Genomic DNA, 55,620 nt, shown 5'->3' with positions numbered 1-55,620 from the left:
GCACGCCGGCGCAACACATCGATGGCCTTGAAGCGCCCGGTGGAGACCAGCCAGGTGCGCGGGTTGTCCGGCACACCGTCACGCTGCCAGCGCTCGACCGCGACGAAGAACGCCTCGTGCAAGGCCTCTTCGGCGAGGTCGAAATCGCCGAGCAAACGTATCAGGGTCGCGAGGATTCGCCGCGAGTCTTCGCGGTAAACCTGCTCGACCCGCGCCTTGACCGACTCGGCGGACATCAGTCCGGCATGCCTTCGGTCACCAGTGTCACCAAGCGGTCGAGGCTCTGTCCCCAACCGTCATGGAAGCCCATGGCCTCGTGAGCCTGGCGATCCTCTTCGCTCCAGTGCATGGCGCGGGCGGTGTAGAGGGTTTTGCCGTCCCGGTCTTCGAGGGTCACTTCGGCGCTCATGAACGGTTTGCCCGACGGAATCCAGCCGGGAATAAACGCGTCGGTGAACACCAGCCGCTCCGGCGCGACGATCTCCAGGAACACGCCCATGGTCGGGTATTCGCTGCCGTCGGGCGCGCGCATCAGGGTGCGAAACTGGCCGCCGACCCACAGGTCCATTTCGCACTCTGGCGTGGTCATGCCGTGGGGTCCCCACCACTGCACCAGCAAGGCCGGCTCGGTCCAGGCGCGGAAAATCTTGCGGCGTGGCGCGTCGATCAAACGGCTGATGGACAGTTCGAATTCGGCAGGCTGTTTTTTAAAGGGTTGCGGGCTCATGCAGATCTCCTGTTTGTTTTGATTGTTCAGGGATTCAACTGGCGAACGGGACGCACCTCGACACAGCCAACCCGGGCCGCCGGAATATCACCGGCGACCTGGATGGCTTCGTTGAGGTCCTTGGCATCGATCAGGTAGAAGCCGGCCAACTGCTCCTTGGTTTCGGCGAACGGGCCGTCGGTGATCGACAATTTGCCGTTGCGCATGCGCACGGTGGTGGCGGTCTGCACCGACTCCAGCGCTTCGGCGGCGATCATCCGGCCACTGCCCTGGATCGACTCGGCATAGGCCATGCACTCGGCGTCTTCGGGGCTGTCGGGCAGCGAATGCAACGCCTGTTCGTTGCTGTAAACCAGGCATAGGTATTTCATGGGGCGCTCCGTGATCGGCTGATCAACTATGGCTGCTGTTGGGCGGGTTGGCCGGTTTTCCGACGAACAAGCCCGACGCTCAGGGTTCGAGGCCGAACAGGGCCGCGCCGCTGGCCATGTCGAACGGTGCCGACCAATGTTCATGGACGATCTGCCACAACCCCGCTTCTTGCCGGTAGCACTGGGTCACGCGCATCCAGCAGGCCTGGGTTTCGCCCTTGTCATTGGTGCCGCCGCAATGGGCCAGCCAGTGGGCGAAGGCGATGTCCTGCGAAGACACAATGTCGATCTGCGGGAATTCAAAAATGTGCGGGCCGGGGCACATTTCCATGCATTCCTGCCAATGCGCGCGGTAGGCCGCCTTGCCTTTGAATTGCAGGGCCTTGACCGCGTCGAAGGAGACGATGTCGTCGGCATACAGGGCCATGACTTTTTCCACGTCCTTGGCAATGACGGCCTGGCGGTAGCTTTCGATCAGGTTATGGATTTGGGTGTGCGCGTTCATGGTGGTTCTCCGTGGTTTGTGTTGTGAAGACACCTTTAGTCGTTCGGCGTAACGTTGAATCGACACCTGAAATAAAAATAATCCAGCCACGCAAACTCGCTAGAATCCGAAGCCCGTTTGCAGTGGAAAAAGGACACTCCAGTGACAGCCCTACTCGTGCCTTACGAAAGCCTGAACGCGCTCCAGCGCCAGCAGGTCGAGGCCATCGAAGTTCACAAAGAACAAATCAAGTTCTCCGGCGACATCCACGGTGCGTTGCACGCCTTAGTGTCCAAACCCGGTCCCGGCGTCAAAGGTTTTGCCTTGCTGGTCGAGGACATTCCCGTCGCCTTCCTGCTGCTCAAGCGCCCACCGGCATTACCGGCCTGGGCGAATGAACACAGCGCCACGTTGCACGCCTTGCAAGTCGATCAACGCGCCCAGGGCAAAGGGTATGGCAAGGCCTGCCTGCAAGCGTTGCCCGAAGCCGCGCGTCAGGCATTTCCGGAAATTAAGGGGCTGGAGTTGTCGGTCGATGCCGACAATGAATCAGCCATCGCGCTGTACACAAAATACGGCTTCGTCGACAGCGGCGAGGCGTATAAGGGCCGCATCGGTTACGAGCGGCGGATGGGTCTGGTTTTCTGAATCGTTGAGGGAATAACGATGGTCAATTCAATCGAAGCACTGGAAGCAATTTACGGCCGACCCCACGACCGTGCCGTGCGCAAGCAGATTCCGTTTCTGAACGAGGACTATCAGGCGATGGTTCGCGCCTCGCCGCTGATCATCATCAGCTCGGTCGGCCCGGACGGCATGGATGGCTCACCCCGGGGCGATGCGCCGGGGTTTGTGCGGATCATCGATGAACGCACCCTGGCGATCCCGGATCGTCCGGGCAACAACCGCATCGACACCCTGCGCAACCTGGTGCTCGATTCGCGGGTGTCGCTGCTGTTCATCATCCCGGGGATCGGCGAGACCTTGCGCGTCAACGGCACCGCGCAGATCAGCGCCGAACCTGCGCTGCTGGAGAGTTTCGCCGTCAACGGCAAACCGGCGCGCACGGTGCTGCTGGTGACGGTGGAGGCGGCGTATTTCCACTGTTCCAAAGCGATTGTGCGTTCGCAGCTGTGGAACCCGGAACGCTATCTGGACCGCTCTGCCCTGCCGACGGCGGGGGCGTTTCACAAGCGGCTGAACGATGGGCAATTTGATGCCGAGACATATGACCGGGAAGCGCCGGCGCGGGTGCGCGATAGTCTCTATTAGAGATTGAGATCTTCCGATCGCCTTCGCGGGCAAGCCTCGCTCCTACAAGTCCTGCGCGAATCCTGTAGGAGCGAGGCTTGCCGCGAAGGCAATTTCAGCCGCACCGAATCAATCAGAGCTCAAGCACCATCTCATGCCACGCCATCCCGCCATGGTCCGACGCCGATGGCTTGATGTAGGCAAACCCGAACCCGGCATACAGCGGAATATGCCGCTCCTTGCACATCAAATGGATGCTGGCCTTGCCCATCCCGCGCATGCGCTCGATGAATTCGCCCATCAGGCGTTTCGCCAGACCCTGCCCCTGATAATCCGGGTGCACCACCACGGACATGATCACCACGTGCGGGCCCTTCGGGTCGTGGCCGATCAGTTCCTTGAACGCTTCGTCCGACATTTCCACTTCAAACGCCGCACCGGAATTGATGAAACCGGCTACAACGCCGTCGACGTCGGCCACGATGAACCCTTCGGGCCAGGTGGCGATGCGGGTGGCGATCTTTTCCCGGGTGGCGGCTTCGTCGCCTTCGTAGGCAACGGTTTCGATGGCGTAGCAGCGGTCCAGATCAGCAGGCGTGACGTGGCGGATGACGGTGTTCATGGCAGCTCGGATTCAGCGTTGGAAAGGTGGCCGATGATAGAGGAATAAGGTGTTCATATCGATCACCACTGGCGCCGTAAAGCCTGCGTATAGACGCTGTCATTGCTCGTCCAAGCGGATTATTGATAGGCCCTGTCTCTGATCATCCATAGGGGAACACACCATGAGCAGCGTTCAGATCGGCCTTCTTATGCTGTCGGGCATCGTCGCGTTTGGCTTTATCACCTTGTCCATCGACCTGTTGCGGGCGCGACGGATGAAGCAGGGTAAATGACGAGTCGAGAGGCGGACCCGCGGTCCGCCTCTCGTTGCGATCATTCGGGTTTGAGTGGCAACCAGATTTCCAGCACACCGGTGTTGAGCTTCGGGTTGAAGTCCTCGCTGTAGCGTTCGAACTCCGGGGCGTCTGCCGCGGCGCGACCGGACTGTGGCAGCCAGGTTTTCCAGATGTATTGAAAGGTCTGGGGCAAGGTGTCCAGCGAGCCCTGGTGTTCGAACACCGCGTAATGCTGGGGTTGGACCTCGACCCAGCGGTACTTGTCGGGCAGATCGTCGAGCTTGCTGATTTCCACGCCGGCGATGTATTCGAACCCGCCCATGCCGTCGGGGTTGCAGCAGATGCCGTAGGTCACTTCGCTTTTCTGCCCGGGAATCTTGCCGATCTCGGGAATGAATTTATCCCAGAGGTCGGGGATCTGTTTCGACGTTTCCTGGGTAAATCGCCCGCCAAGCCCGGCAATGAGCAGGAAATGCCCGCTCTCAAAACGTGGCTCGGCCGGTTTGACGCCTGATTGCTCATCCATGACTCAACTCCTGGTACAAAAAAGTGGGTTCGGCTGGGAGTATAGAGGCCCTGCCCGATTCTCCCAGTCACAGGCCCGGAACCTGCCCGACGGCAGCCGCGCCGATAAACTCGTTGTAGCCCGATAGGATCACGTAAACCGCGAAATAGCAGAAGATCGCCGCCGATGCCATGTAGGAGTAGCGCAACAGCTTGTCGCCCAGCAACTTGCCGCCATGGCTCGCGGCGAAGCACAACGCGACGCACCAGAGCACTCCGGCGCAGAGAAAACCGCCCAGGAACAACGCCGAACTGAGGGCGCCACCGCCACCGGAACGCGCGATCAGGGTACCGCCGACGGCAGCGAACCAGAGAATCGCGCTGGGCGAGGACATGGCGAGGAAGATCCCGCGAAAAAACTCACGCCGATGGGAGTTGTTTCCCACCTCCGCGCCTTGGGCCAGCACCGCTTCGTGGTGGATCGCCGAGTAAATCATCTTCGCCGCGAAGTACAGCAGCAACGCCGAACCGCCGATCCACAGCACCCAGCGCACGGTTTCGTATTGCAGCAAAACCGTCATCCCGGCCAAGGCCAGCACGGCGTAGATCAGGTCGCCGACGCAGGTGCCCAAACCCAGGGCAAAGCCTTGGAAATAGCCGCGTTGCATGGCCAAAGTGATCATCGCGATATTGGCCACGCCAATGTCCAGGCACAGCGAAAGGCTCAGCAAGAAGCCACTGCTAAATTCCATCAACCCGTTTCCTTCGGAAAAATTTGTTTACAGAGTGGCTGGACAGTTTGCCACAACAGCCCTTACATTCCGCCACAGGCCACCGCAGTGGCCAGCGTCGCTCGGACGGTTCCGGGCGCTCACGTTATCCGAGGCACCAATGGCTAACCCAGGTTCGCCGCGCCGCTTTGCGCGCATAGATCGACTCCCCCCTTACGTTTTCAACATCACTGCCGAGCTGAAGATGGCCGCCCGTCGTCGTGGCGAAGACATCATCGACTTCAGCATGGGCAACCCTGATGGCCCGACCCCGCCGCACATCGTCGAAAAACTGGTGACCGTCGCCCAGCGCGAAGACACCCACGGTTATTCGACGTCCAAGGGCATTCCGCGCCTGCGCCGGGCGATTTCCAACTGGTACAAGGATCGCTACGCGGTCGACATCGACCCGGAAACCGAAGCCATTGTGACCATCGGTTCCAAGGAAGGCCTGGCGCATTTGATGCTGGCCACCCTCGACCAGGGCGACACCGTTTTGGTGCCGAATCCGAGCTACCCGATTCACATCTACGGTGCCGTGATTGCCGGCGCTCAGGTGCGTTCGGTGCCGCTGATTCCGGGCGTGGACTTCTTCGCCGAACTGGAAAGCGCGATTCGCGGCTCGATCCCGAAACCGAAGATGATGATCCTCGGCTTCCCGTCGAACCCGACCGCGCAATGCGTGGAGCTGGATTTCTTCGAGCGCGTGATCGCCCTCGCCAAGCAGTACGACGTTTTGGTGGTGCACGACCTGGCCTACGCCGACATCGTCTACGACGGCTGGAAAGCCCCGTCGATCATGCAAGTGCCCGGCGCCAAGGACATTGCGGTGGAGTTTTTCACCCTGTCCAAGAGCTACAACATGGCCGGCTGGCGCATCGGTTTCATGGTCGGCAACGCCGAACTGGTCAACGCCCTGGCGCGGATCAAGAGTTACCACGACTACGGCACCTTCACCCCGTTGCAGGTCGCAGCGATTGCGGCGCTGGAAGGCGATCAGCAGTGTGTGAAAGACATCGCCGAGCAGTATCGCCAGCGGCGCAACGTGCTGGTCAAAGGCCTGCATGAACTGGGCTGGATGGTCGAGAATCCGAAGGCGGCGATGTACGTCTGGGCGAAGATTCCCGAGGCGTATGCGCACCTGGGCTCGCTGGAGTTCGCCAAGAAAATGCTCGCAGAGGCGAAGGTTTGCGTCTCGCCGGGCGTAGGATTCGGGGAATACGGGGATGATCATGTGCGCTTCGCGCTGATCGAAAACCAGGACCGGATTCGTCAGGCCGTGCGCGGAATTCGCGGGATGTTCAGGGCGGATGGATTGGTCACCAAAACCAACGCCTGATACATCAAACACCCACAAAAAAACCGCATCGCTGCGGTTTTTTTGTGCCTGCTCGTTACCTGATCGTTCCCACGCTCCGCGCGGGAACGATCAGGTAGGTTGGTGTAATCCCTGTAGGAGCGAGGCTTGCCCGCGAAGCTTTTAGACAACCAGCGACAACAGCAGGATAAAGCCCAGCGCGACCACAGACAGGATGGTTTCCATCGCCGTCCAGGTTTTGAACGTCTCGACCACGGTCATGTTGAAGTACTGCTTCACCAGCCAGAAACCCGCGTCATTGACGTGGGACAGCACCAGCGAACCGGCACCGGTGGCCAGCACCAGCAGCTCACGGTTCACGCCCGGAATCATCCCGACGACCGGCACCACGATGCCCGCGCCGGTAATGGTCGCCACGGTGGCCGAGCCGGTCGCCACGCGAATCACTGCCGCCACCAGCCAGGCCAGCAGGATCGGCGAGATCTGGGCGTTCACCGCCATGTGGCCGATCACGTCACCCACACCGCTGGTCACCAGCATCTGCTTGAAGCCACCACCGGCACCGATGATCAGGATGATCGCAGCGGTCGGCGCCAGGCTCGAGTCCAGCAGTTTCAGGATTTGCTTGGAGCCGATGCCCTGACGATGGCCAAAGGTGTACAGCGACAACAGCAACGCCAGCAGCAGCGCCGAAATCGGGTGACCGATCAGGTCCATCCAGCTGCGGAAGAAGTGCCCGTCCGGCAGTGCGACGTCGGCAAAGGTTTTGAGCAACATCAGGAACACCGGCAGCAGCACGGTAACCAGCGTAATGGTGAAGCTCGGCAGGGTCGTGGCTTCTGGCTCACGGGCCAGTTGATCCACCAGTTCCTGATTGGCATGGCCGGGAATGTACTTGGCGATGAACGTACCGAAGATCGGACCGGCAATGATGGCGGTCGGCAGCGCAACGATCAGGCCGTACAGAATGGTTTTACCAATGTCGGCACCGAACACGCCGATCGCCAGCAACGGACCCGGGTGCGGTGGCACCAGGCCGTGTACCGCCGACAGACCGGCCAGCAACGGGATACCGATCTTGATGATCGACACGCCGGTACGCCGGGCGACGATGAACACCAGCGGGATCAACAGCACGAAGCCGATTTCGAAGAACAGCGGAATGCCGACCAGGAACGCCGCGAACATCATCGCCCACTGCACGCGCTCTTTGCCGAACGCGCGAATCAGGGTCTGGGCAATCTGATCCGCCCCGCCCGACTCGGCCATCATTTTGCCGAGCATGGTGCCCAGCGCGAGGATGATCCCGACAAAGCCGAGCACCCCGCCAAAGCCGTCCTGGAACGCTTTGAGAATGGTGCCCACCGGCATGCCGGAGGTCAGGCCGAGGAAGCCGGCGGCGATGATCAGGGCAATGAATGGATGCAGCTTGAACTTGGTGATCAGGACAATAAGTCCGATCACGGTAACCACCGCGTCTAGCAGCAGGAACGACTCGTGGGACATGCCAAACATTAGGGGTGTCTCCTGATTGTTGTTGTTATTAAAGCGGGTAATTCGCAAGGCATAAGGACAGCGCTATCTCTTGGAGGAAGACTCATACCGCGAGCTTCAAGCCGTGTTCAAGCCACCAGACATGTGCCTGTTTGGCCAATTGCTCGACGCTGTGGTTCGAAGCGTCCAGAGCCAGGGTAAGCGGCTCGCCAACGGGGGATTCAAGGGTCGCGAACTGGCTGTCGATCAAGGTCGACGGCATGAAGTGGCCCGGGCGGTGGGACACACGCTCGGCAGCGACTTCAGGGGTCAGTTCAAGGAACACGAAGCCCAGGCCCGGCAAGGCACTGCGCAATACTTCGCGGTAACTGTGTTTGAGGGCCGAGCAAGTCAACACCGGGCGCTCGCCCTTGGCGTCAACGCGGCGCAATTCATCGCACAGGCTGTCGAGCCAGCCGGCACGGTCTTCGTCGTTCAGGGGGATTCCCGCGCTCATCTTTTCGATATTGGCGGCAGGGTGGAAAGTGTCGCCTTCAATGGCAGTCGCGCCGCTGAGCTGGCACAAGGCTTCGCTGACGCAAGTCTTGCCACAACCGGCAACGCCCATGATAACCAGGGCGGTGATGGGATGATTCATGAAACACCTCAGCGCGCAGACAGCGCTACCTTTGCTACGTGAAACTCTAGTGCAAAAGTAGAAGTTGCCGACGCCTTCTTGTCATTTTTGTGGGTTGCAGCATGTTCGCTCACGAGGCCAAAAAGCGAGGTTCAGGCAAAACTCGCTTACGCATTTGCAGCTGCTTCGGGACAGCGCTACCTTAGTGCCTTGAATTTTGTTTGGCAAGCCGCCCCGATGACCACCCCTAAAAACGATAAAAATCCACGCACCACTGGCCGCCCTACCCTCAACGAAGTCGCACGCCTGGCCGGCGTCAGCCCGATCACCGCTTCCCGGGCCTTGCGCGGGGTCAGCACCGTGGCCACCGAACTGGTGGAAAAAGTCCAGAAAGCCGCGGCTGAACTGAATTACGTGGTCAACCCCGCCGCTCGCGCCCTGGCCTCGGCCCAGAGCCATTCGGTGGTGGTGCTGGTGCCGTCGCTGTCCAACCTGCTGTTCATCGACACCCTGGAAGCCATTCATCAGGTTCTTCGCCCCAAGGGCTTTGAAGTGCTGATCGGCAACTTCCATTACTCGCGTGATGAAGAAGAAAACCTGCTGCGCAACTACATGGCCTATCAGCCGCGGGGCTTGTTGCTGACCGGCTTCGACCGCACCGAAAGTTCGCGGCGGATGATCGAGGCGAGCAACATCCCCTGCGTGTACATGATGGAACTGGACAGCGCCGCGGGCCTTAATTGCGTGGGGTTTTCGCAACTGGCCGCCGGTGAAACCGCCGCCGAGCATTTGCTGTCCCGTGGACGTAAACGCCTGGCGTACATCGGCGCGCAACTGGATCAACGCACGTTGCTGCGTGGCGAAGGCTTTCGCAAAGCCCTGCAAAAGGCCGGTTTGTACGACCCGGATCTGGAAGTGCTGACGCCCCGTGCGTCCTCCGTCGGTTTGGGCGGTGAGTTGTTTCTGCAACTGCTGGCCACTCACCCCGAGGTCGATGCGATCTTCTTCGGCAACGACGACCTGGCCCAAGGCGCATTGCTGGAAGCCATGCGTTGCGGGATCAAGATCCCCGAGCAAGTGGCGATCCTCGGCTTCAACGACCTGCCGGCCTCGGCGCACATGGTCCCGCGCCTGAGCAGCATCAGCACCCCGCGCGAAGCCATTGGCCGGCGTGCGGCGGAGCAGATGTTGACGTTGATGGCGGGAAATGCGGTGGCCAAACCGGTGCAGGACATGGGGTTTGAGTTGAAGGTGCGGGAAAGCACCTGAGCAAAACCGCAGCCATTGTGGCGAGGGAGCTTGCTCCCGCTGGGCGGCGAAGCGGCCCCAATTCTGACGCTGCGGTTATCAGAAAAAACCAGTCGTCTGATATAGGGCTGCTACGCAGCCCAACGCGAGCAAGCTCGCTCGCCACAGGTCAGTGGTCAGTCTTGTGGGTCGAGGTTATCCAGCGCTCGATTCACCGCCATTTCCGCCGACAGGATGATCTGTGCAATACCCAGCGCGGTGTTGCGATGAGGGTTGTCCAGTAAGGTCGCGAAGTCATTGATCATGACATTGGCCGAAGCCAGGGATTCGCAGGCGTGGGCCAGCAGGGTTTCGTTGTTGAGGTCAGTCGAGATGCTGAACATGGGACTGATTTTGCGCGGCGGGTTGGGAGTCGGTTTGAACATGGTGATGTTCCTAGAGTGATGGAGCTGCCACGATTCGCTGCTAGACGAATAAGGTGACAGCCGTGCGCGGGCTAGCAGACCAGGACTCTAGAACCCGGTAGATCCGAAGATCTTCCCACGCAAAGCCGCCATAACGTGAACGGGCCACGAACGGTGAACGCATGCGTCTAAAGTACCCGGGCTGCTAGACCCGATCGCTGAATTGGCAGCGACACGGGAACAATAAATTCCGGGCACCAGACGCACAAGCCGGCGGATTCTGGCGTAGTTGTAGGCAATGGAGCAAGAAGCTGTAGCCTTTTGAAACCTGCCGAAACCGCTTTCCTACAGACCTTTCCTACACATCAAATCGACCACTATCACTGTGGCGAGGGAGCTTGCTCCCGCTGGGCTGCGAAGCGGCCCCAAAAAAGCAGAGGACTGCTGCGCAGTCCAGCGCGAGCAAGCTCGCTCGCCACAGGTTATGCGTCGGACATAAGGCCAACGAACGCCAACGCACCTTTCTGCAACGGCTGGCTCTTGAGCCACACCGCGTGCACCGGCAGGACCAATCCGTTTTCGATGTTGCGAAAACGCAGACGCTTGAGCCGTCCAGCATCGAGCAACGGCTGCACCACCGATAACGGAAAATTCCCCCAGCCCAACCCCGCCTCGACCATTTCCAGCGCCGCCGCCAATGTATCCGTACGCCAGTAGGATTCGGCCACCAGCGGCCGGGTTTCGCTGATCGGCAAATCGCGGCTGGCAACGACGATCTGCCGCACATGCACCAGGTCTTCCAGAAACAGATCCTGCCCCTGAACCAGCGGATTGTCCGCCGCCAGCGTGGCGATCATCCGTTCCGTGCCGACGAACTGGAAACGCTCCAGCACGTTCATGCTCAACCCGGCGAACGCGAGGCACACGCTGACGCGGCCGCTGTGCAGCAGCGCCAGCACATCATCCTGCGGCGCGCTGAGCACTTCGATTTCCAGGAGCGGATGGCGCTCGGCAATGACTTTGATCGCCGTCATTAAACGGGACTTGTCGATGTCCGCGACAACGCCGATCGACAGCTTGCTCTCCAGCCCCAACGACAACTCGACCGCATGCACCTGCAACTGCTTGAGCTGTTCAAAAATCAGCCGGGCATGGGGCACCAGCGCGCTGGCCATCGCCGTCGGCACCGGTTCGCGATGGCTGCGGTCGAACAGCGGATAACCCAGCTCGGCCTCAAGGTTGCCGATGCCCATGCTCACCGCCGACGGCACTTTGCCCAGCGCCCGGGCAGCGGCGGAAAACGAGCCGCGCTCGATCACCGCGAGAAACAATTCGATGCTGTCGCTGTTGAAATTCATCCGCCGTCCTATCAATAAAACTGAAAGCTGCTGACTTTTTCTGTCAGCCCTATTGAAGCTATCTTTCGCCGCCTTCGCCAGTGCTGCTGGCTCAAGTCCGCAAGAAAGAGGCAAACCCCATGCAAGGCGTTAAACGCAAACTGGTCTACGTGTCGCTGTATGAAGTGATCGGCATGACCTTCTCGGCCCTGGGCCTGGCGCTGTTGTCCGGTACGTCGCCAGGCAGTACCGGGCCGTTGGCGGTGATCATCACCACCCTTGCCGTGACCTGGAATTTCATCTACACCTCGCTGTTCGAACGCTGGGAAAGCCGCCAGCCTTCGCGCACCCGCACCGTCAGACGGCGCATCGCCCATGCCGTGGGTTTTCAACTAACCTTGATTGTGTTCCTCATTCCGTTGATCGCCTGGTGGATGAACATCAGCCTGGTGCAGGCATTTTTGCTCGACCTGGCGCTGATCATTTTCATCCCGTGCTACACCTTCGCCTTCAACTGGTTGTTTGATCGCACGTTTGGTTTGCCAGCGTCGGCGCTGCCGGATCCCGCTTAGTGGTAGATTCCCGAGGCGTCGATTCGCTAAAGGAGTAGCTCCATGGAACATGCACTGAAGATTCTCGGTAAGGCGTCGTCCATCAACGTCAGAAAAGTCCTGTGGACGTGTGAGGAACTGGGTGTTGCCTACGAGCGTGAGGATTGGGGCAGCGGTTTTGCCTCGACCCACAGCCCCGAGTTCACCCGCCTCAACCCCAACGCCCAGGTGCCGGTGATCATCGATGACGCCGGGGTGTTGTGGGAATCCAACACCATATGCCGCTACCTGGCCGGCAAGCATCACCACCACGAATTGCTGCCCACCGAACCGGCCGGACGGGCACGGGTAGAGCAATGGATGGATTGGCAGGCCACCGAGCTCAATCGGTCCTGGAGTTATGCGTTCACCGCGCTGGTGCGCAAGGATCCGGAGTTCCAGGACCCGCATCAGATTGCCGTCGGCGTGAACGACTGGAACCACAAGATGAGCATCCTTGAGCATCAGCTCGCGGCTACCAAGGCCTATGTCGCCGGGCCACGGTTCACCCTGGCCGATATCGTTATCGGTCTGTCGGTCAATCGCTGGCTGATGACGCCGATGGAGCGGCCGGACTTTCCTGGCGTCGATGAGTATTTTCAGCGGTTGGCACAGCGTCCGGGGTTTCTGAAACATGGGTGCAATGGGTTGCCATAGAATTAAAGAGATGAAACTGGCAATGAGTAACTGTGGCGAGGGAGCTTGCTCCCGCTGGGCTGCGAAGCGGCCCCAAAAAGAATGGGACTGCTGCGCAGTCCAGCGGGAGCAAGCTCCCTCGCCACAAGCAAGCTCCCTCGCCACAGGTTCAGTGTCGGGCCTGATTAAGCGGATCCCCCCTTCCCAAAAAAGAGAGATGCATGAACGGACTCAACGTACTGCTGACCGGTGCCTGCGGCAGAATCGGCAAAACCTTTTTCGAAGCGTCGAAGGATCGTTACACCTTCGTGCTGACTGATCGTATCAAGCCCGACTTCCCGGTCGAGGCGCCTCACCGCTTTGCAAGGGTAGACCTGACCGATCCCACCGCCATAAATCAAGCGCTAAAGGGCATCGACGTCATCATCCACCTCGCCGGCATCCCCCACGCCACGGCGACCTTCGATGAATTGCTGCCCAACAACATCCTGGCCACCACATACCTGTTCGAAGCGGCAGTCGCGGCCGGTTGCAAACGACTGGTGTTTGCCAGCAGCGCGCAGACCATCGAAGGCTATCCGGTGGACCGGCAGATCACCCCGGGCATGCAGGTGATGCCGGCCAATCTGTACGGCGTCAGCAAATGTTATGGCGAAGCGTTGTGCGGCTTCTACGCCGCCAAGCGCGGGCTCTCGACCATCGCCATCCGCATCGGCGCCTTCGAATTCCCGGACCGCCACGAACTGACCAACGCCCGGGACTTGAGCGCCTGGCTGAGCCCTCGGGATGCAGTGCAACTGCTGCAACGCGCGGTGGAAGTCGAAGGCGTGCAACACCTGATCGCCCACGGCATTTCCAACAATCGCTTCAAGCGCCTGGACCTCAGCGAAACCACGCGGGTGCTGGGTTACGAACCGCTGGATGATGCGTTTCGCGAGTTTGATATCCCGATTGCGCCATAAACCCTTAAAAGCAAAAGCGTTTTGGCAATAATTCAGCGAATCTCATCACAACAACGCAAAGATTAACAATCATTGATTTCCGATAGCAGGCTAAGCTTTCCCTTCAACAAGAATCGGATCAGCCCATGCCTGCTCACTCCCTCACCGCCGTTCAAGCAGACGGCATCGACCCCGTCCGCGCCGCTCAGATATCCGCCCGCATCGACCGTCTCCCAGCCGTTTCCACGATCTGGAAACTGGTGGCGTTGCTGTCGATTGGCGGTTTCTTCGAACTCTACGATTTGTTCCAGACCGCCTACATCAGCCCCGGCCTGATCCGCGACGGCATCTTCGCCACGGGCAGCCAAGGGGTGTTCGGCTTCTCCGATCAAGCGGCGTTTGCCTCGGCAACCTTTCTCGGATTGTTCCTCGGCGCGAGCCTGCTCAGTCCTTTGGCTGACCGCTTCGGTCGGCGGGCGATCTTCACCTTTGCGCTGATCTGGTACACCGTCGCCACCGTGGCCATGGGCGTACAGAGTTCGGCGCTGGGCATTATCTGCATGCGCTTTCTGGTCGGCATCGGCCTGGGTATCGAGCTGGTGACCATCGACGCCTACCTTTCGGAACTGGTGCCTAAACGCATGCGCAGTTCGGCGTTTGCTTTCGCGTTTTTCGTGCAGTTCCTGTCGGTGCCGGCGGTGGCGTTGATGTCCTGGTGGCTGGTGCCACAGGATCCGTTCGGGGTGTCGGGCTGGCGCTGGGTGGTGCTGGCGAGCGCGGTGTTTGCGCTGTTTATCTGGTGGCTGCGCTCACGCTTGCCGGAGTCGCCGCGCTGGTTGGCGCAACATGGCCGTTTCGATGAGGCGAGCCGGATTCTCGACAGCATCGAAGCCCGTTGCGTGAAGGATCAAGGCAAGGCGCTGGACGAACCGGAACTGGCAGCGGTGGACATTCAGGGCACGGGCCGCTTCGCCGATATCTGGCAACCGCCCTATCGGCGCCGGGCGTTGATGCTGATCGTGTTCCATGTGTTCCAGGCCATTGGCTTCTTCGGTTTTGGCAACTGGTTGCCGGCGTTATTGTCCGGTCAGGGCGTGAGCGTGACCCACAGTTTGATGTACGCCTTCATCATCACCCTCGCCTATCCGCTGGGGCCGTTGCTGTTCGTCAAGTTCGCCAACCGTTTCGAGAACAAGTGGCAGATCGTCGGCTCGGCCCTCGGCGCCATGACCTTCGGCACGCTGTTCGCCCTGCAAACCAGCGCGGTCGGGTTGATTGTCTGCGGGGTAATGATCACGTTCTGCAACGCCTGGCTGAGTTTCGCCTATCACTCCTACCAGAGCGAACTGTTCCCCACCAACATCCGCGCCCGGGCGGTGGGCTTCTGCTATTCGTTCAGTCGTTTGTCGACGGTGTTCAGCAGTCTGCTGATCGGCATCTTCCTCGAACACTTCGGCACGCCGGGCGTACTGGCGTTTATTGTCAGCAGCATGTTGATCGTGATGATCACCATCGGCTACTTCGGGCCGCGCACCCGCAACCTGGCGCTGGAGAACATCGCCCACCGCTGAAGCGGTTGCCGTCTGCCGCCCAGCGGCAAGGATTGACCGCCGCCGCTGCCGAATCGCGCCAAAAACCGGGCGTTTCAGCAGCGGCACGCTAATTGCTCCGACAGACTCAACAGCAATTACCTACAGGTTTATCCATCATGTTGGTCAGTGCCCATCAAGCTTCCATCATTCAAAAAACCCAGCGCACGGACATGGACCCCACCACGGCCGCCGCGAGCGCGCTGTACAGTGGCTTGATCCAGAACGCGCAGAACACCGTGGCGCAAATCAAGCAGGACAGCACCAACGCGCAGTCCTCCGGACTGAACGCCGCCACCCAGCAAGTCAGCGCGGCGAGCACCATCAGCGACAATGTCGATGAAGCCTTCGCGAAAACCCGCGTGGGCCTGCAAGCGACCGTGCCGGATGACAACAAGGCCAAGTCCACCGACAGCACCGCCATGACCGACTTCAAGGACTACATGAGCAAAACGCCGGAACAGCGGCTGCGCGACAGTATCCTGAAAGACATGGGCATCACTGAAGAGCAGTTGCAAGCGATGCCCCCGGCGCAACAACTGGCCGTGAGCAAAGAGATCGCCGAGCGCCTCCAGGACAAGATGAAACTGGCCCAGGCTGACAAGGAAAACGGCAGCACCGAGAAGCAGGATGGGCCGCAGGTGGTCGATAAGTTCCTGGCTTCGCTGTAACGGCGTTCGCCTTAAAAAGGGTCCCTCAGCGGACCCTTTTTTTTTCTGGCGATATAACCGCCCATCGGCTTATAACGCCCACCTGTAAGTTCTGACAGTAGACAGCCTCCCCCACCTATCCAATGATGACTGCGCCGCGCAATCAGAAGATTCGCGCAACTATCAAGAGAATGGAGGCCGCCATGGCGACAAGCGCAACGGTATCAACCACATTGTCAGTTGACGATAACAGTTCCAGTCACTGTGAATCCGCCACTGTAACGTCCACAACAACATTGAGGAAAAACGAGTCAGCGCCTGTTAAAACGCGCAATGAATCAGGGAAAGGGACATTCACCGCAAAATTTGAACGCCCGCCCGGAGCCCCTTCATTGCCGGACTTTACAGGTCGCGACCTATACGCGGATCCGAATGCCCCCCCTCTTCCGACCACATCTATCGAAGCTACTTCCTATGAACATCATCTTAGTCGCTTCCTATTCACCTTCCCGGAAGGATTACCAAACGGCACTCACGACCTGACACTCAGTGCAACTAACGCCGTTATTCTCCATCAACTTATTAGCTACCCCGTCGATGGTGGCAAGTTAAACATTACCGTCGACAATGGTGCTTTCAAAGACAAAGGTGAATACGCCGGCACCTTTACCATACAGTCACACGATGGACCAGGAAGATTGGTGACTATCACCGGAGAGTTCAACTTCACCACTGTCCCAGAATGACAGGCATGGTCCATGTTCTAAAACTCAACACCACTCCCCGGCGGAGCGAGCACATCAAGGTCTGCCTGATTTAACCAACCCATAATGTTAGGTCGTGCTCAATAATGGGTTCAAACCCGTCAGTAATATCTAAGCCCCTCAACCTGTAGCAAGTGCCTGAGGGGCTGTTTTTCCTCTGCGCTAATTCAACTGCAACGTCGAATTAAACTGACTGATCGCATCCACCACATGCCGCGATCCCTGCTGAATCTCCAGAATCACCTCCCCCGCTTCGTTCGCCAGTTCCACACCCAGCCCGGTGCGACTCAGGCTCGACTGCATGCTCGACACCGCGCTCAACGACAAGTCATGATTCCTGCGCACCACGTCGACGATCTCCAGCGTCGCCTGACTGGTGCGCGCCGCAAGGCTGCGCACTTCATCCGCCACCACGGCAAACCCGCGCCCATGCTCCCCGGCCCGGGCCGCTTCGATGGCGGCGTTGAGCGCCAGCAGGTTGGTCTGGTCGGCAATGCCGCGAATGGTCTGGACGATGGTGCCGATGATGTCCGACTGTTTGCTTACCGCGTCGATGCTCAGGGCCGCTTCGTTGAGGTCGCGGGAAATGTCCTGGATGATCTGCACCGTCTGCTGGACCACTTGGGATCCTTTTTGCGCGCAGACGTCGTTTTGTACCGAGGTGCTGTGGGCCGATTCCGCGGCGGCTCGCAGGGTGGTGACTTGCTGGGTGATGTCGCTGGCGAACTTCACCACTTTGTACAACCGGCCTTTGCTGTCGAACAGCGGGTTGTAGGAGGCTTCCAGAAACACCGTATGACCGTGCTTATCCTTGCGCTCGAAACGGTGCGAGTGATATTCGCCGCGATTGAGTGAGGCCCAGAACGCCTTGTACTGCGGCGACTCGGCTTCGGCGCGGTGACAGAACAGGCTGTGATGCTGGCCAATCACTTCGTTGAGCGAGTAATGCATGGTTTTCAGGAAATTGTCGTTGGCGGTGATGACCCGGCCGTCCGGGGTGAATTCGATCACCGCCATGGAGCGCCCGATGGCTGCGAGCATGCTTTCTTCTTCGTGCTCTTTATGGATACGAGCGGAGATGTCCGAGGCCACTTTGATCACGCTACGCACCTGGCGATCCGGCCCGAACACCGGCATGTAACTGGCTTCGAGCCACACCTCGCGACCCGCCTTGTTCAAACGCAGGAAGGTACCGCTGACCGGTTCGCCACGGGCCAGGTCACGCCACAACTTGGCGTATTCCTCACTGCGATAAAACGCTTCTTCGCAGAAGATCCGGTGGTGTTTGCCGCGCACTTCTTCGGCGCTATAGCCCATGACCGCGCAAAAGTTTTCATTGGCGTCGAGCACGATGCCCTCGGGGCTGAACTCGATCATCGCCATCGAGCGACTGACCGCCGCCAACTTGGCGTTGGCCTCGCTCAGCGCGCAGTTGAAGCGCTCGATCTCCAGCAGGTCAGCCTTGTGATGTAGGTTAAACATGGTTCTATCACCTTCAGCGCGATCTTTGATTGATGCAGGAGCAAAGCTTGCCCGCGATGCACGATGACGCGGTGTGTCAGGTTCGGCGCTATCGCGAGCAAGCGTTGCTCCTACAGGGGAAATGCCGGGAGAAAGTTCTCGGTCATTTCAGATCCACCACTACGTTCCACGGAACAGGCACACGCATCCCGCCAAGGGCAGGATGTGTCAGGTGATAAATGATGTTCAATCGGAGTGTCCATGCAGCGACGCTCTTATCAAGACATCCTTCTCTTGATAGCCCGGTCGGGCCAACCCTAACGTTTTGGTAAGTAACTCCATTTACGGCACGGCTCCTGATTGTTGAGTGTCGGTGCTTTGGGTGCGCACTCTTCGGCTGATGTCACGGCGCTCACGCTCCTGGTCACGAACCATTCATTTTTGTGACTGAAAAAGTGAGCTATGGGTGAGCATAGCCAGTGAACTGACAGGCGCAATGCCATTAGTCGGCCAATAATCAGCACAAAATCGGTTCAGAGACACAGGCCGATCATTGATCGGCGAGCATGCTCAGCAGCGCTTGCACCGGGGCAGAAGGGGTCTTGTACGGTGCCACCACCAGGGCAAATTCGCGAACGATTCGTGGTAGCAGCGCAATGACCCGCAACCCTTGGCGATTGGCCGGCAGTGTCATTTCCGGCACCAGGGTCACGCCGATGTTTTCCCGCACCAGGGTGAAGGCGCTGCTCCACTCCCGGACCTCGGCCCGGATATCGCTCAGTTGCAAACCGGCGTCGGCCGCCAGGCTGCGGGCGTTGGTCGAACAGCCACCAGTGGCGAGCACAAAGGGTTGCGTCACCAATTGCGCCAGGCTGATGCCTTCTTCGTGTGCACCCCGTGCCAGGGGATGGCCGCCGGGCAGCACCGCCACCCAGGCATCGCGCCCCAACACCGCGGCATTGCGCTCGGGCGCGGGGTTCAGCACCACGCCGACATCCACCAGCCCGGCGTCGAGCAGGGTTTCCACTTCGTCGTCGCTGACTTCCAGGGCCACCACCTGAACGCCGGGATAGAGCCGATTGAACTGACGCAACAGCGGCGGCAGAAACGTCGCCAGCACCATGGGAAAACTGGCCAGGCGAATGCTGCCGCGCTGGATGTCTTTTGCAGCGTCGACGGTGCTGCGAATGGCCTCCAACGCGCCGAGCATGGTCCGCGCCTGCTCGATCACCGGCAGGCCGATGGCGGTCGGCAGGGTCTGGCGGTTTTCCCGGCTGAACAGTTGAACGCCCAGGGTTTCCTCGATCAGCGCCAACGCCTGGCTGGCACCGGACTGGGTCATGCCGACCCGCTCGGCCGCCCGGGTAATGTTGCCGGTATCGGCCACCGCCACCACCATTCGCCAGTGCATCAGATTCATCATGGCAGTAGCTGTCCTTATGGCAGTGTTCTGGAAGATTAATTTTACGAAGACCGGCGCGCACTATGACACTGGCGCAAATCCTCAACCAGAGCCCTGCCCATGAAGCTGTATTACGCCCCGCAAGCCTGCTCGATGGCGCCGCACATTGTGTTGCGCGAACTCGATCTGCCGTTCGAATTGATCCGTGTCGATAACCGCACCAAGCAAACCGCTGCGGGTGAGGATTTCCTCGCCATCAATCCCAAGGGCTACGTCGCGGCGCTGCAACTGGACAACGGCCAGGTGCTGACCGAAGGACCGGCGATCCTGCAATACCTGGCGGACCTGCGACCCGAGGCGAATCTGGCGCCGCAGAACGGGACGTTCGAACGGGTGCGGTTACAGGAATGGTTGAACTTCGTCTCGACCGAGATTCATGGCGGGCTTGGATGGCTGTTCAATGCGCAGTTTCCCGAGGAGGTGAAGCGGTTGATCAAGGAGAAATTGTTCAAGCGGTTTGCGGTGTTGGTTCGCACGCTGGAACAGCAGGACTATTTGATGCCGGAGGGGTTCAGCGTGGCGGATGCGTATTTGTTTACGGTGCTGCGTTGGGCGGCGGGGTTTGGGATTGAGTTGGAGCAGTGGCCGGCGTTGGTGCGGTTTCAGGCAAGGATTGATCAGCGCCCGGCGGTGAAGGCGACGTTGGCGGCGGAGTTGTTGTAGGGCTGGAGGCCGCCTTCGCGGGCAAGCCTCGCTCCTACAGGATTCAATAAATCACAAACTCCCACTCACCTTGCTCGCCACTTCCCCCGGCACCCAGCCCTTCCACACCTGCGGCTGATCGCGCAAAAACGCCTCGGCGACCTGACGCGGTGGCTGACGTTTTTCGCTCATCTGCGCCAGGGTCTGGTTCAGCAGATCTAACGGCAAATCGACCTTTTCAAAGAAGGCCACCAAGTCCGGGTACTGCGCCTTGAACGGTGCGGAGACGCCAATCGCCAAGTTCGCCGGCATCGAGCGAGTGCCCTTCGGATGCGGGTTATTGGCGTCGGCCAGGGTCTTCCAGGCTTCGGCATCGAACGCCGGCTCTTCGAGTTTCACCAGTTTGAACCGCCCCAACAACGGCGTTGGCGACCAGTAGTAGAACAGCACCGGTTTGCCGCGACGGATCGACGACGCGACCTCGGCATCCAGCGCCGCGCCAGAGCCGGTGCGGAAGTTGACGTAATCGGCGGTCAGGTCATAGGCCTTGAGTTTCTGGCTGTTGACGATCTCCGAGGTCCAGCCGGTGGGGCTGTTGAGGAAGCGGCCGCGGCTTGGGTCTTCCGGGTCGCGGAACACGTCTTTGTAGCGTGGCAGGTCAGCCACGGATTTCAGCTCCGGGGCCAGTGGCTTGATGCCGCGTTCCGGGTCGCCCTTGATCACGTATTCCGGCACCCACCAGCCTTCGGTGGCGCCTTTGACTGTGTCACCGAGGCCGAACACTTTGCCCTCGTTCGAAGCTTTGACCCACGCTGGGCTGCGCCCGGCCCACTCTTCGCCGATCACCTGGATATCGTTCTTGGCCAGCGCCGCTTCAAGGCTGACGGTGCTGCCTGGCAAGGTATCGGTCGGGTAGCCGTAACCTTTCTCGACGATCAGGCGCAGGACTTCGGTGATGAAACTGCCGCTTTCCCAGGCGATGTCGCCGAAGTGGATCGGCGCGATTTTTTCGCTGGCGGGCGCCTGGGTGGCGACCAGGCTCAGGGCCAGCAGCGAACTGCCGAGCAGGGTTTTGATCGATCTCATGCGGACCTCTGGGTCGTTCTATTTAAGGGTTCATTGGCACTGTGCTGGGCGCACAAGGCTTGGGAGCGGGTCATGTAGACGCTGACCGAACGCTGGGAAATGCCCAGCTCGGCGGCGATTTGCGGGTAGGTCAGGCCATCGATGCGCGACAACAGGAACGTCGCCCGGACCTTGCCCGGCAAGCGGTCGAGGGTGCTGTCGAGCCGATGCAGGGCCTGGGTCAATTGCAGCAGTGCTTCCGGCGATTGCGCTTGACCGGCATCGGCATGTTGCAATTGATCGAGGTGCTGGCGCTCCAGATCGCGACGACGCCAGAGTTGATAGATCAGGCGTTGGGCGATGGTGGTCAGCAAGGCGCGGGGTTCGCGGATCGGCGTCAACCCCGGGGATTCGAGCAATTGGGTGAAGGTTTCGGCGGCGATGTCCTCGACGCTGGCGCTGGCGCCCAACTGCCGGCGCAACCGGGTGCACAGCCAGGAGTAATGCGCGCGGAACAAGCCGCCCACGTGGTTGCGATGGGAAAGGTCGGCGCCGGACATAGGGGCTCCTGGGGTTAGGGGTCGCTGAATGTCCGGTGATCCGGTGGCGCGATTCTAGACGGGAGCCTTATTCTTTAATAATACTTAAAAGGTATTTTTATATTCGATTAAGAAATTTAAATGAATGGCGCCTGTGAGATTGCTTTCGCGGGCAAGCCTCGCTCCTACAGGAACGGTGGTCAATTCTGTAGGAGCGAGGCTTGCCCGCGAGAGCGTTCTGACAGGCAACGAAAATCCCCCACCGTTAACGCAACCGCCCATACCCCAACGCCTCGGCCTCCTGCTGGTAATCAAGCACCACCTGATAGTCGCTTTCCGTCGCGGGCAATACCTCTTGCAGACCGAGGATTTCGGCGACGTCCGGCAGCTCGCGCAATGTTTCGTTCATCACCTGCCGAAGTTGCTCGACCTGCTCATCACTGGCACTCGCCGCCGTGATGTACGGCAAGGTCGGGCTGAACGCGCTGCGGGCAACCACGCGCAAACCGGCCACTTCGGCTTCGGCGTGCCGCGCCAGGTAGGCGAAGGTCACGCTGTCGATGGCGGCCAGGTCGGCAAGGTTTTCACGCAGCCAGCGCAGGCTTTCACGGTGGCCGCCGCTGATGCCGACACGGGCGAAGAACTGACCGTCGCGGTGCAGTGGCGCCAGGCGATGGCGCAGCAGGTTCATGCCGCTGTTGGAGCCTTCGTCATTGATCACCCCGCGACAGTTGTAAAAGGCCGGCAAGTTGCGGCGAGGATCGTCGGCGCGGCTGAGCAGCAGGCTGCAATGGTTGCCGCCGTTGCTGTCCGGCAATTCATAGCGAGGACGACCGACAACCCGGACCTGACCACGCAACAAGGTCATCAGCGGATAGCCGCAGGTTTGCGTCAGCAGCAATTGCGGGGAGAGCCAGAGGTCCGGCAGCGACAGGCCCTCGGCGCTTTGGCGGGAGGCGCCCAGGCGTTGCGCGATGCCAGTCAGCCAGCGTTCATTGGCGCGACGGATCGATTCCGGGGAGACGTACATCAGTAGTTCGGCGAGGTGCTGGGTCATCGAAATTCCTTCAGCCAATCAATGAAACGGATGTTGCGGGCTGTCGATCGCCCTGAGCCCATGCTGGCGCCACAACTGCCCATAACCCCGCACCAGAAACCCGCCGCTGCGTGCCTGCCATTGCTCACGACGGGTGCGATAAGCCTTGGGCAAGTCGTACCAGGGCAGGCTCGGTATGTCGTGATGCACCAGGTGCAGGTTGTTGTTCAGGAACAGCCAACTCCACGGCCACGCCGCTTCGTTGAGCACGGTGCGTTGCTCGGGTCGGGCGTTGGGGCGGTGTTCATAGTAGGAGCGAATCATCGCAATCGACAGCGCCGGCACGCTGATCAGCAACAGGTAATGCCACACCGGGAGCACGCTGAAACGCGCGATGAACGCCAGCATCAACCCGGTGAGCGCGCCATGGGTGAGCCACATCAACCAGGCCTGCCGTTCACCCGCTTGCAGACGTCGCAGCTCTTTGCGCGCCAGCGCCAGTAACGCCAGGGGGGCGCCGACCATGACGCGCCCCAGCACGGTTTTGTTCAAGCGGTGCAGGACCTGCTTGAACACGGAACTGCGCTGCCAGTGCTCGGCGGTGAGGTAACGGCTTTCCGGGTCGCGGCCGGGGATGGTCAGGTCTTCATCGTGGTGATGCAGCAAATGGCTGTCGCGATACAGGGTGTACGGGAACCACACCGCAAACGGTGCATAACCGAGGACTTTGTTCAGGGCCAGCCAACGCGTGGGATGGCCGTGGAGCAGTTCGTGCTGCACCGACAGCCAGAGCACCACCAGTGGAATCAACAGCACGGTGCTCCACCAAAGGCCCAATCGGTCGCTGGCCAGGATCAGGCCGAACCAGCCCGCGTAGACGCCGATCAGCAGCAACCAGGTCGGCCACTCGGTGCGAGCAGTCAGGCGTTGGCGCAGGGTTTCGATTTCTTCTCGATGGGCGGCGTCGAAGTAATGGGACATGGCTTTGCTCAGAACGGGACGTGTCCCTCTCTGTGCAATGGGGTGGGGAAATCTTGCAGATTATTTTCTGGTTTAACGATCGTTCCCACGCTCCGCGTGGGAATGCAGCCCGTGACGCTCCGCGTCACTGGACGCGGAGCGTCCCTAGAGGCATTCCCACGCGGGAGCGTGGGAACGATCGGCACGGTGACTCAGGTTTTAGTGCCCGAACACATCCACCTTCTTGGCCTTCTTGTCCGCGCGCTTTTCATCGGCGGTTTTTGCCGGTTTTTTCTTCGCTGCTTTTTTTGAATCCATGCCTTTGGCCATGATACGTACTCCACTCATACGGGATGTGAAGTCAGGTATACACCTATCGCGCCGCTCGCGTTCTTTTATAATCGCCCACTTTGCCAACTGACAGCCAACGCCCATGCCAGACACTCAGTACGCCTTGCTCGACGAACCGTTATGGCCGTTGATGAACAAGTTTTACCGCGCCCACCAATCGCCGATGAAAGCCGTGCGCGAAGCTCAATTGTGGGTGGCCCGGCGCGGCGAAATTGTCGCGGCCTTGTGTTTGCGGCCGGTGGCGGGCGGGTACTGGTTGACGGGTTTGTTCGTCGATCCGGCGTGTCGTGAACAAGGCATCGCCGCCGCGCTGATCGCCGAAGCGGTGAAGGGCCTCGACAGCCCGGTCTGGCTGTATTGCCACCCGGATTTGCGCGGCTTTTATGAGCGTCGGGGTTTTATCTTCGACCCGCAAATGCCCTACGCCATGGTCGAACGCCTGACCCGTTACGCGCGCAGCAAACCGATGATCGCCATGGGCTTAGAACCGTTGGTGAGGTCGTCCATCGATAATGTGTGATCAGCTCTTGATTGCTGCGTGCTAGCCTCGGGGTCGACTTCGAATCTGCCTGGATGCGCCATGAAACCTGCCCTGCTCGCCTTGACCCTGACCGCCCTGCTCACCCCTGTTCTGGCGCACGCCGCCGACGACCCGCCCATCTCCAGCGCGCAATACGCCGAGGTGCTCAAAGGCACCTGGCGCGCGCCGCAGAACGTGGTGCGCGACGTCTACCGCCATCCGCAGCAGAGCCTGCAATTCTTCGGCTTGCACGCCAACCAGACCGTCATCGAAATCACCCCCGGCAGCGGTTGGTACAGCGAACTGCTGGCGCCGCTGCTCAAGGAGCACGGCCACTACATTGCCGCCGTGCAAGCGCCGACGGTCAGCGACTATGCGCGCAAGAACGAAGAAACCCTCAAGGCCAAATTCGCCGCCGCCCCGGCGCAATATGCCAAGGCCCAGGTGGTCGAGTTTGATCCCAAGGCCCCGGTGCTCGGCAATCCCGGTTCGGCAGACACGGTGCTGACCTTTCGCAACGTGCACAACTGGGTGCTGGCCGACACGGCGCCGCTGATGTTCGAGTCGTTCTTCAAGGTGCTGAAACCGGGCGGCGTGCTCGGGGTGGTGGATCACCGGGCCAAGGACGGGGCGTCGCTGGACGACATCAAGCACAGCGGCTACCTGACCACCGCGTATGTGGTGAAACTGGCGACCGATGCGGGGTTCAAGCTGGAGGAAAAAAGCGAGATCAATGCCAATCCGAAGGACACCAAGGATTATCCCGAAGGCGTCTGGACCTTGCCGCCGGCGTTGACGTTGGGGGAGAAGGACAAGGCGAAGTACGTGGCGATCGGGGAGTCGGACCGGATGACGTTGCGGTTTGTTAAACCGGGGAAATAAAAAGCAGAATCAAAAGATCGCAGCCTTCGGCGGCGCCTACAGTCGCGTAGGCGCTGCCGAAGGCTGCGATCTTCGCTTTTGTCTTACTCGTCAGCGTTCGGATCAAGATCCGGAAACATCACTTCGATAAACCCGAACTTGGTGAAATCCGTGATCCGCGACGGGTACAACCGGCCGATCAAATGATCGCATTCGTGCTGCACCACCCGCGCATGAAAACCGGAGGCAATCCGCACAATCGGCTGGCCCTTCGGATCAAACCCTTCATAGCGTATGTCCTGATAACGATTCACCGCTCCACGCAATCCAGGCACCGACAGGCAACCTTCGAAGCCCTCTTCCAGGGTCGGGTTCAACGGTGTGATCAGCGGGTTGATCAGGATCGTCTGCGGCACGGCTTCGGCGTCAGGGTAGCGCTCGCTGTGCTCGAAACCGAAGATCACCAGTTGCAGGTCGACACCGATCTGCGGCGCGGCCAGGCCAACGCCGCCGACGCTTTCCATGGTCTGGAACATGTCATCGATCAGTTGCCACAACTCGGGGCTGTCGAACATCTCGGCCGGCACCGGTGGCGCGATACGCAGCAGGCGTTCATCGCCCATTTTCAGAATTTCACGGATCATGGTCAGGCTTCGTCAGTGTTCGGCTTGAGCGAGTGGTCTCGTCCCAGTCCCGATACGTGTTGTTTGGTTTCGTGGTCGTGCTCGCCGGGGACCTTTTCGCCAGGGTCCTTGCCTTCGGTCGACATGTGTTCGATCACCGCATTCATCTCCGCGCCGAGCAATAGCACCGCGGCGGAAATGTAGAAGTACAGCAACAGCACGATGATCGCGCCGATACTGCCATACATGGCGTTGTAGTTGGCGAAGGTCTTGACGTAAAACGCGAAACCCAACGAGGCGATGATCCACACCACCACCGCGAGCACCGAGCCGGGGGTGATGAAACGAAACTCCTGACGGACATCGGGCATAACGTAATAGATCAGCGCCACCGCGATCATCATCAGGATCACGATCACCGGCCAACGCGCAATGGTCCACACCGTGACGATGAAGTCTTCCAGCCCGACCTGCGCGGCAATCCAGCCCATCACCTGCGGCCCGAGCACCATCAGCGCGGCGGCGGCGAGCAGCATGCCGGCGATGCCAATGGTGTAGAAAATCGACAACGGAAAGCGCTTCCACACCGGGCGGCCTTCGACCACGTCGTAGGCAGCGTTCATCGCGCTCATCATCAGCCGCACGCCCGAAGAGGCGGTGTACAGGGCGATGACGATACCGATCGAGAGCAAGCCACCCTTGGACTGCTGCAACTGGTCGATCACCGGGTTCACCTGCTCCAGGGCTTGGGGCGGCAGCACCAGTTCCGATTGCAGGCGCAGCCAGGAGAAGAAGTCCGGCAGGTGCAGGAAACCGATCAGGGCGATCAGGAACAGAATGAAGGGGAACAGCGAGAACAGCATTTGATAAGCCAGCGCCGAGGCGTAGGTCGACATCTCATCGTCAATGAATTCTTTGACCGTGCGCACCATCACGCGGTGGATGGGCAGGCCTCTCATGTCCGGGAAAATCATTAGCGTCTCCTTTCGCCGCAAAAGGTTGAAGTCGTGGCGACTCAGGGGCCGTTTTCTACATCAAAGTAGCCTACTTGGCGACTTTGAAACAATTTCGTTATTTAACCGGTGGGGCTGACACAAAAACGGCCATCCTCGGATGGCCGTTTCTTTAATGTCTTGAAAGGCCGAATCAAGCCTTGTCGACACCTTTCTTGATGGCGTCCTTGGCCTTGCCCACCGCTTGCTGGGCTTCGCCTTTCTTCTCCTGGATTTTGCCTTCGACTTGCAGTTTGGTGTTGTCAGTGGCCTTGCCGACGCCTTGCTTGACGTTGCCGACCGCTTCGTTTGCCATACCTTTAACTTTATCGCCAGTGCTGCTCATGGTGTTTCTCCTGTGAACAATTCAAGGGTAATAGTCGTTACACAAAGATTGACCGAAGGCGTTTGCACGGAGTTTCATTTATTTTCACTGCATCATTTCATCGCCGATTAAAGGTTGGGCTTTATGTTTGCCGTGCAACCCCCGAGAATGCGCAACGTATTCAGGCCTTGGCGCTGAAGATCCAACCCCGTAGGAATGTTATGAAACTCGATAAAAAGCAGGCCATTGCCCGCAGAAACCAGGAACTCGGCGGTGCTGTGCTTGGCGTCAACAACTGCCATTTCACCGAATTGAACCGCAATCGCAACATCTGGTGGTTCGACATCCCGGTGGCACGCCTGGCTGTGGGTCAGTACGAGTGGGTGCACTTGTTGATGCACACCCCGGATACCGACGAACTGCTGCACCTGAAAGTGCCGACGGTGTTTCTGCGTGAAAAACTCGAAGGCCTGGTGGTGCGCAATGAAGGCAAGCGCAAAGCGGCGTTGAGCCTGGAACTGAGCGCCGACAAGGACTCCTTCCTGCAAGACATGCGCCCGGCGGGTACCAACGTCAACTTCGCACCGTTTCGCCTGTAACACCGACCATTGTGGCGAGGGAGCTTGCTCCCGCTGGACTGCGCAGCAGTCCCCTGCTTGATTGATCGTTCCCACGCTCTGCGTGGGAATGCAGCCCGGGACGCTCCGCGTCCCAACAGCGGACGCAGAGCGTCCATTGAGGCATTCCCACGCAGAGCGTGGGAACGATCCGTCAGGCCAAAAAAAGCCCCGCATCTGCGGGGCTTTTGTTTAGGCGCCTACTTTCTTCACGCCCAGCTTCTTCAACTCTTCATCACGCAGTTCGCGACGCAGGATCTTGCCGACGTTAGTGGTCGGCAGCGCATCGCGAAATTCCACCGAACGCGGAACCTTGTAGCCAGTGACGTTGGCGCGCATGTGCTCCATCACCTGTTCCTTGGTCAGGGTCACGCCCGGTTTGGCGACGATGAAGATCTTGATCGCCTCGCCCGACTTCTCGTCCGGGATGCCGATGGCCGCGCATTGCAGCACGCCCGGCAGGGTCGCAAGCACGTCTTCCAACTCGTTCGGGTACACGTTGAAACCGGAAACCAGGATCATGTCTTTCTTGCGATCGACAATGCGCATGTAGCCATCGGGCTGGATCAGCGCGATGTCACCGGTCTTCAGCCAGCCTTCGCTGTCGAGCATTTCATCGGTGGCGTCCTGGCGCTGCCAGTAGCCCTTCATGACCTGCGGACCTTTCACACACAGCTCGCCGATCGCGCCCAGCGGCTGTTCAACGCCGGCATCGTCGATGACTTTGCACAGGGTCGACGGCACCGGAATACCGATGGTGCCGACCTGGATGTGCTGGATCGGGTTGACCGTGGCGACCGGGCTGGTTTCGGTCATGCCGTAGCCTTCGCAAATCGGGCAATTGGTCACCGCTTTCCAGCGCTCGGCGGCGGCCAGTTGCAGGGCCATGCCGCCGGACAGGGTGACTTTCAGCGCCGAGAAGTCGAGCTTGCGGAACGCTTCGTTGTTGCACAGGGCCACGAACAAGGTGTTCAGGCCAACGAAGCCGCTGAACTTCCACTTCGACAGTTCCTTGACCATCGCCGTCAAATCGCGCGGGTTGCTGATCAGGATGTTGTGGTTGCCGATCAGCATCATTGCCATGCAATGAAAGGTGAAGGCATAGATGTGGTACAGCGGCAGCGGCGTGATCAGGATCTCGCAACCTTCATTGAGGTTGGACCCCATCAGCGCCTTGCACTGCAGCATGTTGGCGACGAGGTTGCGGTGGGTCAGCATCGCGCCCTTGGCCACGCCGGTGGTGCCGCCGGTGTATTGCAGCACCGCGACATCGCCGCTGTCCGGGTTGGCTTCGGCCACGGGCTGGCCGTGGCCCTTGCTCAGCACGTCGTTGAACTTGACGGCCTTGGGCAAGTGATACGCCGGGACCATCTTCTTCACGTACTTGATGACGCTGTTGATCAGCAGGCGCTTGAGCGGTGGCAGCAGGTCGGCGACTTCGGTGACGATCACGTGCTTGACGCCGGTTTTCGGCACCACGGTCTGCGCCAAGTGAGCCATGTTGGCCAGGCAGACCAGGGCTTTGGCACCGGAGTCGTTGAATTGGTGTTCCATCTCCCGCGCGGTGTACAGCGGGTTGGTGTTGACCACGATCAGCCCGGCGCGGATCGCACCGAACACGGCTACCGGGTACTGCAACACGTTAGGCAGTTGCACGGCGATTCGATCACCGGGCTGCAAGTCGGTATGCTGTTGCAGGTAAGCGGCAAAGGCACCGGACAATTCGTACAGTTCACCGTAGGTGATTGTCTTGCCCAGGTTGCTGAAAGCCGGTTTGTCGGCGAAGCGTTGGCAGGATTGCTTCAACACTGCCTGAATATTCGGATACTCGTCTGGATTGATGTCGGCAGCAATCCCGGCAGGGTACTTATCCTTCCAAAAGTCTTCGTTCATGGAAGCCCACTCCTCAGCAACGCGAATTCATCACCGCATTTGATGCGATTATTATTGGTGTGTGTTTTTTATTGGTGAGTCTGGCTTTTATATAGGCCGAGAAGTCACAAAAGCGCGCCGAGAGTAGCAGCTTTGCCAAGGGCCGACTAGAGCCAAAAGCAGCCTCTACAGTCACATAAATGACTCAAGAATAACCGGCAGTCATTTTAGAGCAAAAATTCTATACAGCCTCTAAAGCCCTTAAATCGGGCTTTTCAGCCCTTAAAAGCTTCGCGGGCAAGCCTCGCTCCTACGGGTATCGCGTCAATGTGAATGACGGTGAACCTGTAGGAGCGAGGCTTGCCCGCGAACGCGCGAAGCGCGGCCATTCAACGCTTACGCGATATCCCGCAACTCCCGCCGCAAGATCTTGCCCACCGGTGTCATCGGCAACGACTCACGCAACACAATGTGCTTGGGCACTTTGTACGCTGTGAAGTTTTCCTTGCAGTAAGCCTTCAACTCTTCAAGGCTGACACCGGATTCCCGGGCCACCACAAACAACTTCACCGCCTCCCCCGAACGTTCGTCCGGCACGCCGATCACGGCGCAGTTGGCGACTTTCGGGTGGGCCATGACCACGTCTTCGATTTCATTCGGGTACACGTTGAAACCCGAGACGATGATCATGTCTTTCTTGCGATCGACAATGCGCACGAAACCGTCCGGGTCGATCACTGCGATATCACCGGACTTGAACCAGCCCTCGGCATCCAGCACTTCGGCGGTGGCTTCGGGTTTCTGCCAGTAGCCCTTCATGATCTGCGGGCCCTTGATGCACAACTCGCCCCGCTCGCCCAGCGGCTGCTCGACGCCGTCATCGTTGATGACCTTGAGCGTGGTGCCCGGCACCGGCAGGCCGACCGTGCCGATCCGCGACTTGTCGCCGTACGGGTTGGTGCAGGCCACCGGGGAGGTTTCGGTCAGGCCGTAACCCTCGGTGATCCGGCAACCGGTGAGCTGTTCCCAGCGCTCGGCGGTGGCCTTGACCAGCGCGGTGCCGCCGGAGTTGGTGAGCTTGAGGCTGGAGAAGTCCAGGGTCTTGAAGTCCGGGTGATCCATCAACGCCACGAACAGCGTGTTGAGCCCCAGCAACGCTGAGAATCGCCAGTTCTTCAGCTCCTTGATAAAGCCTTTGATGTCCCGCGGATTGCTGATCAGCACGTTGTGGTTGCCGGTCACCATCATGCACATGCAGTTCGCCGTGAAGGCATAGATATGGTAAAGCGGCAGCGGCGCGATCATCACTTCCTGGCCTTCGCGCAGCAGCGGCTGGCCGTCACTGCCGAACTGGCCCAAGCAGGCCCGCGCCTGCTGCATGTTCGCCACGAGATTGCCGTGGGTGAGCATCGCGCCCTTGGCCAGGCCGGTGGTGCCGCCGGTGTATTGCAGCACCGCGATGTCGTTGAGGCCGACCTTCAGCGGCTTGATGCCCAGGCCCCGGCCTAGACGTAGCGCGCTCTTGAAGGAAACCGCCTGGGGCAAAGAGTAGTCGGGGACCAGTTTCTTGACCTTGCTCACCATTGTGTTGACCAGCCAGGCCTTGGCGGCGGGCATCAGGTCGCCCATCTTCGCTTCGATCAGGTACTGGATATCGGTGTCGGCCAGCACTTCCTGGACCTTGGCCCCGAACATGTTCAGGTACACCAGCGCCCGGGCCCCGGAATCCTTGAATTGATGACGCATCTCCCGCGGGGTGTACAGCGGGTTGGTGTTGACCACGATCAGCCCGGCGCGCAACGCACCGAACACGGCAATCGGGTAATGCAGGACGTTGGGCATCTGCACCGCGATGCGATCCCCCGGCACCAGGTCGGTGTGCGCTTGCAGGTAACCGGCGAACGCCGCGCTGTAGCGTTCCAGTTCGGCGTAGGTCAGGGTCACGCCCATATTGCTGAAGGCCGGGCGGTCCGCGAATTTCTTGCAGGAACGCTCGAACACCTCGATCACCGACTTGTAGGCCCCAAGATCAATGTCCAGGGGTACGCCGGCCGGGCGTTTGTCATTCCAGAAATCAGGTTGCATTGTTCTTGTCCTCTTTACCTGAATCTATCCGGGGCCACTTCTCTGTCACTTCTGTAAAGGAACGCGAAAAGCGGAGCTTCACGGACACTAGCAGTTATGGCCAATCAGGCAAATATGGCAAAAGCGTCATAGATCGTGTGAATCTTCCTAACGTGGTGTGGCCTGATCAGACGGCAAGCAAAGGATGCGCTATACAATGCAACCACATCGTGCAAAGGAATCGCCATGATCCACGACACTTTCTGGCTGACCGCGAGTGATCACAGCCGCCTCTTCGTCAACCAGTGGCTGCCCACCCCGCCGTTAAAAGCGGTGATCCTGCTGGCCCATGGCATGGCCGAGCACAGCGGTCGCTACGCCCGGCTCGCGGAAAAACTCTGCGCTCAGGGCTATGGCGTCTACGCCCCGGACCTGCGAGGACATGGCAAAACTTCCGAAAACGGCACGCTCGGCCATTTCGCCGATGACGATGGCTGGTGCAAAGTCGTCGGCGACCTCGCCAGCCTCAACCAGCACATCGGCCAGCACCACCCTGGCGTACCAATCGTATTGCTCGGCCACAGCATGGGCAGCTACATCGCCCAGGCCTACCTGCTGCACCACAGCGCCAGCCTGCACGGGGCGATTCTCAGTGGTTCGAACTTCCAGCCCGTGGCGCTTTATCGCGCGGCGCGGCAAATCGCCCGGCTCGAACGGCTGCGTCAGGGACCGAAGGGCCGCAGCGCGCTGATCGAGTTCCTGTCGTTCGGCTCGTTCAACAAGCAATTCAAACCCGCTCGTACCAAATTCGATTGGCTGAGCCGCGATCCGACAGAAGTCGATCTGTACGCCAACGACCCGTTCTGCGGCTTTCGCTGCACCAATCAACTGTGGATCGACTTGCTCGGCGGGTTGCAGCAAATCAGCAAAGCGTCCAATCTCGCCCAGGTCGATCCGGGCCTGCCCTTGCTGGTAATGGGCGGCGAATGTGATCCGGTGAGCGAAGGCAAGCGTCTGAAAGATCTGGCCCATGCGCTGCGCGCGGCCGGCAGCCAGAACCTGCAATTGAATATTTACCCGCAGGCGCGCCACGAACTGTTCAACGAGAGCAACCGCGATGAAGTGACCGCCGATGTACTGAACTGGATCGCCCAGGCGCTCAGCCACCGCCGTCCGGCCAGAACCGAATAGTTTTTCGAACAGTTTTTTTGTGGATTTTTTTATTCGTCACAGGAATTGAGACAGATGACCCAGGTTACCAACACCCCTTACGAAGCCCTTGAAGTCGGCCAGACCGCCAGCTATAGCAAGACCGTCGAAGAGCGCGATATTCAGTTGTTCGCCGCGATGTCGGGCGATCACAACCCGGTGCACCTGGACGCCGAATTCGCGGCCGGCACCATGTTCAAGGAACGCATCGCCCACGGCATGTTCAGTGGCGCGCTGATCAGCGCCGCCGTGGCGTGCGAGTTGCCCGGGCCGGGGACTATTTATATCGGTCAGCAGATGAGCTTCCAGAAACCGGTAAAAATTGGCGACACCCTGACCGTGCGTCTGGAAATCCTCGAGAAACTGCCGAAGTTTCGCGTGCGCATTGCCACTCGCGTGTTCAACCAGCGTGATGAGTTGGTGGTGGATGGCGAGGCCGAGATTCTGGCACCGCGCAAGCAGCAGACCGTGACGTTGCCAGTGTTGCCAGCGATCAGCATTGGCTGAGCAGACAAACTGATCGTTCCCACGCTCCGCGTGGGAATGCATCCCGTGACGCTCCGCGTCACATCACAGCTGGACGCAGAGCGTCCGGGGCGGCATTCCCACGCAGAGCATGGGAACGATCAGACATAAAAAAACGCCAGTCAGACTGGCGTTTTTTATTACCGCGACAAGTGCTTAAGAACGAGCACGCGCCTGGTTACGCAGGGCTTTGACCTGATCGTGATTACGTTGCACGCCGTGGTACTGACGTTCAACCAGGTCACGAATACCCACCAGGTTATGCTTGGTGATTTTTTCCAGCGCTTCTTTGTACGCCTTCAACGCATGGTCTTCACCGCGTTCGGCTTCGTTCAGCACGGCTTCTTCATCCTTGCCGGTGAACATTGCTTTCACGTCCACCCAGCGACGATGCAGATCACCGCTGACGCTGGTCGAGGTTTCCGGATCGCCGCCCAGCCTACGAACTTCCGCTTGCAGTTCGGCAGCTGCGGTGGCGCAATCGGCAGAACGGGTCACGAACAGCGTTTTGAGTTCTGGGTGCTTGATGTCTTCAGCGCAAGTCTTGAACCCTTCCTGACCGTCTTTGCTGGTTTCAATCAGGTCGTTGAGTACAGAGATGGCTTCTTTATTCACGTCGGTCATTTTCAATTCCTCGCGGTTTGATGAAAGATGCAATAGCTATTGCAGCCCGCATGCCAGCTTTGAATTGAACATTTATTCCTTATTTTTCAATAAGTTAACTTATAAGCAAAAATCTGTATCCGCTTTATTTGCATGATCTGTCATTTGGCCTGCATGCAGAATGCCTGTATTTTCGAAGCTGTTTGAATCAAGACGACTGATTGATGAATCCTGAAAAGCTCGAACTGCTGATTACCCGCGAAATGCCCTTCGGCAAATACAAGGGCCGCATCATCGCCGACCTGCCCGGCCAGTACCTGAACTGGTTCGCCCGCGAAGGATTTCCTCACGGCGAACTGGGCGGCTTATTGGCGCTGATGCAGGAAATCGACCACAACGGTTTATCGGAACTGCTCGACCCGCTGCGCGCCAAACATGGCAAACCAGCCCCCCGCCACTGAACCGACTGAGTAGCCCATGCCCGATAACACCCGCCGTGCCCGTGATGAGTCCTTCTGGCAAACCTTTGCCGACCGTTACGCGGTCGAACCTGGCCCCATCAACCTGGAGAACGGTTACTTCGGGCGTATGTCGCGCACGGTGGTCGAGGAGTATCAGCGCAATATCGAGCTGATCAACCGCAGTAACTCGGTGCATGTGCGCCAGCATTTCGAGCAGACCGAAAGCCTGGACATCCGGGCGCAGCTGGCCGAGATGATGGGCGTACGGGCGCATTCCATCGCCCTCACCCGCAACGCCTCGGACGGCCTGCAATCGCTGATCCGCAACTACAACCGCTTGCAACCCGGCGATCAGGTGCTGCTCTGCGATCTGGAGTACGACACGGTCAAAGGCGCCCTGCGTTGGCTGGCCCGTCATCGCGGCGTGGAAGTGATCGAAATCGACCACCAGCACCCTGCCACTTTCGACAGTTTGCTCGCCACCTACCGCGAAGCGTTCGTGCGTTATCCGCGCCTCAAGCTGATGGCCCTGACCCACGTCACCCACCGCACCGGCCTGGTGATGCCGGTGCAGGCGATTGCCGCGCTCGCCAAGGAGCATGGCGTCGATGTGATCCTCGACGGCGCCCACGCCCTGGGCCAGATGGAATTCGATCTGGAATCCCTGGGCATCGCCTTCGCCGGCTACAACCTGCACAAATGGATCGGCGCCCCGCTGACCCTGGGCTTCATTTACATCGCGCCCCAGCGTCTGGCCGACATCGACCCGGACATGGGCGAGATGCATTTCCCGATCAACGACATTCGCGCCCGCACGCCGTACAGCACACCGAACATCCCGGCATTGATGACCCTGCCACTGGTGCTCGAGGAGCATCAGGCCATGGGTGGTTCCGCCGCCAAGGGCGCACGGCTCAACTACCTGCGTAATCGCTGGGTCAACGCCGTGCGCGACCTGCCGGGCATCGAAGTCATGACCCCGGACGATCCCCGGCTGTATTGCGGCATTACCTCGATGCGCTTTACCCGCCACGCCGATCAGCACCTCATGGCCGAACGGCTGCTCAATGAGTACAACCTGTTCACCGTGGCCCGCAGCGGCGCCGCCAGCGGACCGTGCATCCGCATCACCCCGGGACTGACCACCACCGCAGCCGATGTGGACCGGCTGGCCCATGCGCTGACCGAGCTGCGTTGAGGCCTACACCGTGTACTTGTCGAAGTCCTCGGGCCTGATCTGCGTCGACACTGCAAAAGTGTCGATGCCAATGGTCAGGTGCCCGAAGAAACCGTCTTCATGGGTATCACGGCCGATGCTGTGAACGGTCAGGGTCGAGGCTTCACCGCCCATTTTGGCGTAGATCTCATCCTGAGCGTTGGTTGGCGCCGTCACTGTCCGGCCGCTATACGCCTTGGCGTTCAGCACCGACCGTGAGGCGACCTCCGGAAAATAAAGCTGCCCGACCCAGGCAACGTGCCGCTCTTCCAGATAGTTGTTACCACCGGTGATTCGCACCGCCACATGAATATGCAGCGCACGGCCGGCATAGAAGCCCGGATAAACCGTGGTAAAGCGCACCACGCCCTTGTTGTCGCTGAACTGCCCGCCGCGCAGGTAAGTGTCGTCGTCGGTGCGTGGAATCGAACCGATGCTGTCAGCATCGACTTCCTGGTCCGGGTTGACCTTGCTCCAGCCCGAATACGCGCCCCTGGCATTGCAGTGCCAGATATCCACCAACGCCCCGGTTACCGGCTCGCCGGTCATGGCATCGACAATCACCAGCCGCAGCACCAGCGGAATGCCGTCCTGGCCTTCGCTGATGTTTCTTCGGATGAGCTTGGGGTTGCGAAAATACGGGCCGGCGATCTGTTCCGGGGTGAGCAGGCAAACCGGTTCGCGGGGAGTAGCTGAGGTGTAATCCATGAGGTTCTCTCTTCCATAAGATGCTGCCAAGGATAGAGAGAGAGGCCGTGCGGGAGGCGATAACTATGTATCGGAAAATGTTTTTTATGTCGGTGCGGAGGATCTTGTACGCAGGCAACCGATGCCCTCGTCGTACAGGACGTACACAACAAAAGTGCCGGACTTTGCCGGCACTTCCTTTTGTGTTTTAAACGGTGTCTTTATAAAAGTCTTCTGGCGTAATGTGCGCGGAAAGAGCATCGGGGTCGACACCAATCACGACAGTTCCCAATAACCGCTCCTGCGCGGTGCCACGGTAGATCCATTCCATATCCATCAGTGTGCCGAAGCCGTGCATTTCGCTGTAGATTTCATCCTGTTCATTGGTCAGGCGAGTAATCTTTCGACCGGCGTAGCCTGGAAGTTCACTGATGTGCGAAGAGATGGATTCAGGAACATACAGTTGACCAACATAGGCTACATGCCGGTCATTATTGTGTTCATCCAACTTTCTGACGGCCACGTGAACATGGATGGACCGGCCCGCATAGAACCCGGGAAACACCGATCGAAAACTGCAATTACCAAGTACATTGGTAAAGCCGCAACCTCTGAGATAACTGTCTTCGTCGGTACGGGGAATAGAACCGATCTCACCGGACAGCGCTTCCTTATCAGGATCTACCTCGCTCCATCCCGAGTATCGGCCTTGGGCATTACAATGCCAGATGTCCACCAGCAGACCTTCAATCGGTTCACAGGTCTTCACATTGACGATACTCAGAATCAACTCCATCGGCACACCCTCGGCGCCCTCGGTAATATCATATCGATGAAGTCGGTCATTACGGAAATAAGGGCCCGCAATTTGCTCAGGCGAAAATACGCACATGGCAGCGCGGGTCTTTTCAAGTTCGTGAGAGCGTTCAGCGTCAATAACAGTTTCCATCAGAATATCCCTATTCATGTTTAATACCTGTTCAGTACAGGTGACCGACGCAGAATATACAAACACACTAACTAAAGGGACAACATTGTTGTTTAAAGTTATGACGTTCGCCCGAGCAATCAAATATCACGGGCAAAAAAAAACGGTGCACCGACCAAGCGCACCGTAAAGCCGTAGAACACACAACGAAGTGTTTGGTAACTACTAATCAGTCCAGCAGCGCCAACGCCTCGGCGGTGCATTCCTGAATGCGGGCCCAGTCGCCGTTCTTGATCCATTCCGGATCAAGCATCCAGCTACCGCCCACGCACATCACGTTTTTCAACGCCATGTAGCTCTTGATGTTGGCCGGGCTCACGCCGCCAGTCGGGCAGAATTTCACTTCGCCGAACGGGCCACCCAAGGCCTTGATGGCCGCGACGCCGCCGCTGACTTCCGCCGGGAACAGCTTGAAGCGGCGATAACCCAGGCCATAGCCTTCCATGATGCCGGAGGCGTTGCTGATGCCGGGCAACAGCGGGATCGGGCTGTCGACACTGGCTTCGAGCAGGTCACGGGTAATGCCTGGGGTGACGATGAATTGCGAACCGGCCCTTTCGGCGGCGGCGAGCATGGTGCGATCGAGCACGGTGCCGGCACCGGTCACCAGTTCCGGACGCTGCTCACGCAGAATCTGAATGGCTTTAAGGCCGAACTGCGAGCGCAGGGTCACTTCCAGGGCGGTCAGGCCACCGGCGGCCAGGGCGTCGGCCAGGGGCAGGACGTCCTGTTCGCGAGCGATGGTGATCACCGGCAAAATCCGCGCCTTGGCACAGAGGCTGTCGATCAGGGCAACTTTATCCGCCATGGAAACGGTCGGGGATGTCTTTGTCATAGCGGCTGATCCTTGGCTCATGGGCACCAGTAAATCTCTAACGTAGGTTGCAGAAACGCGCGAATCGGCATGGCAGCGACATCGTCACCGGCCAATGCGGCACTCAAAGTGGTCAGTTTGGACTGACCGGAAATCGATAGAACGGTGGTCTTGGCCGACGCCAGCAGCGCACGGCTCATGGTCAGGCGCTGATGCGGCACGGTGGGTGCCAGCATCGGATAGCAACGGCGCGTGCCGTCGACTTTCAAGGCCTCGGCCAGGTTCGATCTGTTGGGAAACAGTGACGCGGTGTGACCGTCGTCGCCCATGCCCAAAATCAGCACGTCGATCGGCGGCAATTCCGCGAGCAAGCGATCCGCCTGCTCCGCTGCCAGTTCAAGGTTGGCGGTGGCGCTATAAAGGCTCAAAAACTGCGCCTTGGCCGCCGGGCCTTGCAGCAGGTAACGCTTGAGCAGGCCGGCATTGCTGTCGGCGTGTTCCACCGGCACCCAGCGCTCGTCGGCCAGCGTTACGACAACCTTGGACCAGTCCAGCGTCTGCTTGGCCAGGTGCTGGAAGAACGCCACCGGGCTGCGACCACCGGAAACCACCAGGGTCGCCGTGCCGCGCGCATCAATGGCCTCGCTCAGTTGCTTGGCCACATTCAGCGCCAGGCCTTCGGCCAACAACACCGGGCTCTTGTACTCATGGGCGTTGACGCCCTGAGGCAGTTGCAAATTAGATATCGCCATACCACGACCTCCCATCCCGCGTGATCAGTGCAATGGAGCTCATCGGTCCCCAGGACCCGGCCGCGTACGGCTTGGGCGCATCACCGGATTTTTTCCACCCGGCGATCAACTGGTCACACCACTTCCACGCGGCTTCGATTTCATCTTTACGGACAAACAGGTTCTGATTGCCGCGCATTACTTCCAGCAACAACCGCTCGTAGGCATCGGGAATCCGTGCGCTGCGATAGGTGTCGGAAAAATTCAGCTGCAACGGACCGCTGCGCAGCTGCATGCCCTTGTCCAGGCCTTGTTCTTTGGTCATCACGCGCAAGGAAATGCCTTCGTCCGGTTGCAGGCGGATAATCAGCTTGTTGCTGATTTGCAGGCGCTGCTCGGGAGCGAAGATGTAGTGCGACGGTTCCTTGAAGTGAATGACGATCTGCGACAGCTTCTGCGGCATGCGCTTGCCGGTTCGCAGGTAAAACGGCACGCCGGCCCAACGCCAGTTGCGGATGTCGGCGCGCAGGGCGACGAAGGTTTCGGTGTCGCTCTGGGTGTTGGAATTCGGTTCTTCGAGGTAGCCCGGTACCGGTTTGCCTTCGCTGTAGCCGGCGATGTACTGGCCGCGTACCACTTGGGTGGTCAGGCCTTCGGGGCTGATTGGCGCCAGGGCCTTGAGCACTTTGACTTTCTCGTCACGGATGCTATCGGCGGAGAGGTCGGCCGGCGGGTCCATGGCGATCAGGCAGAGCAGTTGCAGCAGGTGATTCTGGATCATGTCCCGCAGCTGGCCAGCCTTGTCGAAGTAACCCCAGCGGCCTTCGATCCCGACCTTTTCGGCCACGGTGATTTCCACGTGGGAAATGTAATTCTGGTTCCACTGGGTTTCGAACAGGCTGTTGGCGAAACGCAGGGCGATCAGGTTCTGGACGGTTTCCTTGCCCAGGTAGTGGTCGATGCGGTAGGTGCGGTTCTCCGGAAAGAACTGCGCCACGGCATCGTTGACCTTGCGCGAGGATTCCAGGTCCGAACCGATGGGTTTTTCCAGCACGACACGCGTGTTTTCGGTCAGGCCGACCTTCGACAGGTTCTCGCAGATCGCACCGTAAACGGCAGCGGGTGTCGCGAAGTAGGCAATCACCCGCTGGGCGCTGCCGGCCTGTTCGGCCAGGGCAACGTAGTCTTCGGACTTGAGGAAGTCGACGTGCAGGTAGGTCAGGCGGGCGAGGAAGCGCTCGAGTACGGCCTCGTCCAGCTCCTTGGCATCGACGTAGCGGCGCAGCTCCGAGGCGATGAACGCCAGATGCTGTTGCTCGCTGCCGGGTTCACGGGCCAGCGCGATGATGCGCGAGTCCTCGTGCAACAGGCCGGCGCCGTCCAGCTGATAAAGGGCAGGAAACAGCTTGCGCAGGGCCAGATCGCCGAGGGCGCCGAACAAGGCAAAGGTGCACGGTTCTACCGTAATCGAAGGCATGATGTTTGTTCTTTTATCAAGTTAAGCTACAAATACCTTTTTTCAAGGCATCACTCAAGGGAAAATGTAGTAATAACCACAACATTTTCGCAAAATACAGATTGCGAGTGGTGGTCGGTCGGAGCCATCAGTAGGATAGGCCACCGTGACGGGCCGCATCAAAGGCCCTTTTTGCATAGCAGAGCGCATCTTTGCGCTGCTGACTCAAGGAACATCTATGGACCGCGTGCGAAATCTACTGGAACAAATCCAGAATCGCCTTGAAGACCTGAACAAGGCCGAACGCAAAGTCGCCGAAGTGATCCTGCTCAATCCACAGCAGGCCACCCGGTTCAGCATCGCTGCCCTCGCCCAGGCCTCGAAAGTCAGCGAGCCGACGGTCAACCGTTTCTGCCGTTCGTTCGGTGTCAGCGGTTACCCGGAACTGAAACTGCAGCTGGCCCAGAGCCCTGGCCAGTGGCGCGGCGTACGTCAGCCGTGCGGTCGAGGCCGATGACAATCCGGAAGCCTACACCCAGAAAATCTTCGGCAGTGCCATCGCCTCGCTGGACAGCGCTTGCCAGGCCCTGGACCCGAACCTGATCAGCCGCGCCGTCGATCTGTTGATCCAGGCCCGGCAGATCCACTTCTTCGGCCTCGGCGCTTCGGCCCCGGTGGCGCTGGATGCGCAGCACAAGTTCTTCCGCTTCAACCTGGCCGTCACCGCCCATGCCGATGTGCTGATGCAGCGCATGATTGCCTCGGTGGCGCACACCGGTGAGTTGTTCGTGATCATTTCCTACACCGGCCGCACCCGCGAACTGGTGGAGGTGGCGCGCATTGCCCGGGAGAACGGCGCGTCGGTGCTGGGCTTGACCGCTGAGAACTCACCGCTGGCCAAGGCCAGTACCTTGAGCCTGAACATTCCGTTGCCGGAAGACACCGACATCTATATGCCGATGACCTCGCGGATTATTCAGCTGACGGTGCTGGACGTGTTGGCGACCGGCATGACCTTGCGCCGCGGGGTGGATTTCCAGCCGCATTTGCGCAAGATCAAAGAGAGTTTGAACGCGAGCCGGTATCCGGTGGGTGACGAGTTTAATTAACCCGTAGCGATCGTTCCCACGCTCTGCGTGGGAATGCCTCAAGGGACGCTCCGCGTTCAGTGACGCGGAGCGTCACGGGCTGCATTCCTTTGCTGCGCGTGGGAACGATCAATATCTTCATCGGCTGTTCCGGCCTCTTCGCGGGCAAGCCTCGCTCCTACAGGGGGTGATGGTGGACGCGATAATGGCGACGAACCAAAAACCTGTAGGAGCGAGGCTTGCCCGCGAAGGCGTCAGCCGCAACACCGCAGGACTTGAGCTAAGCCCCCACCCACGCCTGCAAACTCAAATGCGCCCGCTCCCCCGGCGCCAGGCTCAGGCTGTCGGTGCCGCCACTCGCCGCTTCCACGCAGACAAACTCCAACACCTCATCCCAGCTCACCCCCAGCAACGGCCGCGACCCCGGATGCCAGACCACCGTGTCCGCCGCATCGCCGGTGTCGATGCACAACTCCCGCTGCCAGGCGTGGTCCTTGAGCTGCAATTCGCCGTCGTGCTGGAACACGCGCTGACAGCCGCCCTCGACCCGCAACTCCCCTTCTTGCTGACACGCCTGACGGTTCAACTGATCGTATCCTTGCGCCCCGTCGAGCCCAGACAGCGCTACCTCAGCCACGTCGCCAATACGCCAGTAGGCATGCAACGCCTGGCTCAATTGGCATGGCAGGGTGTCTTGGTGCTCGGTGCTCAGGCGCAAGTCCATGCGTTCACCCAGATGGGCGTGCAGGTCCACCGTCCAGTCGCACAGTTGCAATTGCCAGTGCAAGCGCACGCCATCGTCGTCGGTGCTGCTGTCGAGCAGCTTCCAGTCCAGCAGGCGCGCCCAACCGTGGGATGGCCACGCATTCTCGCTTGGATGACGACCAAACCACGGCCAGCACACCGGTACGCCGCCACGGATGGCGCCCACGTGCGGCCACTTCGCCGCGCACCACAACCAGGGTTTCTGCCCTGCTGGCTGGAAGTGCAACAACTGCGCGCCCTGGCGACTGAACACCGCCTGGCACAGCGGATGATCGATCACCAGCACGTCGCGCATCTGATAGCGCTCCCACGCAAACACCGGTCGTTCGCGCAAGGATTTGAAGAAGCGTTGTAGCGGATGCTCATGCATGTGCCGCAGTCCTGGAAATCATGGGTGTACTCATACTTTTGCGCCCAGTGAACCACTGTGGCGAGGGGGCTTGCCCCCGTTCGGCTGCGAAGCAGTCGTAAACCTGGGGAATGCGGTTTGCCTGAAACACTGTGGTGGCTGGTGACTGGTGACTGGTTAAGGGCTGCTTCGCAGCCCGGCGGGAGCAAGCTCCCTCGCCACAGCAAACTCCCTCGCCACAACAAGCGCCCTCGCCACAGGTCCTTCATTGACCCTGCACAAAAAAAAGCGGATAGCCTTGGCCATCCGCAAATATGCGCACTTGGAGAGGAGCTTATCGCAACAGCGTTAGAACACCGACTGAATTTTCAGACCGGCGACCAGCGCGTTGTCGACTTCATCAACACCGCCCGGGTGAGTGATGTATTGCAGGTTAGGACGCACGGTCAGCCAGTTGGTAACGTGGAAGCCGTAGTTGATTTCGTAGTTGTACTCGGTGCTGCGCAGGGGGGCGAACAGCGGATCCTGGTAGTCGCTGACACCATTGGAAGCGTTGACCAGTTCGGCGTTTTTCTTCACGTCGTCGTTGACATGGATACGGGCAGCGCCGATGCCGACGTCATCTTTGGGACGTGCATCAAACGGGCCTTTGTACACAAACATCAGCGACTGGTAGTTGTCGACGATGTTGGTGTCCTTGTCGTGGAACGTGGCGTTGGCGGCGATGTTCAGACCGCGGGACGCGTCACCGTTGTGGGTGGTGAGTTGTTGCTGCGCAACGAACCAGTAGCCGGATTTGCTGCTGTGGCTGCGATAGGCGTTACCGCTGGTGGCGGCATCATCACCGTTGACGTCTTCGCGAACGTCATCAGCCTTGGCGGTGCTTTTGTAGTAACCGACGCGGTATTCGCCCGGCAGGTTATTCGGGTTAGGCAACCAGACCAGTTCGACCGGGATAACGGTGCCCGCTGTACCACTGCCGCTGAGCTTGAAGCCGTTACCGTGTTCCAGCTGCGACGGGTTCTGGTTGTACGCGCCGATCTGCGCATAGAACTCAGGCGAAATGTTGTACTTCACGCGCAGGGCGGCCTGGCTGACTGGCCAGTTGTACCAGATGTTGGTGGCCCAGTTACCCACCTGGGAACCGCAGAACGCCAGGTTCTGGAACTCGCACGGGAAGGTGTTGAAGTCTTCGCCTTCGCCGAAGTAACCGGCCTTGACGTCCAGTTTGCCGTCGAGGAACTGGTGTTTGATCCACAACTGGGTCAGACGGACCATGTGGCCACGACCGTAAACTTCTTGCGAAGAACTCAAGGTGCCGGCACGCGGGTCGCCGACACGGTCGTTGGAGATGTTTTCACCGTTACGGTTGGTGAACTGGATCTTCGCCTGGGTGTTATCCCAGCCCCAGAGCTTTTGCAGGTCCAACGCGACGCCCAGGCCAAACTGGTCGGCGTAACGCGCGGTCTTGTCGTTGTTGTAGCCACCGTGGAGGTTGCCGCCGACTTCGCCGACGTAGTCCATCTTGATGTCGATACCCTGCTCGATCAGCTTGGTCCGCTCACCACCCCAATCCCCGGTCATCCACTGGGAATCGGCGCTGAACGCGTCAGCCGCGTGAACGCTACCGACCAGGGTCATTGCCGCCGCAACAGCTGACAGTTGGCAGATAAGCTGAGCGTTGTTCTTCTTCTTCATCCCTACATCCTCGTTTTATTGTTATTAACTGTTTTTATCTAACGCGGTTTACATAGATTGCGGCGAATGTCCCCATTCGCCGCGTATCCCCTTTGATCTTTACCGGCCTTTGAATTGCGCGATGTTGCCAACCGATGCTTCGGTCTTCGCCACACCCGCAACCCCCAGGCGCTCCCCGGTCTTGGCATCGAACAGCAACACTTTCGATGGATCGAATTGCAGGGTCAGGGTCTCGCCCACGCCCGGCGCTACGTCTGGCGCCAAACGGCAGCAGACCTTGGTTTCGTTCAGGCTGACGAACACCAGGGTGTCCGGGCCGGTCGGTTCGGTGACCTGGACTTCGGCGCGAATGGTCGGCAAACCGTTCGGTTCGCCGTTGGCCAGTACGATCTGTTCCGGGCGCAGGCCGAGGATCACTTCGCGATCTTCGAGACCAGCGTCCTGCATGCCCATTGGCAATTCACAACGGGCCTGGCCGCTGTCGAGCAGCGCCACCAGACGACCGTCCTTGCGCTGCAAGCGCAGCGGGATGAAGTTCATCGGCGGCGAGCCGATGAAGCTCGCCACGAACAGGTTGGCCGGGTTGTTGTAGATGTCTTTCGGCGTGCCGAACTGCTGAATGATCCCGTCCTTCATCACCGCCACTTTGTCGCCCAGGGTCATCGCTTCGATCTGGTCGTGGGTCACGTAGACCGTGGTGGTTTTCAGGCGCTGGTGCATCAGTTTCATTTCGGTACGCATCTCGACCCGCAGCTTGGCGTCGAGGTTGGACAGCGGTTCGTCGAACAGGTAGATCTTCGGCCGACGCGCCAGGGCACGGCCCATGGCCACGCGCTGTTGCTGGCCACCGGAGAGCTGGCCGGGCTTGCGGTTGAGCAGGTGTTCGATCTGCAGCAGCTTGGACACCCGCGCCACTTCCGTTTCGATGTCGGCAGCGGGCATTTTGCGGATCTTCAAGCCGAAGGCGATGTTCTCGCGCACGCTCATGGTCGGGTACAGCGCGTAGGACTGGAACACCATGGCGATGTCCCGGTCTTTCGGGCTCATGCCGCTGACGTCCTGGTCATCGATCATGATCGCGCCGCCGGTGATGGTTTCCAGGCCGGCGATGCAATTCATCAGGGTCGACTTGCCGCAACCCGAAGGTCCGACCAGGATCAGGAACTCACCGTCCTTGATCGACAGTTCGATGTTCTTCAGGGTGTCCGGCAGGCCGGGACCGTAAGTCTTGTTTACATTGCGAAGTTCGAGCGTAGCCATGATTACCCCTTGACTGCGCCGGCCGTCAGCCCGCGCACGAAATACTTGCCTGCGACCACATAGACCAGCAGGGTCGGCAGCCCGGCGATCATCGCCGCCGCCATATCAACGTTGTATTCCTTGGCCCCGGTACTGGTGTTGACCAAGTTGTTCAGCGCTACTGTGATGGGTTGCGAATCACCGCTGGAGAACACCACGCCGAACAGGAAGTCGTTCCAGATCTGAGTGAACTGCCAGATCAGGCAGACCATGATGATCGGGGTGGACATCGGCAGGATGATCAGCCGGAAGATGGTGAAGAAACCCGCGCCATCGAGCCGCGCGGCCTTCACCAGCGCATCGGGCACGCTGACGTAGTAGTTGCGGAAAAACAGCGTGGTGAACGCCAGGCCGTAGACCACGTGCACGAACACAAGGCCCGTGGTGGTACTCGCCAGGCCCATCTTGCCGAGGGTGAACGAGGCCGGCAGCAGCACGGTCTGGAACGGCAGGAAGCAGCCGAACAGCAGCAAACCGAAGAACAGTTGCGAGCCACGGAAGCGCCACATCGACAGCACGTAGCCGTTCAACGCACCGATCGCAGTGGAGATCAGTACCGCCGGAACGGTGATCTTGATCGAGTTCCAGAAGTACCCGTCAACCGTGCCCCAGGCCTTGACCCAGCCAATGCCGCTGACCACGGTCGGCCAGCTCAGCAGGTTGCCGGAGTTGATGTCTTCCGGGGTCTTGAAGCTGGTCAACAGCATGACCACCAGCGGAATCAGGTACAGGAACACCGCGAGGATCAGCACGGCGTAGATCGCGATGCGACTCAGGCTGATGGAAGGTTTGGCGAAACTAGTCATGGCGCTTGGTCCTCAGCTCGGAGTACAGGTAAGGCACGATGATTGCGAGAATCGCACCGAGCATCAGGATTGCACTGGCCGAACCCATGCCCATCTGGCCGCGGCTGAAGGTGAAGGAATACATGAACATCGCTGGCAGGTCGGAGGAATACCCCGGGCCACCGGCGGTCATGGCCGCGACCAGGTCGAAGCTCTTGATCGCGATGTGAGCGAGGATCATCACGGCACTGAAGAACACCGGACGCAGGCTTGGCAACACCACTTTGAGGTAGATACGCGGCATGCTCGCGCCATCGATCTGGGCGGCGCGGATGATCGATTGATCAACCCCACGCAGGCCGGCAAGGAACATCGCCATGATAAAACCCGAGGCTTGCCAGACAGCAGCGATCACCAGGCAATACACCACGCGATCCGGGTCGATCAGCCAGTCCAGGCGGAAGCCTTCCCAACCCCAGTCACGCAACAATTTGTCCAGGCCCATGCCCGGGTTGAGCAGCCATTTCCATGCGGTACCGGTCACGATCATCGAGAGCGCCATCGGGTACAGGTAAATGGTGCGGATGAAGCCTTCGCGACGAATGCGCTGGTCGAGGAACACCGCCAGCAGCACACCGATCACCAGCGTGATGCCGATAAACATGCCGCCGAATACCGCCAGGTTCTTGCTCGCTACCCACCAACGGTCGTTGTCGAACAGCCGTTGGTATTGCGCCAGGCCCGCCCACTTGTAAGTCGGCAGGAAGGTCGAAGTCGTGAACGACAGCACGAACGTCCAGAGGATATAGCCATAGAAGCCCACCAGGACGATGAACATGCTGGGCGCCAGCACCAGTTTAGGGAGCCAGCGCTGCAATGCATCGAACGGCGAGGCCTTGCTGAACACAGCAACAGAACTCATGGGAAGATCCAGTACGGGAAGAGAAGTTGAAGGCAGTTATGAGCGGCAAGCTGCAAGACAAGCAGACCTCACTTGCAGCTTGTAGCTCGCAGCTTGCCGCTGATACCTACTTGGCAGACTTGACCGCTGCGCCGAGTTTCTTGGCGGCATCGGCCGGATCGGCTTTCGGATCGTTGATGAAGTTGGTCACGACATCAAAGAACGCACCCTGTACCGCCAGCGTGGTCGCCATGTTGTGCGCCATGCTCGGTTGCAGGCCGCCGGACTTGGCGTCCGCCAGGAAGTCCTTGGCCGCAGTCTGGGCGCAGGAGTCGAAGCCGAGCTTGTCCATTTCGTGGAGCATGTCGTTTCGAACCGGGATCGAGCCTTTGTTGATGCTGAAGACTTTCTGGAAGTTCTCACCCAGCACGACCTTGGCAATGTCCTGCTGCGCGGCAGCCGTGCCCTTGTCTTTCTGCTTGAACACCGCCAGGGAGTCGATGTTGTAGGTGAAGGCCTTTTCGGTGCCCGGGAAGGCTACGCACTGGTAGTCCTTGCCGGCGACTTTCTTGGCTGCGGTCCATTCGCTCTTGGCCCAGTCACCCATGATCTGCATGCCGGCCTTGCCGTTGATGACCTTGGCCGCTTCCAGGTTCCAGTCCTGGCCTTTGCCGTCGACGTCCATGTAGGTCGCGACTTTCTTCAGCTCGGTCAGCGACTTGACCATTTCAGGTCCGGTCAGTGCCGCGTTGTCCAGGTCGACCAGGGCTTTCTTGTAACCGTCGGCGCCCATGACCGAAAGCACTACGGCTTCGAACACGGTGCTGTCCTGCCAAGGCTGGCCGCCGTGGGCCAGGGCGATGAAGCCTGCTTTCTTGAGCTTGTCGCCCGCGGCGTAGAATTCGTCGAGGGTGGTCGGGGCTTTTTCGATCCCGGCTTTCTTGAAGACTTCCGGGTTGATCCACAGCCAGTTCACGCGGTGAATGTTCACCGGCACGGCCACGTAGTCACCGTCGTACTTCACGGTATCGGAGACTTTCTTGTCGAGCAGGCTGTCCCACTTTTCCGACTTGGCGGTGTCTTTCAACACGTCGGTGTCGAGCAGGCCGGTGGATGCCCATTCCTGGATGTCCGGACCCTTGATCTGCGCGACGCCTGGCGGGTTACCGGCCACGGCGCGGCTTTTCAGCACGGTCATGGCAGTCGCACCGCCACCACCGGCGACGGCGCCGTCTTTCCAGGTGAAGCCGTCTTTTTCGACTTGGGCCTTGAGCACATCAACGGCCGCTTTTTCGCCACCGGACGTCCACCAGTGAACGACTTCTACCGAACCTTTGGATTCGGCGGCAAGCGCACTGACAGGGAATGCAGAGATAGGAAGCAATGAGGCAAGAGAAATGACAGTAGCGAGGCGAGAAATCGCATTCATCTAGAATTACCTTTCTTGTTGTTATGCATGCAAGTCTGGTGCTTGCGCTGCATAGGATTTTAAACAGGAGTTATCCCCTCGCAGGTAACGAAGGGACGCTTGAATGTCACCACATGGTTACACAGGAACGCTCTGGGACAACTGCCCCAAGGCCGTTGCCATGCTCGGCGCCAAGGGCAGGCGCGGAATCAGAACAGCTTGCCAGGCGTGATACAGATCCGGCTTGCCGCCCCAGATATCGGCACTCGGGCGGTTTTGCGGGTCCAGTTCATGGTGCCAACTGCCATCGCAACGGTCGATGAAATGGTTGTCACAAAATTCCCAGAACAGTCGGTACCAGGTTTCGTATTGCGCATCGCCGGTACGTTTAAGTAACGCACTGGCAGCGGCGCTGGCTTCGCAATGAGTCCAGTGCAAACGGTGGCGAACCACGGCGCGGTTGTCCCAATCCAGGGTGTAGACAATCCCCGGCAAGCCATCGATGTTCCAGCCGTGGCGGCAGTTGTGATCGAAGAGTTTTTGCGCATCGGTCGCCAGCCAACCCGGCGTGAGCATCCCGGCCTGCACCCGCGCCGCTTCGAGGTGCAGCAACAGCCGCGCCCATTCGAAACCGTGTCCTGGCGTGGTGCCGTAAGGGCGGAAACCGTCGGCCGGGTTGTCGTGGTTGTACCCGCGCAACGGTTGCCAGTCGCGATCGAAATGCTCGACCACCAGGTAATCGTTAGCGGCGGCGTGACCGTGGATGACGCGCTCGACGATGCGTTGCGCGCGAACCAGCCAGCGGTGGTCGTCGGTGACATCCGCCAGCGCGAGAAAGGCTTCGGTGGCGTGCATATTGCTGTTGGCGCCGCGATAGGCTTCCTCGCAGCTCCAGTCGCGATTGAAGGATTCGCGCATCGCGCCCTCCTCCTCGCTCCAGAAATGCGTGTCGATGATGTGGATGGCATCGTCGAGCAAGGCTTGGGCGCCGGGGCGTTGGGCGACCACCGCAGAACTGGCAGCCAGGGCGACGAAGGCGTGCAGGTACGCGGCTTTGCCGGTGTTGTCGTCACGATGCTGGGCTGTGGCGAACCAGCCGCCGTGTTTAGCATCTTTCAACGGGCCGTTGAGGGCCTGGACGCCGTGATCCACCAACTCGGCAAACCCCGGCAGGCCCTGGATATGCGCCATGGCGAAGCTGTGGGTCATGCGCGCGGTGTTCATGGTTTCGGCTTGCGCACTGGCCGGGAGCTGGCCTCTTTCATCGAGATTACCGAAGCCTTCGGGAAGCTTCGAAGCCTTGGCGAACGCCAGCAGGCGCAGGCCTTCGGCGGCGAGCCATTGCTGGTGGGCAGGCGCGTTCAGCCAACTGCTGAAGGCCGGTTGGAAGGTGTCCATGGGGTACCTTTTTTGTTGTTATGACTGGAGGGCAGTCTAAACAACGGTCAAGGTGCGGCAGGTAACGAAGGGGGCGGGTTTTGTCACCGGGTTGTGACATTCATCCAACTCTGCGGAGAGTGATGACTGTGGCGAGGGGGCTTGCCCCCGTTCGGCTGCGAAGCAGTCGTAAAACTGCCACTTCATTTCTTCAGGTAAACCGCAGTGACTGTATTGGGAGCGCTTCGCACTCCAACGGGGGCAAGCCCCCTCGCCACAGGTTTAATCAATACTGCGCGGCAACTGCAACGTCACCCGCAACCCACCCTCACGAAGATTTTGCAGGCTGACCTCACCGCCATGGCTATGCGCGATATTGCGCGCAATCCCCAACCCCAACCCATACCCCTGCTGCTGGCCAGACAAGCGGAAGTGCGGTTCAAACACCTGCTCCATCCGCTGCTCCGGCACGCCCGGCCCTTCATCGTCCACGTGCAGGATGAATGCACTCTGGTCATCGTCGATATGCAGGTGCGCGTTTTGCCCGTACTTCAAGGCGTTGTCGATCAGGTTGCCGATGCAGCGCTTGAGCGCCAGGGGTTTGCCCGGATACGCGGCAAATGCCCGCCCCTGTTGGGTCACGCGACCATTGCCGTTGGGCGCCAGGTACGGCTCCACCAGGCAGTCGAGCACGTGATTGAGGTCCACCAGCTCGATGTTTTCGTGGATGTCAGTGTCTTTCACGCATTGCAGCGCGCCTTTGACCAGCAGCTCCAGCTCATCCAGATCGCGGCCGAACTTGGCTTGCAGCTTTTCGTCTTCGAGCAATTCGACCCGCAGCCGCAGCCGGGTAATCGGCGTGCGCAGGTCGTGGGAGATGGCGCTGAACAACTGGCTGCGCTCGGTCAGGTAGCGGCTGATCCGTTCGCGCATCGCGTTGAAGGCGCGACCCACTTCGACAACCTCGCTGCCGCCACCCTCGGGCACCGGCTCGACTTCGGCACCGAGGGACATGTCCCGCGCCGCCCGGGCCAAACGCTTGAGCGGACGACTTTGCCAGTGCACCAGCAAGCCGATAAACAACAGCAAAAAGCCGCTGGTGAGCACGATAAACCACACCTGCTGCGCCGGCAGGCCCTGCTCTTCAAGGCTGGTGTAGGGCTCGGGCAGCAACGAGGCGATGTACAGCCATTCCCCCGGCGCCATCTGGATTTGCGTGACCAGCACCGGCGGGTTCACCGGCTCCAGGGTCAACGCGTAATGCGCCCAGGAGCGCGGCAATTCATCGAGTTTCAACCCGCTGTTGAAGATCCGCAGGTCTTCGGGGCTGACGAAGGTCACCGAGATATCCGCGTCATGGCCCAGGGATTCGCGCAGCACTTCGTCCACCGCTTTGAGCACCGCCGCTTTGCGTGGGGTGATCGGCAGTACTTCCATACCCAGCGGTTTGTCATTGAGGGTCACCACGAACCGGGTGCCGCCCATGCTGCGCAACTGGTCGAGCACCAAGGGCCGAAAGGCGACGGGCAACGAGCGGAAATAGCTGACGCTGGCGGTCATTGAATGGGCCAGGCTGCGGGCGCTGGTGACCAGGCCTTCGAGCTGGGTCGCGCGCAGTTGCGAAACCCAGATCACGCTCGACAGCGCCTGGGCGAACAACACCACCAACAGGGTCAGCAGCAACATCCGCCCGAGCAACGAGCGGGGCACCGGCACTTTGGCGGCAAGCCGACGCAGGAACTCAGTGGCCATTGCTGGCGACCACGTTGGCGGCCAGTTGGTAGCCACTGCCCCGCACGGTACGAATCAATCGCGGCGGTTTTTCAGTGTCGCGCAGGCGCTGACGCAAACGGCTGACGGCCATGTCGACGATGCGATCCAGCGGCATCAAGTCGCGGCCACGGGTGGCGTTGCCGATGGTGTCGCGGTCGAGGATTTCCTGGGGATGATCGAGGAACAGTTTCAGCAGCGCGAAGTCGGCACCGGAGAGAATCACTTCTTCGCCATCGATGTGGAACAGCCGATGACTCACCATGTCCAGGCGCCAGTCATCGAAGGCCAGCACTTCACTGCCGGAACGTTCCTGACCGAACTGGGCGCGGCGCAACAAGGCCTTGATCCGCGCCTGCAATTCGCGGGGGCTGAAGGGTTTGCCCAGGTAGTCGTCAGCACCGAGTTCCAGGCCGATCACGCGGTCGGCTTCGTCGGAGCTGGCGGTGAGCATGATGATCGGCACCTGGGCCTGGCGCGGGTGCTGGCGAATCCAGCGGCACAGGCTGAAGCCGTCTTCGTCCGGCAGCATCACATCAAGGATCACCAGATCGCTCGGCGCGTCGTTCATCGCCTGGCGAAAGCCGGCGCCGTCCGGCGTGGTGCGCACCTGAAAACCTGCGCGGGTCAGGTAGGTGTCCAGCAACTCGCGTATCTCTTGATCGTCATCGACCAACAAAATCGACTTGTTGACTGAGGTCACAGGGGCGGCATCCTTGTTGTTTGAATTGGGCGGATTATGCCTGATCGTTCGATCGTTCCCACGCTCTGCGTGGGAATGCCTCTAGGGACGCTCCGCGTCCAGTGACGCGGAGCGTCACGGGCTGCATTCCCACGCAGAGCGTGGGAACGATGATTAATGTGCCTGGTCGAGCGCCACACCCGCGCCCATCAGCCCGGAATACGGCGCCGTCACCAACCACACCGGGATGCCTTTGAAGTAATCGCTCATGCAACCCTTGTCGGCGAAGCATCGGGCGAAACCGCTTTCAACAAAGAAATCGGCAAACCGCGGAATCACGCCGCCGACGATGTACACGCCGCCACGCCCACCGGTGGTCAGCACGTTGTTACCCGCCACGCGACCGAGCCAGCAGCAGAACTGCTCCAGCACTTCCAGCGCGACCGGGTCACCGGCCAAGCCTGCCGCCGTAATGGCTTCGGGGGTGTGGTACTGCGGCTCATGGCCATCCACCGCACAAATCGCCCGATAGACCCGCGGCAAGCCGCTGCCACTCAACGCGGTTTCAGCGCTGACATGCCCGATCTCGTTGAAGATGTGTTGCCACAATTGCGTCTCGCGCGGGCTGCTCAGCGGCAGATCGACGTGACCGCCCTCCCCCGGCAACGCGGCAAACCGGCCTTCGCCCAGATCGAGCAAAGTGCCGACGCCCAGGCCTGTGCCAGGGCCGATCACCACCGCCGGGCGCAACGGTTCCGGCGTGCCTGCGCAGACCACCCGAAACTCGTCCGGCTGCAAACGGGTCATGCCCAGGGCCATGGCCGAGAAATCGTTGACCAGCAGCAGTCGATCCACTTGCAAGGTCTGGCAGAACGCCTGGCGGCTCAGGCGCCAATGGTTGTTGGTGAACTTGAATTCGTCGCCGCTCACGGGACCGGCCACCGACAGGCACACCGAACCGATGTCGCCCGGCTTCAGCCCCAAGCCGCTGAGGTAGACGCCAATGGCCTCCTCCGGGCTGGCGTGATCCGCTGTCGCCAGCACCTGGATCGACTCCAGCTGCTGGTTTTTCCACAACGCGAAACGTGCGTTGGTCCCACCGATGTCACCGACCAAAGCCAGTTTCAATTAAGCGTCTCCAGGGCAGAAGTGAAGGCGCTGGCGCCCTGCTCTGCGGAGCTGAAGGCCATGCGCATGAAACCAAACAGCTCGCGCCCGCTGCCGATGTTGTTACCCAACAAACCCTTGGCCGGGGTGCGCGCTGCGAATTCTTCGGCGTCCACCTTAAGCTCCAGGGTGCCTTTGACGCCATCGACGCGGATGATATCGCCCTCTTGCACCCGCGCCAAAGCGCCGCCCACAAATGCTTCGGGGCTGACGTGGATCGCCGCCGGGATTTTTCCCGAGGCGCCGGACATCCGCCCGTCGGTCACCAGCGCGACTTTGAAGCCGCGATCCTGCAGCACGCCGAGGAACGGCGTCATCTTGTGCAGTTCCGGCATGCCGTTGGAACGCGGGCCCTGGAAGCGCATCACCGCGACAAAATCCTTCTCCAGCAGACCGGCCTTGAACGCATCGGCCAGGTCCTGCTGATCCTGGAACACCATGGCCGGTGCTTCGACAATCTGGTTTTCCAACGCCACGGCCGAGACTTTCATCACGCCGCGCCCGAGGTTGCCTTCCATCACCCGCAAACCGCCCTCTTGGGAGAACGCGCGGGCCACCGGACGCAGGATGGTTTCGTCGAGGCTCTCGATCGGGCCTTCGCGCCAGACCAGTTCGCCGTTATCGAGAAACGGTTCCACGGTGTAGCGGCTCAGGCCATGACCGAGCACGGTGTTGACGTTTTCGTGGAGCAGCCCGGCTTCCAGCAGTTCGCGGATCAGGAACGACATGCCGCCGGCAGCCTGGAAGTGGTTGATGTCGGCCTTGCCGTTCGGGTAGACGTGGCTCAGGGTCGGCACGACTTCGGAGAGGTCGGCCATGTCCTGCCAGGTCAGTTGAATGCCCGCCGCCATGGCGATGGCCGGCATGTGCAAGGTGTGGTTGGTCGAGCCGCCGGTGGCGTGCAGCGCCACGATGGAGTTGACCAGCGAGCGCTCGTCGACGATTTCGCCGATCGGCATGAAGTCGCCGTTCTGCTTGGTCAGGCGCGTGACCTGATGCGCAGCCTCGCGGGTCAGGGCCTCGCGCAACGGGGTGTTCGGGTTGACGAAAGACGCGCCCGGCAAGTGCAAGCCCATGACTTCCATCAGCAGCTGGTTGGTGTTGGCGGTGCCGTAGAAGGTGCAGGTGCCAGGGCTGTGGTAGGAATTCATTTCCGATTCCAGCAGCTCTTCGCGGCTGGCCTTGCCTTCGGCGTAGCGCTGGCGCACATCGGCTTTCTGCTTGTTGGAAATGCCCGAGACCATCGGCCCGCCCGGCACAAAGATCGTCGGCAGATGACCGAAACGCAGCGCGCCCATCATCAGGCCCGGCACGATCTTGTCGCAGATGCCGAGCATCAGCGCGCCGTCGAACATGTTATGGGACAGCGCCACGGCGGTGGACATCGCGATCACTTCACGGCTCGGCAGGCTCAGTTCCATGCCGGGCTCGCCCTGGGTCACGCCATCGCACATGGCCGGCGTGCCGCCAGCGAACTGGCCGACCGAGCCAATTTCACGCAGGGCTTTTTTGATTTGTTCAGGGAAGACTTCGTACGGCTGATGCGCCGAGAGCATGTCGTTATATGAAGAAACAATTGCGATGTTCGCGGAGTTCATCATCCGCAGGCTGTTCTTGTCGTCGGTGCCGCAACCGGCCACGCCATGGGCGAAGTTGGC

General features: G+C 59.9%; 56 protein-coding genes and 3 pseudogenes (2 of these 59 running past the window's edge). 19 read left to right on the top strand and 40 right to left on the bottom strand.

Annotation, left to right across the window (positions count from 1 at the left end):
* The 4 genes from ACZ89E_RS30440 to ACZ89E_RS30425 form a co-directional block, all read right to left on the bottom strand.
* Positions 1-236, bottom strand: the start of a protein-coding gene (locus ACZ89E_RS30440; RefSeq protein ID WP_476256972.1) for an RNA polymerase sigma factor. 1,000 nt of this gene lie to the left of the window's left edge; only the first 236 of its 1,236 coding nucleotides appear in the window; its start codon is at positions 234-236; the stop codon falls past the left edge of the window.
* Positions 236-727, bottom strand: a complete 492-nt coding sequence (locus ACZ89E_RS30435; protein ID WP_149657815.1) for an SRPBCC family protein — start codon at positions 725-727, stop codon at positions 236-238. Before ACZ89E_RS30435 ends, ACZ89E_RS30440 begins: the two co-directional genes overlap by 1 nt.
* 26 nt (positions 728-753) lie before the next feature.
* On the bottom strand, positions 754-1,098 hold the full coding sequence (locus ACZ89E_RS30430; RefSeq protein WP_054044847.1) for a YciI family protein: 345 nt from the start codon (positions 1,096-1,098) through the stop codon (positions 754-756).
* Positions 1,099-1,177: 79 nt separating this feature from the next.
* The gene (locus ACZ89E_RS30425) at positions 1,178-1,603 is read right to left on the bottom strand and encodes a YybH family protein (RefSeq protein WP_149657816.1); all 426 of its coding nucleotides are present in this window, start codon (positions 1,601-1,603) and stop codon (positions 1,178-1,180) included.
* A 141-nt stretch (positions 1,604-1,744) separates the two neighbouring features.
* Here ACZ89E_RS30425 and ACZ89E_RS30420 point away from each other — a divergent pair, with 141 nt between their 5' ends.
* Positions 1,745-2,230, top strand: a complete 486-nt coding sequence (locus ACZ89E_RS30420) for a GNAT family N-acetyltransferase (protein WP_476256971.1) — start codon at positions 1,745-1,747, stop codon at positions 2,228-2,230.
* Between the two features lie 18 nt (positions 2,231-2,248).
* Positions 2,249-2,854, top strand: coding sequence for a pyridoxamine 5'-phosphate oxidase family protein (locus ACZ89E_RS30415; RefSeq protein WP_476256970.1), 606 nt, complete (start codon positions 2,249-2,251; stop codon positions 2,852-2,854).
* A 112-nt stretch (positions 2,855-2,966) separates the two neighbouring features.
* Here the strand turns inward: ACZ89E_RS30415 and ACZ89E_RS30410 are convergent, their stop codons facing one another.
* The 3 genes from ACZ89E_RS30410 to ACZ89E_RS30400 all read right to left on the bottom strand — a co-directional run bounded on the left by ACZ89E_RS30410 (position 2,967) and on the right by ACZ89E_RS30400 (position 4,988).
* Positions 2,967-3,455, bottom strand: coding sequence for a GNAT family N-acetyltransferase (locus ACZ89E_RS30410; RefSeq protein ID WP_476256969.1), 489 nt, complete (start codon positions 3,453-3,455; stop codon positions 2,967-2,969).
* 314 nt (positions 3,456-3,769) lie between these two features.
* Positions 3,770-4,258 carry a GyrI-like domain-containing protein gene (locus tag ACZ89E_RS30405; protein ID WP_476256968.1) on the bottom strand — a complete coding sequence of 163 codons (489 nt, stop codon included), beginning with the start codon at positions 4,256-4,258 and terminating at the stop codon, positions 3,770-3,772.
* Positions 4,259-4,325: 67 nt separating this feature from the next.
* On the bottom strand, positions 4,326-4,988 hold the full coding sequence (locus ACZ89E_RS30400) for a LysE family translocator (protein ID WP_476256967.1): 663 nt from the start codon (positions 4,986-4,988) through the stop codon (positions 4,326-4,328).
* 139 nt (positions 4,989-5,127) lie between these two features.
* On the opposite strand from ACZ89E_RS30400, the gene alaC reads away from it, so the two are divergent.
* Positions 5,128-6,345, top strand: coding sequence for an alanine transaminase (gene alaC, locus ACZ89E_RS30395; protein WP_149657822.1), 1,218 nt, complete (start codon positions 5,128-5,130; stop codon positions 6,343-6,345).
* Positions 6,346-6,486: 141 nt separating this feature from the next.
* Here the strand turns inward: alaC and ACZ89E_RS30390 are convergent, their stop codons facing one another.
* Both ACZ89E_RS30390 and ACZ89E_RS30385 read right to left on the bottom strand, forming a co-directional pair.
* Positions 6,487-7,839 carry a GntP family permease gene (locus ACZ89E_RS30390; protein ID WP_149657823.1) on the bottom strand — a complete coding sequence of 451 codons (1,353 nt, stop codon included), beginning with the start codon at positions 7,837-7,839 and terminating at the stop codon, positions 6,487-6,489.
* 82 nt (positions 7,840-7,921) lie between these two features.
* Positions 7,922-8,455 carry a gluconokinase gene (locus ACZ89E_RS30385; RefSeq protein WP_149657824.1) on the bottom strand — a complete coding sequence of 178 codons (534 nt, stop codon included), beginning with the start codon at positions 8,453-8,455 and terminating at the stop codon, positions 7,922-7,924.
* Between the two features lie 216 nt (positions 8,456-8,671).
* Between ACZ89E_RS30385 and gntR the strand changes: the two genes are divergently transcribed.
* The gene (gntR, locus tag ACZ89E_RS30380) at positions 8,672-9,703 is read left to right on the top strand and encodes an HTH-type transcriptional regulator GntR (RefSeq protein ID WP_149657825.1); all 1,032 of its coding nucleotides are present in this window, start codon (positions 8,672-8,674) and stop codon (positions 9,701-9,703) included.
* A 155-nt stretch (positions 9,704-9,858) separates the two neighbouring features.
* Here gntR and ACZ89E_RS30375 read toward each other — a convergent pair whose 3' ends face one another.
* Both ACZ89E_RS30375 and ACZ89E_RS30370 read right to left on the bottom strand, forming a co-directional pair.
* A complete protein-coding gene (locus ACZ89E_RS30375) occupies positions 9,859-10,107 on the bottom strand; it encodes a DUF6124 family protein (protein WP_123407210.1) in 249 nt (82 codons plus the stop codon).
* Positions 10,108-10,568: 461 nt separating this feature from the next.
* Complete coding sequence (locus ACZ89E_RS30370; protein WP_463258254.1) at positions 10,569-11,444, bottom strand: LysR family transcriptional regulator; 876 nt, start codon at positions 11,442-11,444, stop codon at positions 10,569-10,571.
* 119 nt (positions 11,445-11,563) lie between these two features.
* Between ACZ89E_RS30370 and ACZ89E_RS30365 the strand changes: the two genes are divergently transcribed.
* The 6 genes from ACZ89E_RS30365 to ACZ89E_RS30340 all read left to right on the top strand — a co-directional run bounded on the left by ACZ89E_RS30365 (position 11,564) and on the right by ACZ89E_RS30340 (position 16,575).
* Positions 11,564-11,995, top strand: coding sequence for a PACE efflux transporter (locus tag ACZ89E_RS30365; protein WP_463258255.1), 432 nt, complete (start codon positions 11,564-11,566; stop codon positions 11,993-11,995).
* A gap of 42 nt (positions 11,996-12,037) precedes the next feature.
* On the top strand, positions 12,038-12,670 hold the full coding sequence (locus ACZ89E_RS30360) for a glutathione S-transferase family protein (RefSeq protein WP_476256966.1): 633 nt from the start codon (positions 12,038-12,040) through the stop codon (positions 12,668-12,670).
* A 200-nt stretch (positions 12,671-12,870) separates the two neighbouring features.
* Positions 12,871-13,611 (top strand): NAD-dependent epimerase/dehydratase family protein, encoded by a 741-nt coding sequence (locus tag ACZ89E_RS30355; RefSeq protein ID WP_463258256.1) that lies wholly within the window; start codon positions 12,871-12,873, stop codon positions 13,609-13,611.
* 125 nt (positions 13,612-13,736) lie between these two features.
* Positions 13,737-15,161 carry an MFS transporter gene (locus ACZ89E_RS30350; RefSeq protein ID WP_149657830.1) on the top strand — a complete coding sequence of 475 codons (1,425 nt, stop codon included), beginning with the start codon at positions 13,737-13,739 and terminating at the stop codon, positions 15,159-15,161.
* A gap of 137 nt (positions 15,162-15,298) precedes the next feature.
* Entirely contained in the window at positions 15,299-15,850 is a 552-nt protein-coding gene (locus tag ACZ89E_RS30345) for a hypothetical protein (RefSeq protein WP_149657831.1), read from the top strand.
* Between the two features lie 182 nt (positions 15,851-16,032).
* Positions 16,033-16,575: a hypothetical protein gene (locus tag ACZ89E_RS30340; protein WP_149657832.1), complete on the top strand. Its 543-nt coding sequence runs from the start codon at positions 16,033-16,035 to the stop codon at positions 16,573-16,575.
* Positions 16,576-16,755: 180 nt separating this feature from the next.
* Here ACZ89E_RS30340 and ACZ89E_RS30335 read toward each other — a convergent pair.
* The 3 genes and pseudogenes from ACZ89E_RS30335 to ACZ89E_RS30325 all read right to left on the bottom strand — a co-directional run.
* A pseudogene (locus ACZ89E_RS30335) lies at positions 16,756-17,178 on the bottom strand (methyl-accepting chemotaxis protein); the annotation flags it as partial.
* A gap of 120 nt (positions 17,179-17,298) precedes the next feature.
* Positions 17,299-17,970, bottom strand: a pseudogene (locus tag ACZ89E_RS30330) (PAS domain-containing protein); the annotation flags it as partial.
* 634 nt (positions 17,971-18,604) lie between these two features.
* The gene (locus ACZ89E_RS30325) at positions 18,605-19,477 is read right to left on the bottom strand and encodes a LysR family transcriptional regulator (protein ID WP_476256965.1); all 873 of its coding nucleotides are present in this window, start codon (positions 19,475-19,477) and stop codon (positions 18,605-18,607) included.
* A gap of 99 nt (positions 19,478-19,576) precedes the next feature.
* On the opposite strand from ACZ89E_RS30325, the gene gstA reads away from it, so the two are divergent.
* Positions 19,577-20,179 (top strand): glutathione transferase GstA, encoded by a 603-nt coding sequence (gstA, locus tag ACZ89E_RS30320; protein WP_149657835.1) that lies wholly within the window; start codon positions 19,577-19,579, stop codon positions 20,177-20,179.
* 51 nt (positions 20,180-20,230) lie between these two features.
* Here gstA and ACZ89E_RS30315 read toward each other — a convergent pair whose 3' ends face one another.
* From ACZ89E_RS30315 to ACZ89E_RS30300, 4 genes are all read right to left on the bottom strand, one after another.
* Positions 20,231-21,244, bottom strand: a complete 1,014-nt coding sequence (locus tag ACZ89E_RS30315) for an ABC transporter substrate-binding protein (protein WP_476256964.1) — start codon at positions 21,242-21,244, stop codon at positions 20,231-20,233.
* On the bottom strand, positions 21,241-21,783 hold the full coding sequence (locus ACZ89E_RS30310; protein ID WP_149657837.1) for a sigma-70 family RNA polymerase sigma factor: 543 nt from the start codon (positions 21,781-21,783) through the stop codon (positions 21,241-21,243). The genes ACZ89E_RS30315 and ACZ89E_RS30310 overlap by 4 nt, the downstream gene beginning before the upstream one ends.
* A gap of 244 nt (positions 21,784-22,027) precedes the next feature.
* Entirely contained in the window at positions 22,028-22,819 is a 792-nt protein-coding gene (locus ACZ89E_RS30305) for a phosphate/phosphite/phosphonate ABC transporter substrate-binding protein (RefSeq protein WP_476256963.1), read from the bottom strand.
* Between the two features lie 18 nt (positions 22,820-22,837).
* Positions 22,838-23,779 (bottom strand): fatty acid desaturase, encoded by a 942-nt coding sequence (locus tag ACZ89E_RS30300; protein WP_476256962.1) that lies wholly within the window; start codon positions 23,777-23,779, stop codon positions 22,838-22,840.
* Positions 23,780-24,191: 412 nt separating this feature from the next.
* Here ACZ89E_RS30300 and ACZ89E_RS30295 point away from each other — a divergent pair, with 412 nt between their 5' ends.
* On the top strand, positions 24,192-24,629 hold the full coding sequence (locus tag ACZ89E_RS30295) for a GNAT family N-acetyltransferase (RefSeq protein WP_149657840.1): 438 nt from the start codon (positions 24,192-24,194) through the stop codon (positions 24,627-24,629).
* 60 nt (positions 24,630-24,689) lie between these two features.
* A complete protein-coding gene (locus tag ACZ89E_RS30290; RefSeq protein ID WP_476256961.1) occupies positions 24,690-25,511 on the top strand; it encodes a class I SAM-dependent methyltransferase in 822 nt (273 codons plus the stop codon).
* An 83-nt stretch (positions 25,512-25,594) separates the two neighbouring features.
* Here ACZ89E_RS30290 and def read toward each other — a convergent pair whose 3' ends face one another.
* The 3 genes from def to ACZ89E_RS30275 all read right to left on the bottom strand — a co-directional run bounded on the left by def (position 25,595) and on the right by ACZ89E_RS30275 (position 27,451).
* Positions 25,595-26,134, bottom strand: coding sequence for a peptide deformylase (gene def, locus ACZ89E_RS30285; RefSeq protein WP_149657842.1), 540 nt, complete (start codon positions 26,132-26,134; stop codon positions 25,595-25,597).
* Positions 26,135-26,136: 2 nt separating this feature from the next.
* On the bottom strand, positions 26,137-27,087 hold the full coding sequence (locus tag ACZ89E_RS30280) for a YihY/virulence factor BrkB family protein (protein ID WP_149657843.1): 951 nt from the start codon (positions 27,085-27,087) through the stop codon (positions 26,137-26,139).
* A gap of 172 nt (positions 27,088-27,259) precedes the next feature.
* A complete protein-coding gene (locus tag ACZ89E_RS30275) occupies positions 27,260-27,451 on the bottom strand; it encodes a CsbD family protein (RefSeq protein WP_149657844.1) in 192 nt (63 codons plus the stop codon).
* Positions 27,452-27,651: 200 nt separating this feature from the next.
* On the opposite strand from ACZ89E_RS30275, the gene ACZ89E_RS30270 reads away from it, so the two are divergent.
* Entirely contained in the window at positions 27,652-28,029 is a 378-nt protein-coding gene (locus ACZ89E_RS30270; protein WP_123599147.1) for a hypothetical protein, read from the top strand.
* A 210-nt stretch (positions 28,030-28,239) separates the two neighbouring features.
* Here ACZ89E_RS30270 and fadD1 read toward each other — a convergent pair whose 3' ends face one another.
* A complete protein-coding gene (gene fadD1, locus ACZ89E_RS30265; protein WP_149657845.1) occupies positions 28,240-29,940 on the bottom strand; it encodes a long-chain-fatty-acid--CoA ligase FadD1 in 1,701 nt (566 codons plus the stop codon).
* A gap of 375 nt (positions 29,941-30,315) precedes the next feature.
* Positions 30,316-32,004, bottom strand: coding sequence for a long-chain-fatty-acid--CoA ligase FadD2 (gene fadD2, locus ACZ89E_RS30260; RefSeq protein WP_476256960.1), 1,689 nt, complete (start codon positions 32,002-32,004; stop codon positions 30,316-30,318).
* A 225-nt stretch (positions 32,005-32,229) separates the two neighbouring features.
* Between fadD2 and ACZ89E_RS30255 the strand changes: the two genes are divergently transcribed.
* Together ACZ89E_RS30255 and ACZ89E_RS30250 are read left to right on the top strand one after the other, a co-directional pair.
* Positions 32,230-33,174, top strand: a complete 945-nt coding sequence (locus ACZ89E_RS30255) for an alpha/beta hydrolase (RefSeq protein ID WP_149657847.1) — start codon at positions 32,230-32,232, stop codon at positions 33,172-33,174.
* A 54-nt stretch (positions 33,175-33,228) separates the two neighbouring features.
* Positions 33,229-33,699 (top strand): MaoC family dehydratase, encoded by a 471-nt coding sequence (locus ACZ89E_RS30250; protein WP_054044906.1) that lies wholly within the window; start codon positions 33,229-33,231, stop codon positions 33,697-33,699.
* Between the two features lie 174 nt (positions 33,700-33,873).
* On the opposite strand, the gene ACZ89E_RS30245 is transcribed toward ACZ89E_RS30250, so the two are convergent.
* Positions 33,874-34,341 (bottom strand): ferritin-like domain-containing protein, encoded by a 468-nt coding sequence (locus ACZ89E_RS30245; RefSeq protein WP_476256959.1) that lies wholly within the window; start codon positions 34,339-34,341, stop codon positions 33,874-33,876.
* Positions 34,342-34,544: 203 nt separating this feature from the next.
* Between ACZ89E_RS30245 and ACZ89E_RS30240 the strand changes: the two genes are divergently transcribed.
* Together ACZ89E_RS30240 and ACZ89E_RS30235 are read left to right on the top strand one after the other, a co-directional pair.
* Positions 34,545-34,781, top strand: a complete 237-nt coding sequence (locus tag ACZ89E_RS30240) for a DUF3820 family protein (RefSeq protein ID WP_092278897.1) — start codon at positions 34,545-34,547, stop codon at positions 34,779-34,781.
* Positions 34,782-34,797: 16 nt separating this feature from the next.
* Positions 34,798-35,979: an aminotransferase class V-fold PLP-dependent enzyme gene (locus ACZ89E_RS30235; RefSeq protein ID WP_476256958.1), complete on the top strand. Its 1,182-nt coding sequence runs from the start codon at positions 34,798-34,800 to the stop codon at positions 35,977-35,979.
* Positions 35,980-35,982: 3 nt separating this feature from the next.
* Here the strand turns inward: ACZ89E_RS30235 and ACZ89E_RS30230 are convergent, their stop codons facing one another.
* The 5 genes from ACZ89E_RS30230 to zwf all read right to left on the bottom strand — a co-directional run bounded on the left by ACZ89E_RS30230 (position 35,983) and on the right by zwf (position 40,694).
* Entirely contained in the window at positions 35,983-36,705 is a 723-nt protein-coding gene (locus ACZ89E_RS30230) for an intradiol ring-cleavage dioxygenase (protein ID WP_476256957.1), read from the bottom strand.
* 187 nt (positions 36,706-36,892) lie between these two features.
* On the bottom strand, positions 36,893-37,633 hold the full coding sequence (locus tag ACZ89E_RS30225; RefSeq protein WP_256672232.1) for a peptidase associated/transthyretin-like domain-containing protein: 741 nt from the start codon (positions 37,631-37,633) through the stop codon (positions 36,893-36,895).
* Positions 37,634-37,841: 208 nt separating this feature from the next.
* Entirely contained in the window at positions 37,842-38,507 is a 666-nt protein-coding gene (locus ACZ89E_RS30220; RefSeq protein WP_133838056.1) for a bifunctional 4-hydroxy-2-oxoglutarate aldolase/2-dehydro-3-deoxy-phosphogluconate aldolase, read from the bottom strand.
* Positions 38,508-38,524: 17 nt separating this feature from the next.
* The gene (gene pgl / locus ACZ89E_RS30215; RefSeq protein ID WP_476256956.1) at positions 38,525-39,238 is read right to left on the bottom strand and encodes a 6-phosphogluconolactonase; all 714 of its coding nucleotides are present in this window, start codon (positions 39,236-39,238) and stop codon (positions 38,525-38,527) included.
* Positions 39,225-40,694 carry a glucose-6-phosphate dehydrogenase gene (zwf, locus tag ACZ89E_RS30210; protein WP_133838058.1) on the bottom strand — a complete coding sequence of 490 codons (1,470 nt, stop codon included), beginning with the start codon at positions 40,692-40,694 and terminating at the stop codon, positions 39,225-39,227. The genes pgl and zwf overlap by 14 nt, the downstream gene beginning before the upstream one ends.
* Before the next feature lie 226 nt (positions 40,695-40,920).
* On the opposite strand from zwf, the pseudogene ACZ89E_RS30205 reads away from it, so the two are divergent.
* Positions 40,921-41,782, top strand: a pseudogene (locus ACZ89E_RS30205) (MurR/RpiR family transcriptional regulator).
* A gap of 259 nt (positions 41,783-42,041) precedes the next feature.
* Here the strand turns inward: ACZ89E_RS30205 and ACZ89E_RS30200 are convergent.
* The 11 genes from ACZ89E_RS30200 to edd form a co-directional block, all read right to left on the bottom strand.
* Positions 42,042-42,896 (bottom strand): D-hexose-6-phosphate mutarotase, encoded by an 855-nt coding sequence (locus ACZ89E_RS30200; protein WP_149657853.1) that lies wholly within the window; start codon positions 42,894-42,896, stop codon positions 42,042-42,044.
* Between the two features lie 327 nt (positions 42,897-43,223).
* Entirely contained in the window at positions 43,224-44,573 is a 1,350-nt protein-coding gene (locus tag ACZ89E_RS30195) for a carbohydrate porin (protein ID WP_149657854.1), read from the bottom strand.
* Positions 44,574-44,672: 99 nt separating this feature from the next.
* Complete coding sequence (locus ACZ89E_RS30190; protein ID WP_149657855.1) at positions 44,673-45,833, bottom strand: ABC transporter ATP-binding protein; 1,161 nt, start codon at positions 45,831-45,833, stop codon at positions 44,673-44,675.
* A gap of 2 nt (positions 45,834-45,835) precedes the next feature.
* A complete protein-coding gene (locus ACZ89E_RS30185; protein WP_133838062.1) occupies positions 45,836-46,678 on the bottom strand; it encodes a carbohydrate ABC transporter permease in 843 nt (280 codons plus the stop codon).
* Positions 46,671-47,579, bottom strand: coding sequence for a carbohydrate ABC transporter permease (locus ACZ89E_RS30180; protein ID WP_054044927.1), 909 nt, complete (start codon positions 47,577-47,579; stop codon positions 46,671-46,673). The genes ACZ89E_RS30185 and ACZ89E_RS30180 overlap by 8 nt, the downstream gene beginning before the upstream one ends.
* 106 nt (positions 47,580-47,685) lie before the next feature.
* Entirely contained in the window at positions 47,686-48,987 is a 1,302-nt protein-coding gene (locus ACZ89E_RS30175) for an ABC transporter substrate-binding protein (protein WP_476256955.1), read from the bottom strand.
* 117 nt (positions 48,988-49,104) lie between these two features.
* On the bottom strand, positions 49,105-50,364 hold the full coding sequence (locus tag ACZ89E_RS30170) for a D-mannose isomerase (RefSeq protein ID WP_476256954.1): 1,260 nt from the start codon (positions 50,362-50,364) through the stop codon (positions 49,105-49,107).
* A 261-nt stretch (positions 50,365-50,625) separates the two neighbouring features.
* Positions 50,626-52,095: an ATP-binding protein gene (locus tag ACZ89E_RS30165; RefSeq protein WP_149657858.1), complete on the bottom strand. Its 1,470-nt coding sequence runs from the start codon at positions 52,093-52,095 to the stop codon at positions 50,626-50,628.
* Positions 52,085-52,816, bottom strand: a complete 732-nt coding sequence (locus tag ACZ89E_RS30160; protein ID WP_476256953.1) for a response regulator — start codon at positions 52,814-52,816, stop codon at positions 52,085-52,087. Before ACZ89E_RS30160 ends, ACZ89E_RS30165 begins: the two co-directional genes overlap by 11 nt.
* Before the next feature lie 153 nt (positions 52,817-52,969).
* Positions 52,970-53,923 (bottom strand): glucokinase, encoded by a 954-nt coding sequence (locus tag ACZ89E_RS30155; protein WP_476256952.1) that lies wholly within the window; start codon positions 53,921-53,923, stop codon positions 52,970-52,972.
* Positions 53,920-55,620: the 3' portion of a phosphogluconate dehydratase gene (gene edd / locus ACZ89E_RS30150; RefSeq protein ID WP_123409258.1), read on the bottom strand. The gene runs 126 nt beyond the window's last position; only the last 1,701 of its 1,827 coding nucleotides appear in the window; the start codon falls outside the window, past its right edge; the stop codon is at positions 53,920-53,922. The genes ACZ89E_RS30155 and edd overlap by 4 nt, the downstream gene beginning before the upstream one ends.

The organism is Pseudomonas sp. TE3899 (genome assembly GCF_056279105.1).
The sequence above is the reverse complement of the archived record's forward strand: the minus strand, read 5'-3'. Positions and strand labels throughout refer to the sequence as shown.

Coding starts and splice junctions, on each gene's coding strand:
- ACZ89E_RS30365 (WP_463258255.1), top strand. CDS start 11,564: ATGCAAGGCGTTAAACGCAAACTGGTCTACGTGTCGCTGTATGAAGTG.
- alaC (WP_149657822.1), top strand. CDS start 5,128: ATGGCTAACCCAGGTTCGCCGCGCCGCTTTGCGCGCATAGATCGACTC.
- gntR (WP_149657825.1), top strand. CDS start 8,672: ATGACCACCCCTAAAAACGATAAAAATCCACGCACCACTGGCCGCCCT.
- ACZ89E_RS30200 (WP_149657853.1), bottom strand. CDS start 42,896: ATGCATGAGCATCCGCTACAACGCTTCTTCAAATCCTTGCGCGAACGA.
- ACZ89E_RS30170 (WP_476256954.1), bottom strand. CDS start 50,364: ATGGACACCTTCCAACCGGCCTTCAGCAGTTGGCTGAACGCGCCTGCC.
- fadD2 (WP_476256960.1), bottom strand. CDS start 32,004: ATGCAACCTGATTTCTGGAATGACAAACGCCCGGCCGGCGTACCCCTG.
- ACZ89E_RS30315 (WP_476256964.1), bottom strand. CDS start 21,244: ATGAGATCGATCAAAACCCTGCTCGGCAGTTCGCTGCTGGCCCTGAGC.
- ACZ89E_RS30400 (WP_476256967.1), bottom strand. CDS start 4,988: ATGGAATTTAGCAGTGGCTTCTTGCTGAGCCTTTCGCTGTGCCTGGAC.
- ACZ89E_RS30370 (WP_463258254.1), bottom strand. CDS start 11,444: ATGAATTTCAACAGCGACAGCATCGAATTGTTTCTCGCGGTGATCGAG.
- ACZ89E_RS30360 (WP_476256966.1), top strand. CDS start 12,038: ATGGAACATGCACTGAAGATTCTCGGTAAGGCGTCGTCCATCAACGTC.
- ACZ89E_RS30275 (WP_149657844.1), bottom strand. CDS start 27,451: ATGAGCAGCACTGGCGATAAAGTTAAAGGTATGGCAAACGAAGCGGTC.
- ACZ89E_RS30415 (WP_476256970.1), top strand. CDS start 2,249: ATGGTCAATTCAATCGAAGCACTGGAAGCAATTTACGGCCGACCCCAC.
- ACZ89E_RS30350 (WP_149657830.1), top strand. CDS start 13,737: ATGCCTGCTCACTCCCTCACCGCCGTTCAAGCAGACGGCATCGACCCC.
- ACZ89E_RS30235 (WP_476256958.1), top strand. CDS start 34,798: ATGCCCGATAACACCCGCCGTGCCCGTGATGAGTCCTTCTGGCAAACC.
- ACZ89E_RS30300 (WP_476256962.1), bottom strand. CDS start 23,779: ATGTCCCATTACTTCGACGCCGCCCATCGAGAAGAAATCGAAACCCTG.
- fadD1 (WP_149657845.1), bottom strand. CDS start 29,940: ATGAACGAAGACTTTTGGAAGGATAAGTACCCTGCCGGGATTGCTGCC.
- ACZ89E_RS30385 (WP_149657824.1), bottom strand. CDS start 8,455: ATGAATCATCCCATCACCGCCCTGGTTATCATGGGCGTTGCCGGTTGT.
- ACZ89E_RS30375 (WP_123407210.1), bottom strand. CDS start 10,107: ATGTTCAAACCGACTCCCAACCCGCCGCGCAAAATCAGTCCCATGTTC.
- ACZ89E_RS30240 (WP_092278897.1), top strand. CDS start 34,545: ATGAATCCTGAAAAGCTCGAACTGCTGATTACCCGCGAAATGCCCTTC.
- ACZ89E_RS30435 (WP_149657815.1), bottom strand. CDS start 727: ATGAGCCCGCAACCCTTTAAAAAACAGCCTGCCGAATTCGAACTGTCC.
- def (WP_149657842.1), bottom strand. CDS start 26,134: ATGATCCGTGAAATTCTGAAAATGGGCGATGAACGCCTGCTGCGTATC.
- ACZ89E_RS30230 (WP_476256957.1), bottom strand. CDS start 36,705: ATGGATTACACCTCAGCTACTCCCCGCGAACCGGTTTGCCTGCTCACC.
- ACZ89E_RS30190 (WP_149657855.1), bottom strand. CDS start 45,833: ATGGCTACGCTCGAACTTCGCAATGTAAACAAGACTTACGGTCCCGGC.
- ACZ89E_RS30245 (WP_476256959.1), bottom strand. CDS start 34,341: ATGACCGACGTGAATAAAGAAGCCATCTCTGTACTCAACGACCTGATT.
- ACZ89E_RS30270 (WP_123599147.1), top strand. CDS start 27,652: ATGAAACTCGATAAAAAGCAGGCCATTGCCCGCAGAAACCAGGAACTC.
- ACZ89E_RS30290 (WP_476256961.1), top strand. CDS start 24,690: ATGAAACCTGCCCTGCTCGCCTTGACCCTGACCGCCCTGCTCACCCCT.
- ACZ89E_RS30180 (WP_054044927.1), bottom strand. CDS start 47,579: ATGAGTTCTGTTGCTGTGTTCAGCAAGGCCTCGCCGTTCGATGCATTG.
- gstA (WP_149657835.1), top strand. CDS start 19,577: ATGAAGCTGTATTACGCCCCGCAAGCCTGCTCGATGGCGCCGCACATT.
- ACZ89E_RS30250 (WP_054044906.1), top strand. CDS start 33,229: ATGACCCAGGTTACCAACACCCCTTACGAAGCCCTTGAAGTCGGCCAG.
- ACZ89E_RS30305 (WP_476256963.1), bottom strand. CDS start 22,819: ATGACCCAGCACCTCGCCGAACTACTGATGTACGTCTCCCCGGAATCG.
- ACZ89E_RS30165 (WP_149657858.1), bottom strand. CDS start 52,095: ATGGCCACTGAGTTCCTGCGTCGGCTTGCCGCCAAAGTGCCGGTGCCC.
- ACZ89E_RS30225 (WP_256672232.1), bottom strand. CDS start 37,633: ATGGAAACTGTTATTGACGCTGAACGCTCTCACGAACTTGAAAAGACC.
- ACZ89E_RS30255 (WP_149657847.1), top strand. CDS start 32,230: ATGATCCACGACACTTTCTGGCTGACCGCGAGTGATCACAGCCGCCTC.
- ACZ89E_RS30345 (WP_149657831.1), top strand. CDS start 15,299: ATGTTGGTCAGTGCCCATCAAGCTTCCATCATTCAAAAAACCCAGCGC.
- ACZ89E_RS30325 (WP_476256965.1), bottom strand. CDS start 19,477: ATGATGAATCTGATGCACTGGCGAATGGTGGTGGCGGTGGCCGATACC.
- ACZ89E_RS30280 (WP_149657843.1), bottom strand. CDS start 27,087: ATGATTTTCCCGGACATGAGAGGCCTGCCCATCCACCGCGTGATGGTG.
- ACZ89E_RS30430 (WP_054044847.1), bottom strand. CDS start 1,098: ATGAAATACCTATGCCTGGTTTACAGCAACGAACAGGCGTTGCATTCG.
- pgl (WP_476256956.1), bottom strand. CDS start 39,238: ATGGCGATATCTAATTTGCAACTGCCTCAGGGCGTCAACGCCCATGAG.
- ACZ89E_RS30390 (WP_149657823.1), bottom strand. CDS start 7,839: ATGTTTGGCATGTCCCACGAGTCGTTCCTGCTGCTAGACGCGGTGGTT.
- ACZ89E_RS30195 (WP_149657854.1), bottom strand. CDS start 44,573: ATGAAGAAGAAGAACAACGCTCAGCTTATCTGCCAACTGTCAGCTGTT.
- ACZ89E_RS30185 (WP_133838062.1), bottom strand. CDS start 46,678: ATGACTAGTTTCGCCAAACCTTCCATCAGCCTGAGTCGCATCGCGATC.
- ACZ89E_RS30310 (WP_149657837.1), bottom strand. CDS start 21,783: ATGTCCGGCGCCGACCTTTCCCATCGCAACCACGTGGGCGGCTTGTTC.
- ACZ89E_RS30220 (WP_133838056.1), bottom strand. CDS start 38,507: ATGACAAAGACATCCCCGACCGTTTCCATGGCGGATAAAGTTGCCCTG.
- ACZ89E_RS30175 (WP_476256955.1), bottom strand. CDS start 48,987: ATGAATGCGATTTCTCGCCTCGCTACTGTCATTTCTCTTGCCTCATTG.
- ACZ89E_RS30410 (WP_476256969.1), bottom strand. CDS start 3,455: ATGAACACCGTCATCCGCCACGTCACGCCTGCTGATCTGGACCGCTGC.
- ACZ89E_RS30425 (WP_149657816.1), bottom strand. CDS start 1,603: ATGAACGCGCACACCCAAATCCATAACCTGATCGAAAGCTACCGCCAG.
- ACZ89E_RS30355 (WP_463258256.1), top strand. CDS start 12,871: ATGAACGGACTCAACGTACTGCTGACCGGTGCCTGCGGCAGAATCGGC.
- ACZ89E_RS30295 (WP_149657840.1), top strand. CDS start 24,192: ATGCCAGACACTCAGTACGCCTTGCTCGACGAACCGTTATGGCCGTTG.
- ACZ89E_RS30340 (WP_149657832.1), top strand. CDS start 16,033: ATGGCGACAAGCGCAACGGTATCAACCACATTGTCAGTTGACGATAAC.
- ACZ89E_RS30405 (WP_476256968.1), bottom strand. CDS start 4,258: ATGGATGAGCAATCAGGCGTCAAACCGGCCGAGCCACGTTTTGAGAGC.
- zwf (WP_133838058.1), bottom strand. CDS start 40,694: ATGCCTTCGATTACGGTAGAACCGTGCACCTTTGCCTTGTTCGGCGCC.